Source organism: Leclercia sp. LTM14, from assembly GCF_023736175.1.
GTDB lineage: Bacteria > Pseudomonadota > Gammaproteobacteria > Enterobacterales > Enterobacteriaceae > Enterobacter > Enterobacter barmai.
In genome coordinates this window covers 56,955-114,625 of the sequence record NZ_JAIKTT010000008.1, presented here as the reverse complement: position 1 = coordinate 114,625, position 57,671 = coordinate 56,955, and the positions used below count along the sequence as shown (strand labels likewise).

Here is a 57,671-nt window from a genome sequence, read left to right as displayed (position 1 = left end):
CGAAACCCGCTTCTCGCTGCTGGGTACCAGCATGTTCTGGGGTGCGGGCGTCACGCTGCGCTTCCTGCTGGTGCTGTGGGTGCCGACGGCGCTGGGGATCACCGATAACGCCACGCCAACCTATCTCAACGCTATGGTGGCGGTGGGGATCGTGTTGGGTGCCGGGGCGGCGGCGAAACTGGTGACGCTGCAAAACGTGGCCCGCTGCATGCCCGCCGGGATTTTGATTGGTGTGATGGTACTGATCTTTGCCCTGCAACATGCGCTGTTACCCGCCTATGCGCTGCTGTTCCTGATGGGGATCTGCGGCGGCTTCTTTGTGGTGCCGCTGAATGCGCTGCTGCAGGAGCGCGGGAAGCATACCGTCGGGGCAGGGAACGCCATTGCGGTGCAAAACCTCGGCGAAAACGCCGCCATGCTGCTGATGCTCGGGCTTTACTCGCTGGCGGTAAAAGTGGGTGTGCCGGTGGTGGGCATTGGCGTCGGGTTTGGCGGCCTGTTTGCGCTGGCGATTGCGGCACTGTGGGTGTGGCAGCGTCGGCGGTGATTTTGACCTTGTAGGCCCGGCAAGCAAAGCGCCGCCGGGCGATTATGCGGCATCGGAGCGACTTGTCGGGTGGCGGCTACGCCTTACCCGACCTACGTTGCTTTTTTTACGGGGCCGGGTAGGTATACACCTGATGCACCGCTTCAATCTCCGCTAACACCTCTTCGCTCAGCTCCAGATGGAAGCTTTCGACGTTGGTTTTCAGCTGCTCCATGGTGGTCGCGCCCAGCAGGGTGCTGGCAACAAACGGCTGACGGCGTACAAACGCCAGCGCCATCTGCGCCGGATCCAGCCCGTGACGTTTCGCGATATCCACATAGGCCGCCACTGCTTTTTGCGTCTGCTCACCGCTGTAACGGGTAAAGCGGCTGAACAGGGTATTACGCGCGCCCGCTGGTTTTGCACCGTTCAGATATTTACCGGTCAGGGTGCCAAAGCCGAGGCAGGAGTACGCCAGCAGCTCAACGCCTTCATACTGGCTCACTTCCGCCAGACCCACCTCATAGCTGCGGTTCAGCAGGCTGTACGGGTTCTGAATGGTGACAATTCGCGGCAGATCGTGTTTGTCCGCCAGGTGCAGATAACGCATCACGCCAAACGCCGTTTCGTTAGAGACGCCGATGTAGCGGATTTTGCCCGCACGCTGGCACTCAGTTAACGCTTCCAGGGTTTCCAGCAGCGTAACGACGGGGGCGCTGTCGCTCCAGCTGTAGCCCAGCTTGCCAAAGCAGTTTGTTGCGCGCTGCGGCCAGTGAACCTGATAGAGGTCAAGATAATCGGTCTGCAGACGCGTCAGGCTGGCATCCAGCGCGGCGCGAATGTTTTTACGGTCGAGGATCTGATTCGGGCGAATGCCGCTGTCATTATTGCGGGACGGTCCGCTGACCTTGGAGGCCACTACCAGCTTTTCGCGGTTACCGCGTTTTGCCAGCCAGTTGCCGACGTAAGTTTCGGTTAATCCCTGGGTTTCCGGACGCGGTGGGACCGGGTACATCTCTGCCACGTCAATCAGGTTAATGCCCTGGCTGACGGCGTAATCGAGTTGTGCATGGGCATCGGCTTCGCTATTTTGTTCACCAAATGTCATCGTGCCCAACCCCAGTTGGCTTATCTCAAGAGCGCTATGGGGGATACGGTGATAATGCATAGCCGGCTTCCTTATTAGACATGTTAACTGCGTCAGGAAACTCCCGACAAAGGAATATAAACATGACAGAGAGGAAGCGAAAAATCAAAAGGCCAGCAAACTGCTGACCTTTCTTACTATCTTTCGATAATCTGGGAAACTTCGTCGCGGTTAATCTGCATATTGTTACCCTGCTGATCGCGGTAGCTGACCAGCCCGGTATCATCGTCGACTTCGGGTTTGCCGTCGGTCAGGATCATGCGACCATCTTTTGTCGCCATGACGTAATCGCTGCTACAACCTGAAACGGCAAACGCTAAACCAACAGCCGAGATTATTACTGCCCATTTTTCATCTTTATGACCTCCACCTGGCTCGTATCTCATCTTAGTGTAGTAATAACTCCGCAGAGGGTTTTCTAAAAGCGGTGAAATCTGAAAAAACAGGCAAATATGTGATAAACGGCAAGATTCCGTTTAAAAAGTTACGTATTCAGTAAAAAATGACGCGCCAGCAACGCGCCCGTGAAGTTCTTTTTCAAATAAAAGCCCCGGGGCAGGGTGAGGATCGGTTCGCCACGCGCGCCGATGGCTTCGGTGAGGGCTTTGCTGTTGGCGGCTTTTGGCCGTAGCTGAAGCACTTCGCCGTGGCGGGCGGTGATGCGTTCAACCTGGCCCAGCACGATCATGTCCATTAACTCTTCCCAGTCCAGACGCAGCTGACGATCTTCCTCTTCGTCCGGGCTCCAGATCAACGGCGCTCCGACGCGGCGATCGGCCAGCGGGATCGCGCGATCCCCCTCGACCGGGATCCACAGTACGCGCTTCAGCTTATGCCGCACGTGACTGCTCTCCCAGGTGATGCCCGTGTTGCCGGTTAACGGTGCGACGCAGACAAACGTTGTCTCCAGCGGGCGGCCCGCGCTGTCGATGGGAATGGTCTTCAGCTCAACACCCAATGCGGCAAAATCCTGTTCAGGTTTACTGCCCGCGCTGGCCCCCAGCCATAGCTCCAGCAGCACGCCCGTCCATCCTTTATCACGCCTGAGATCGGGAGGAATGGGCAGGCCAGCCAGAGCGGCGAGTTCACCCAGCGAGTATCCCGCCAGGCGCTGCGCCTGTTGCAGTAACACCGCTTCGGATGCAGGGGGAGAAGTCAGGGGAGCCAGGGGGAGCATGGTTATTGCCTTTTGGTTAAAAAGTGAACAGCAGTTTTCCACCGCACAGGGAGAGTTTATCTTTTTCTTTTTGCATGCGCCAGGTGAATGATTTATATGTATTTTTATTGCTTTTGTTCGCTATGCTGCTAAGTGGATATCCCGGTTGTCCAAAACTGGTCACTGACAATAAACAGGATCTTACACCCACTTATCCACAGAAAAATGGGATAACTGGGAATAACCCCTACTACTGTTTCCATTTACAGCCTTGACGTGGGACGAAAATCGAAAAATCAGACAAAATGTGCCTAACTTATTGGCACAATCTGTGGATAAAATCAACGTTGTTCGATCTTTCATCAGCTCCAGGATCTTTCTGGTGACCTGCATCACACTATGCTGTGTATTTCACACAATTCATAATTTAACTACATGAAATATAGAGAGTTGTAAAAATCGCTAATCTCTGCAATATTCAGAGTGATCTGGGTTGTCCATCGGTAATTCCACACTTCTTCACAACTCTATCCACAGAAAAAGTGAATAAAATTGCCCTTTTGAGCGGTCATCTGTTTATAACTCAGCTGATAATTGTGAGTTATTCAAATGTTATTAGGCTCCAGGCCACAAAGAGAGTGGTTTACCGCCTCTCTGGAGTGTGAAACAATCGTTTATATATAAGGTTTAGTTTTGGGGTAGTCCGGTGATTGATGACGATGGCTACCGCCCGAATGTAGGTATCGTAATTTGTAATCGCCAGGGTCAGGTAATATGGGCCCGGCGATATGGTCAGCACTCCTGGCAATTTCCCCAAGGGGGGATTAACCCGGGAGAGTCCGCAGAGCAAGCGATGTATCGGGAGCTGTTCGAAGAAGTTGGCTTAAGCCGCAAGGATGTCCGCATTCTGGCTTCGACCCGCAACTGGTTGCGTTACAAGTTACCGAAGCGTTTGGTGCGTTGGGACACAAAGCCGGTATGTATCGGCCAGAAACAGAAATGGTTTCTTCTGCAATTGGTGAGCAGCGATGCGGATATCAATATGCAAACCAGCAGCACGCCGGAGTTCGATGGCTGGCGCTGGGTCAGCTACTGGTATCCCGTTCGTCAGGTCGTGTCATTTAAGCGCGACGTTTACCGCAGGGTAATGAAAGAGTTCGCAAGTGCCGTAATGATGCTTCAGGAGGCCCCTCCTAAGCCGCAGAGCGCACCTGCCTGGCGACGTAAAAGAGGTTAAGCTACGCACATTATGCTCACCCGCCTGCGCGAAATAGTCGAGAAGGTGGCCAGTGCCCCACGGCTCAACGAGGCGCTGGATATTCTGGTCACGGATATCTGCCTTGCGATGGAAACCGAGGTATGTTCGGTCTATCTGGCCGACCACGACCGCAGGTGTTACTACCTTATGGCCACGCGCGGATTAAAAAAACCGCGTGGCCGTACCGTTGCGCTGGCGTTTGATGAAGGCGTTGTGGGTCTGGTCGGGCGTCTGGCTGAACCCATCAACCTTGCCGATGCACAAAAGCACCCCAGCTTTAAATATATCCCCTCGGTAAAAGAGGAGCGCTTCCGCGCCTTCCTCGGCGTGCCGATTATCCAGCGTCGTCAATTGCTGGGCGTGCTGGTGGTTCAGCAGCGTGAACTGCGTCAGTACGACGAAAGCGAAGAGTCCTTCCTCGTTACGCTGGCCACGCAAATGGCGGCGATCCTCTCCCAGTCTCAGCTTGCTGCACTCTTTGGTCAGTACCGGCAGACGCGCATTCGCGCCTTACCGGCCTCACCTGGTGTGGCGATCGCAGAAGGCTGGATGGACGCCACGCTGCCGCTGATGGAGCAGGTTTACGAAGCCTCGACGCTGGACACAGCCCTTGAACGCGAACGCCTGACCGGCGCGCTGGAAGAGGCCGCTAACGAGTTTCGCCGCTACAGCAAGCGCTTTGCTGCCGGCGCGCAAAAAGAGACGGCGGCGATCTTCGATCTCTACTCGCACTTGCTGTCCGATGCCCGACTGCGCCGGGAACTGTTTGACGAAGTCGACCGTGGCTCCGTGGCGGAGTGGGCGGTCAAAAAGATCATCGAAAAATTCGCCGAACAGTTTGCCGCCCTGACCGATGGCTATCTGAAAGAGCGTGCCGGGGATCTGCGTACTTTAGGTCAGCGCCTGCTGTTCCATCTCGATGACACCATTCAGGGGGCCAATACCTGGCCACCGCGCTTTGTGCTGGTGGCGGATGAGCTCTCTGCGACCACGCTCGCGGAATTGCCGCAGGACAGGCTGGCCGGGATCGTGGTCCGCGACGGTGCTGCTAACTCCCATGCCGCCATTATGGTGCGCGCGCTTGGGATCCCGACCGTTATGGGCGCTGATATTCAGCCCTCTGCGCTGCACCGGCGAACCCTGGTGGTTGACGGCTATCGCGGCGAGCTGCTGGTCGATCCTGAACCGGTCCTGCTGCAGGAATATCAAAAGCTTATCAGCGAAGAGAACGAGCTGAGCCGCCTGGCGGAAGATGACGTTAACCAGCCCGCCGCGCTGAAAAGCGGCGAGCGGATCAAGGTGATGCTCAATGCCGGGTTAAGTCCGGAACACGAAGAGAAGCTCGGCAGCCGCATCGATGGCATCGGTCTCTATCGCACGGAAATCCCGTTTATGCTGCAAAGCGGCTTCCCCTCTGAGGAGGAGCAGGTCGCGCAGTATCAGGGCATGTTGCAGATGTTCAACGACAAACCGGTGACGTTACGTACCCTGGACGTTGGCGCGGATAAACAGTTGCCCTATATGCCCATCAGCGAAGAGAACCCGTGCCTGGGCTGGCGCGGGATCCGCATCACTCTCGATCAGCCGGAGATCTTCCTGATCCAGGTGCGCGCCATGCTGCGTGCCAATGCGGCGACCGGCAACCTCAGTATCCTGCTGCCGATGGTCACCAGCATTGATGAGATCGATGAGGCTCGTCGTCTGATTGAACGTGCCGGGCGTGAAGTCGAAGAGATGATCGGCTACGAAATACCGAAACCGCGTATCGGCGTGATGCTGGAAGTTCCGTCGATGGTCTTTATGCTTCCGCAGCTGGCTGCTCGCGTCGACTTTATTTCGGTGGGCACCAACGACCTTACCCAGTACATGCTGGCGGTAGATCGCAACAACACCCGGGTGGCGAGCATTTACGACAGTCTGCATCCGGCGATGCTGCGTGCGCTGGCGATGATTGCCCGCGAGGCGGAAGCGAACGGTATCGACCTGCGTTTATGCGGCGAGATGGCTGGCGACTCCATGTGTGTGGCGATCCTGATTGGCCTCGGCTTCCGCCACCTCTCCATGAACGGTCGATCTGTGGCCCGCGTGAAGTATCTGCTGCGCCATATTGACTATGAAGAGGCCCAGCAGCTGGCGCAGCGCAGCCTTGAAGCACAGCTGGCGACGGAAGTGCGTCATCAGGTGGCGGCCTTTATGGAACGTCGCGGCATGGGCGGGCTGATCCGCGGCGGGCGTTAAGCCCCGGGTATCCCTCGACCTTCGGGCAGAGGGATACAACCCCCTATACACATCTTTTACATCTCCGGCGCAACCTCCACGCTCGCTTGTGCTATGATTCGCAACTTTGGAGCGCAGGGTATTCCTCTGCGCGCTTCGCTACCGCTGTCCACTTTCAGCGGAATAACAACATCTTGTGGTGACAGATGAACAGTGGCTATCTGCATTTTCCGGAGTTTGATCCGGTCATTTTCTCAGTAGGACCCGTTGCGCTTCACTGGTACGGACTGATGTATCTTGTCGGTTTCGTCTTTGCCATGTGGCTGGCTGGCCGTCGCGCCAAACGTCCTGGCAGCGGCTGGACCAAAGACGAAGTGGAAAACCTGCTGTATGCCGGTTTCCTCGGCGTTTTCCTTGGCGGTCGTATCGGCTACGTGCTGTTTTACAACTTCCCGGTCTTCCTGAACGATCCGCTCTACCTGTTCCGCGTCTGGGACGGCGGGATGTCCTTCCACGGTGGCCTGATTGGCGTCATCCTGGTGATGATCATCTTCGCGAAACGCACCAAACGCAGCTTCTTCCAGGTTGCTGACTTTATTGCGCCGCTGATCCCGTTTGGTCTGGGAGCAGGTCGTCTCGGTAACTTCATCAACGGTGAGCTGTGGGGCCGCGTCGATCCGAGCGTATCCTTTACCATGCTGTTCCCGCAGTCTCGTGCCGAAGATCTGGCGCTGCTGCCGTCGCACCCGGAATGGCAGTCGATTTTCGATACCTACGGCGTCCTGCCGCGCCATATGTCGCAGCTGTATGAAATGGCGCTGGAAGGTGTCGTGCTGTTTATCATTCTGAACCTGTTTATCCGTAAACCGCGTCCGACGGGCTCTGTATCTGGCCTGTTCCTGATTGGGTATGGCGCGTTCCGCATCATCGTTGAATTCTTCCGCCAGCCGGATGCGCAGTTTACCGGTGCGTGGGTGCAGTACATCAGCATGGGGCAGATCCTCTCTGTACCGATGATCGTCGCGGGTATTGCAATGATGGTCTGGGCGTATCGTCGTCCACAGCAACAGGTCTCCTGAGGAATCATGAAACAGTATCTTGAACTGATGCAAAAAGTGCTCGATGAGGGCACACCAAAAAACGATCGTACCGGCACCGGTACCCTCTCCATTTTTGGGCACCAGATGCGCTTCAACCTGCAGGAAGGTTTTCCGCTGGTAACCACCAAGCGCTGCCACTTACGCTCAATCATTCATGAGTTGCTCTGGTTCCTGCAGGGCGATACCAACATCGCTTATCTGCGTGAGAACAACGTCTCCATCTGGGACGAATGGGCGGACGAAAACGGCGACCTGGGCCCGGTATACGGCAAGCAATGGCGCGCCTGGCCAACGCCGGATGGCCGCCATATCGACCAGATCACCACCGTGATGAACCAGCTGAAAAACGATCCAGACTCGCGCCGTATTATTGTGTCGGCCTGGAACGTGGGCGAACTGGATAAAATGGCCCTGGCCCCGTGCCACGCGTTTTTCCAGTTCTATGTGGCGGATGGCAAGCTCTCCTGCCAGCTCTATCAACGCTCCTGCGATGTCTTCCTCGGCCTGCCGTTCAACATCGCCAGCTACGCGTTACTGGTGCATATGATGGCTCAGCAGTGTGACCTCGAAGTGGGGGATTTTGTCTGGACCGGCGGGGATACCCACCTGTACAGCAACCATATGGAGCAGACCCATCTGCAACTGACCCGCGAGCCGCGTGCGTTGCCGAAGCTGGTTATCAAACGTAAACCGGACTCCATTTTCGACTATCGGTTTGAAGATTTCGAAATCGAAGGTTACGACCCGCATCCGGGGATCAAAGCCCCTGTAGCCATCTGATGCTGCAATCCTGACACAACCGGCGCCCTCTGCGCCGGTTTTTTTATGCCTGCTTTCGCGTTCTGCGAGCCTGTTTCCGCAAGAAATGCAACGCGCTGCAACCCCTAAAAAAGCGCGGAAAGCGCCTCGTAAATCGCCTAACTGCCTCTCGAATTGCTGATTTCCTCACGGCACACTGCCGCCATGAAAAAGGAAAAGGGATTCACCCTCATGGAAATGCTGATTGCCCTCTCGCTCATCATGACGCTGAGCGCCGCAGGGCTGTACGGCTGGCGGAGCTGGCAGCAGCAACAGCAGCTATGGCAGACGGCGCGCCAGGTGCGGGATTATCTGGTGGTGATACGCAATGATGCCTGGCGCAATAACCGTGACCATGTCGTCACCCTGAAACAGGATGGAAAACGGTGGTGCCTGTTAAAGACGGATATGGCTGAGTGCCGGGCAGACAGCGCCTTTGTGCTTATTCCGCAGTGGGGAAATATCAGCATCACCGAGTTAACGCCTACGCTGGGGTTTTATGGTTTACGGGATACCGCCTGGGCCGGACGAGTAAGACTGCAAAGCCAGGCCGGTGAGTGGCTGATCGTCATCTCCTCGTGGGGGCGTATCCGCATGTGCAACGGCAAGGGAGAGTTCGCGTGTCGCTGAAGCAGCAGGGATTTTCTTTGACGGAAGTGCTGATAGCCATGGCGATAAGCAGCGTGCTGTTGTTGAGCGCCGCGCGGTTTTTGCCCGCGCTACAGCAGTCTGTCGCTGCGCTGACGAAACAGCAGGAGCTTGAAGAGGAGCTCTGGCTACGCGTAAGCAGCATCGGTAAGCATCTGCAGCGCGCCGGATATTGTGCAGGCGAGTGCGTTGGTGAGGCGCTGAAAATTGGGCAGGGTGGCGAATGTGTCATTGTGCAGTGGGACGAAAACAGCAATGGCCGCTGGGAAACCGCTCCTTCTGCCGCGGCAGAACAGACCGGTTTTCGCCTGAACGGCGGCGCGCTGGAAACATTGCGGGGTGCCACGCACTGCGAAGGGAAGGGGTGGGAGAGGATGACCGATCCCGACAGGATCAGAGTGCTGCGTTTTCAGGTGCAATGTATGACACGGGCGGGCTTTGCGCCGGAGCTGAGTCTGACGCTGGCGGCTTCCGTTAAGGGGATGCGCGATGGCGGCGTTGAGGCGCACCACATCGTGACCGGATTTAATTTGTGAGCCGTGAGCGGGGAATGTCGTCGCTGGCGCTGGTGCTCCTGCTGTTAATTCTGGGCAGCCTGATGCTGGCCGGGCTTAATCAGCAGCTTGATTCACTGGCGCGTATCGTCAGTACAGAGCGCCAGGCGACAGAGCATCAGGCGATAGCTCAGTCCGCGCTGGAGTGGGGGAGAACGCTCGACTGGCAAACGCAGGGGGACTACGCATGCCAGCAGCATCCGCAACAGCCGTGGCGGGTCTGTTTGCGCCTGATAGAAACACGCGCGCTGCTTATCGCCAGCAGCGACAGCATCACGCTGTGGCGGCAGGGCGAGGTAACGGCAGACGGCGTACGTTTTTCGCCGCACGGCTGGAGCGATTTTTGTCCCATAAAGGAGAGGGCGTTATGTCAGCAACCGTAGCCAGACAGAAGGGGTTCAGCATGGTGGAAGTCCTGCTGGCGATGATGCTGATGGTCTTGGTCGTCACCGCGCTGGCGGGTTACCATCGTGTTTTAGCCAGTCGGTTTGTCACCCTTGAGCAGTATCGCCAGCTCTGGCGTCATGTTCACGCACAGTCACAGCTGAGCGCCGGGGATGTTCCCTCCGGCTGGCAGGTAAACAGGATGCAGACAACACAGGCTGGATGTGTCAGCATCTCGGTCAAACTTATTTCTCCTCTGGGTCGGCAGGGTCAAATGACGCGCCTGCACTGCCCGGTTAGCCAGTAGTTGGGAGCAGCGATGTTAAGGGTCTACCACTCAAACCGTCTTGATGTGCTGGAAGCACTGATGGAGTTTATTGTCGAACAGCAGCGGCTCGACGATCCCTTTGAACCGGAGATGATCCTGGTTCAGAGCACCGGTATGGCACAGTGGTTACAGATGTCCCTTTCGCAAAAGTTTGGTATCGCCGCCAACATTGATTTCCCGCTGCCGGCCAGCTTTATCTGGGATATGTTTGTCCGCGTGCTGCCGGAGATCCCAAAGCAGAGCGCATTCAACAAGCAGAGCATGAGCTGGAAGCTGATGTCGCTGCTACCTGAGATGTTGACCCATGACGAGTTCGTCATGCTGCGCCACTACCTGAACGACGATACCGATAAACGAAAACTGTTCCAGCTGGCGTCGAGGACGGCGGATCTGTACGACCAGTATCTGGTCTACCGGCCGGAGTGGTTAACGCGCTGGGAAGCGGGCGAACTTGTCGACGGCCTCGACCAGGCGCAAATCTGGCAGGCACCGTTGTGGAAAGCGCTGGTTGAGCATACTGAACAGCTGGGCCAGCCGCAGTGGCACCGTGCGAATCTCTATGATCGCTTTATCGCGACCCTGGAATCCGCCTCTGAGACGCCTGCCGGGTTGCCGTCCCGGGTCTTTATCTGCGGCATATCAGCCCTGCCGCCGATCTATCTGAAAGCGCTGAATGCGCTGGGCAGGCACATCGACATCCATATTCTGTTTACCAATCCCTGTCGCCATTACTGGGGGGATATTCAGGATGCCCGCTGGCTGGCCCGTATGGTGACCCGCCAGCGTCGCCGCCTGTTTGACGAGGGCACGGTGCCGCTCTTTAAAGACAGCGAGACGGCGTCTGAGCTCTTTGACGAACAGGGTATACAGAACTTACCGAACCCGCTGCTGGCCTCCTGGGGCAAGCTGGGGCGCGACTATATCTACATGCTCTCGGAGCTGACCGCCTCCGGCGAGGGGGATGTCGACGCCTTTGCGGATGTCAGTCCGGACAGCATTCTGCATAACGTCCAGCGGGACATCCTGGAGCTGGATAACCGCGCGGTTACAGGGATCACCGCCAAAGAGTTTTCCCGCAGCGACAGCAAACGCCTTCTCGATCCTGACGATCGCAGCGTGACCGTTCACCTGTGCCATAGCCCGCAGCGTGAGGTGGAAGTTCTGCACGATAAACTGCTGGCGATGCTGGAAGACGATCCTGACCTGACGCCGCGCGATATCGTGGTGATGGTGGCGGATATCGACAGCTACAGCCCCTATATTCAGGCCGTATTTGGTAGTGCCACGGGCGATCGCTATCTGCCGTTTGCGATTTCAGACCGTCGTGCTCGCCAGTCTCACCCGGCGCTGCAGGCGTTTGTCAGCCTGCTTTCCCTGCCGGATAGCCGCTTCGTTCCGGAAGATGTACTGGCTCTGCTGGATGTGCCGGTGCTGGCTGCCCGTTTTGATATTGATGAGGACGCGCTGCGCTACCTGCGCCAGTGGGTCAACGAATCGGGCGTGCGCTGGGGGATGGACGATGACAACGTGCAGGAGTTTGAGCTGCCTGTCACTGGTCAGCACACCTGGCAGTTTGGTCTTACGCGTATGCTGCTCGGCTACGCCATGGAGAGCAGTCAGGGAGAGTGGAATGCCGTTCTGCCTTATGACGAATCCAGCGGCTTAATCGCCGAACTGGTCGGGCACCTGGCTTCGCTCCTGATGCAGCTTAACCGCTGGCGTCGGGAGCTGATGAAGGCCCGTCCGCTTGACGAGTGGATGCCGGTGTGCCGGGAGATGCTCAATGATTTCTTCCTGCCGGACCAGGAAACCGAAGCGGCAATGGCGTTAATCGAGCAGCAGTGGCAGGCCATTATCGACGAGGGTATCTCCTCGCATTATGGCGAAGCGATACCCCTGTCGCTGTTGCGGGATGAACTCACCCAGCGTCTCGATCAGGAACGTATCAGCCAGCGTTTTCTCGCCGGGCCGGTGAATATCTGCACCCTGATGCCGATGCGTTCCATTCCGTTTAAGGTTGTCTGCCTGCTGGGCATGAACGACGGTATTTACCCGCGCGCGCTGGCGCCGCTGGGCTTTGATTTAATGAGTCAGAATGCGCAGCGCGGCGACCGCAGTCGTCGCGATGATAACCGCTATCTGTTCCTTGAGGCGCTGATCTCCGCGCAACAGCAGCTCTATATCAGCTATATCGGCCGCTCGATTCAGGATAATAGCGAGCGTTTCCCCTCCGTGCTGGTGCAGGAACTGGTGGACTACATCGGCCAAAGCCACTATCTGCCGGGCGATGAAGAGCTCAACTGTGACGAAAGCGAAAAGCGCGTAAAAGCGCATATCACCTGCTGCCACAGCCGTATGCCGTTTGATGCCGTTAACTACGAGGACAACGAGCAGCAGAGCTACGCCCGGGAATGGCTGCCCGCCGCGAAGAGAGAAGGGGTTGCCCATGGCGACTTTATCCAGACCCTGAAGCCGTTAGCGATCGATACCGTCCCCTTCGAGCAGCTTCAGCGCTTCTGGGCCCACCCGGTGCGGGCCTTTTTCCAGATGCGGTTGCAGGTGAACTTCCGCTCCGAGGAGAGCGAGATCCCGGATGCCGAGCCGTTTACGCTGGATGGCTTAAGCCGTTATCAGCTTAACCAGCAGCTGCTGAATGCGCTGGTGGAGCAGGAGGATGCGCAGAAGCTGTTCCGGCACTATCGCGCTGCGGGACAACTGCCGTATGGTGCCTTCGGTGAGATCGTCTGGGACGCCCAGTGTCAGGAGATGCAGGCGCTGGCAGGCCGGGTGATTGAGTGCCGTCAGCCTGGTACGAGCATGGAGATCGATCTCCACTGCAACGGTATCAATCTGACGGGTTGGCTGCAGCATGTGCAGCCTGACGGGCTGCTGCGCTGGCGGCCGTCGATGCTCAGCGTTTCACAAGGTTTGCAACTTTGGCTGGAACACCTTGTCTACTGTGCGAGCGGTGGCGAAGGTGAGAGCCGGTTGTTTGTACGTAAAGACGGCGAATGGCGCTTCCCGGCGCTTCCCGCTGAACAGGCAATGAACTATCTGTCGCAGCTGGTTGAGGGTTATCTGCAGGGGATGAATAAGCCTCTGCTGCTGCTGCCAGAAAGTGGGGGGGCGTGGATTAAAACCTGTTACGACGCCACAAATGATGCCATGTTAACGGATGACGCAACCCTGCAAAAAGCGCGCAGTAAATTTTTGCAGGCCTACGAAGGCAACATGATGGTCAGTGGCGAGGGTGACGACGTCTGGTATCAACGCTTATGGCGAACCCTTGAACCTGAGTACTTTGAGGCGATTACCGACGAGGCCCGACGCTATCTGTTGCCGCTGTATAAATTTAATCAGTCCTGACATTTGTATAAAAATTGCACAGGGATGGGCATTCATTTATGATGCGCATCTTGTCATGGACTGATGTACCAAAACAAAGAGATGCTGGCTTGTCCGGCACGAAGCTTGTTAATGATGATGTCCGTGATGAAGAGGTAGTGAATGCCAGGCAGCACCTTGTTGAAATCGTTGGTTTTGTTCGTCGCTCTTTGGGCCCCCCTCAGTCAGGCAAATACCGGTTGGCAACCCGTTCAGGAAACGATCCGCAAAAGTGATAAAGACACCCGTGACTATCAGGCGATCCGCCTCGATAACGGGATGGTCGTGCTGCTGGTTTCCGACCCTCAGGCCGTAAAGTCACTGTCGGCGCTGGTGGTGCCGGTGGGCTCGCTGGAAGATCCGGAATCCCATCCGGGACTGGCGCACTATCTTGAGCACATGACCCTGATGGGCTCAAAGAAGTATCCGCAGCCTGACAGCCTGGCCGAATTTTTAAAAATGCACGGTGGCAGCCATAACGCCAGCACCGCGCCCTACCGGACGGCTTTTTATCTGGAAGTCGAAAACGATGCGCTGGAAGGTGCGGTCGATCGTCTTGCGGACGCCATTGCCGCGCCGCTGCTGGATAAAAAATATGCCGATCGTGAGCGTAACGCCGTTAACTCGGAGCTGACGCTGGCGCGTACCCGGGACGGTATGCGTATGGCGCAGGTCAGCGCCGAAACCATCAACCCTGCGCACCCCGGCTCTCGCTTTTCCGGCGGTAACCTTGAGACGCTGAGCGATAAACCGGGTAGCCCGGTGCTCGACGCACTGCACGCATTCCGCGACAAATACTACTCCGCTAACCTGATGAAGGCCGTGGTGTACAGCAATAAGCCGCTGCCGGAACTGGCGCAGCTGGCGGCCCAGACCTATGGCCGCGTGCCGAATAAAAATATTACCCGTCCGGAAACTACCGTTCCGGTGGTCACCGACGCCCAGAAAGGGTTAATCATTCACTATGTTCCCGCGATGCCGCGTAAGGTGCTGCGCGTTGAGTTCCGTATTGATAACAATACGGCGCAGTTTCGCAGCAAAACCGACGAACTGGTTAACTATCTGATTGGCAACCGTAGCCCGGACACGCTCTCCGACTGGCTGCAAAAGCAGGGTCTGGTGGAAGGCATCCGCGCGGACTCCGATCCTGTCGTCAACGGCAACAGCGGTGTGCTGGCGATCTCCGCCACCTTAACCGATAAAGGGCTGGCCCATCGCGACGACGTTGTCGCCGCGATTTTCAGCTACCTCTCGCTGCTGCGTGATAAAGGCGTGGATAAACGCTACTTCGACGAACTGGCGCACGTGCTGGACCTCGACTTCCGTTATCCTTCCATCACCCGCGATATGGACTACGTCGAGTGGCTGGCGGACACCATGATCCGCGTGCCGGTTGAGCATACGCTGGATGCGGTCAACATCGCCGATAAATACGATGCTGATGCCGTTAAAGCCCGCCTGGCGATGATGACGCCGCAGAACGCCCGTATCTGGTATATCAGCCCGAACGAGCCGCATAACAAAACGGCCTACTTTGTGAATGCCGAGTACCAGGTGGACAAAATCAGCGAGCAAACTTTCGCTGACTGGCAGAAGAGAGCCGCTGGCATCGCCCTCAAGCTGCCGGAGGTGAACCCCTATATCCCGGATGATTTCACCCTGATCAAGCCCACAAAAGAGTATCCAAAACCGCAGCTGATTGTGGATGAACCTGACCTGCGCGTGGTCTATACCCCCAGCCGCTATTTCGCCAGCGAGCCGAAAGCTAACGTCAGCATGGTGCTACGTAACCCTGCGGCGATGGACACTGCTAAAAATCAGGTTATGTTCGCGCTCAATGACTATCTGGCGGGTATCGCGCTGGATCAGCTCAGCAACCAGGCCGCGGTAGGCGGGATCGGTTTCTCAACCAACGCCAACAATGGCCTGATGCTGAACGCTAACGGTTATACCCAGCGTCTGCCGCAGCTGTTCAAGGCGTTGCTGGAAGGCTATTTCAGCTACACCGCCACCGGGGAGCAGCTTGAGCAGGCGAAATCCTGGTATGCGCAGATGATGGACTCCGCCGAAAAAGGCAAAGCCTTCGATCAGGCCATCATGCCGGTGCAGATGCTCTCCCAGGTTCCCTATTTCCAGCGCGAAGAGCGCCGGGCGCTGCTGCCGTCCATCACCCTCGACGAGGTGATGGCCTATCGTGCCGCGCTGAAAACCAACGCCCGCCCGGAGTTCCTGGTCGTGGGCAACATGAGCGAAGATCAGGCGAAAACCCTGGCGCAGGACGTGCGTACACAGCTGGGTGCGAAGGGGACTGAATGGTGTCGTAACCAGGACGTGCTGGTCGAAAAACAGCAGAACGTGATATTCGACAAAGCAGGCAGCAGCACGGATTCCGCGCTGGCAGCGGTCTTTGTCCCGACCGGCTATGACGAATACGCCAGCTCGGCGTACAGCGCCATGCTCGGACAAATCGTGCAGCCCTGGTTCTACACCCAGTTACGTACCGAAGAGCAGCTGGGCTATGCCGTCTTTGCCTTCTCGATGAACGTTGGCCGCCAGTGGGGGATGGGCTTCCTGCTGCAAAGCAGTGATAAACAGCCGGATTATCTCTGGCAGCGTTTCCAGGCCTTCTTCCCGCAGGCGGAAGCGAAGCTGCGCGCTATGAAGCCAGAAGAGTTTGCCCAGATCCAGCAGGCTGTGATTACCCAGATGATGCAGCCGCCGCAGACGCTGGCTGAAGAAGCGTCAAAGATCAGCAAAGATTTTGATCGGGGTAATATGCGCTTCGATTCGCGTGATAAAGTAGTGGCCGAGATAAAACAGCTCACGCCACAGAAAGTGGCCGATTTCTTCCACCAGGCGGTGGTTGCCCCGCAGGGGATGGCTATCCTGTCACAGGTTTCCGGTAGCCAGAGTAAAAAAGCCGACGTCGCCCCGCCTGCAGGCTGGACGGTATGGAAGAGCGTGAGCGCATTGCAGCAATCTTTGCCCAGGAGTGAGAACGAATGACCGATACCGCTGAGTCCCTTAACCCCTTACGTTTACCGTTACAGGGGGAGCGACTGATAGAGGCCTCAGCGGGAACCGGAAAAACTTTCACCATCGCGGCACTCTATCTGCGACTGCTGCTCGGCCTGGGCGGCAGCGCAGCCTTCAGCCGCCCGCTCAGCGTGGAAGAGCTGCTGGTGGTGACCTTCACCGAAGCCGCGACGGAAGAGCTGCGCGGCCGTATCCGCTCCAATATTCATGAACTGCGCATCGCCTGCCTGAGACAAAGCACGGATAACCCGCTGTACGCCAGTCTGCTGGAAGAGATTAATGATAAACAGCAGGCGGCCCAGTGGCTGCTGCTGGCGGAACGGCAGATGGATGAGGCCGCGGTGTTCACTATCCACGGCTTCTGCCAGCGTATGCTCAGCCTGAACGCCTTTGAATCCGGCATGCTCTTTGAGCAACAGCTGATCGAAGATGAATCCCAGCTGCGCTACCAGGCATGCGCCGACTTCTGGCGTCGCCACTGTTACCCCCTGCCACGCGACATTGCCGAAGCGGTACACAGATTGTGGAAAGGCCCGGAGGAGCTGCTGCGGGCCATCGATCGCTATCTGCAGGGGGAAGCCCCGGTCATTAAATCTGCTCCGCCTGCAGACGAAACGCTGGCGTCCCGCCATGAGAAAATTGTCGGCTTAATTGCCACCATGAAACAGCAGTGGTCTGACAGCGTGGCGGAAATCGAGGCGGTGATTGAGCGATCCGGCATCGACCGTCGCAAGTTCAACCGCGGCAATCAGGCAAAGTATATCGAGCGCATCACCGCCTGGGCCCAGGAAGAGAAGCACAGCTATCAACTGCCCGACGCGCTGGAAAAATTCTCCCAGTCGTTCCTTGCTGAGCGCACGAAAGCGGGCGGCGAGGTGCCTGAACATCCGCTGTTTGTCGCCATCGACACTCTGCTGGCAGAGCCGCTGACCCTTAACGATCTGATGATCACCCGCGCGCTGGCAGAGATCCGCGAAACGGTAGCGCGCGAAAAACGCCGTCGCGGCGAACTCGGTTTTGACGATATGCTCAGCCGTCTCGATGAAGCCCTGAACAGCGACAATGGCGAGGCGCTGGCCGCCGCTATCCGGGGTCGTTTTCCGGTGGCGATGATCGACGAATTTCAGGATACCGATCCCCAGCAGTACCGCATTTTCCGCCGCATCTGGCGTCAGCAGCCTGATACCGCGCTGCTGCTGATTGGCGACCCGAAACAGGCGATCTACGCGTTCCGTGGGGCGGATATCTTCACCTATATGAAAGCGCGTGGCGAAGTGGCCGCGCACTACACGCTGGACACCAACTGGCGCTCGGCGCCCGGCATGGTCGACAGTGTGAATACGCTCTTCTCACAGATGAACGACGCCTTCATGTTCCGGGAAATCCCTTTTTTACCGGTCAAATCCGCCCCGAGGAACGCCACGCTGCGTTTCGAGTATAAGGGCGACTTCCAGCCAGCGATGAGCATCTGGCTGATGGAGGGCGAGGGGTGCGGCGTCGGGGATTACCAGACCTTTATGGCCCAGCACTGCGCGGCACAAATCCGCGACTGGCTTAGCGCAGGGGTGCGCGGCGAAGCGATCCTGCACCGGGGCGATGACGCCCAGCCGGTGAAGGCGTCGGACATTACGGTGCTGGTGCGCAGCCGCCAGGAGGCGGCGCTGATCCGCGATGCGCTGACCCTGCTGAGCATTCCTTCGGTCTATCTCTCAAACCGCGACAGCGTGTTTGAAACGCTGGAAGCCCAGGAGATGCTCTGGCTGCTGCAGGCGGTGCTGGCACCGGAGCGTGAAAGCACTCTGCGCAGCGCGCTGGCAAGCGCCATGCTCGGTCTTAACGCCCAGGATATCGATACGCTGAATAACAGTGAGGTCCTCTGGGATGAGGCGGTAGAGGAGTTTACCCGCTACCGTGAACGCTGGCAGAAGCGGGGCGTCATGGCGATGCTGCGCGACATCATGACCCAGCGCAACATCGCTGAGAATATGCTGGCAACCGCCGGAGGCGAACGCCGCCTGACCGATATTCTGCACATCAGTGAACTGCTTCAGGAGGCGGGCGCACAGCTTGAAAGCGAGTACGCCCTGGTGCGCTGGCTGGCGCAGCACATCGCTGAGCCAAACAGCAATGCTTCAAGCCAGCAAATGCGTCTCGAAAGTGACAAGCACCTGGTCAAAATCGTCACTATTCACAAATCGAAAGGGCTGGAATACCCCCTGGTCTGGCTGCCTTTTATTGCCAATTACCGGGTACAGGATCAGGCCTTTTACCACGATCGTAAAACCTTTGAAGCGGTGCTCGACCTCAGCAAGGCCGAGGACAGCGTGGAGCTGGCCGAGGCCGAGCGGCTGGCGGAAGATCTGCGTCTGCTGTATGTGGCGTTAACCCGTTCGGTGTGGCACTGCAGCTTAGGCGTGGCGCCGCTGTTCCGCCGTCGGGGTGAAAAATCTGGCGACAGCGATTTTCACCTGAGCGCGCTCGGGCGTCTGATCCAGCGCGGCGAGCCGAAAGACGCCGCCGGTCTGCGCCAGTGCCTGGAGGCGCTCTGCAACGACCACATCGCGCTGCAGCTTGCGGGTGTGGCAGACACCGCCCGCTGGCACATGCCGGAGCCGGTAACGCCGGATCTGCAGGCGCGGCAGGTGGCCCGCTCGCTGTTCGACGACTGGCGGGTTACCAGCTACTCCGGGTTACAGCAGAACGGGCACAGTATCGCCCAGGATCTGATGCCGCGCCTCGACGTTGATGCCTCGGGCACCGGCGATGTGCCGCAGCAGCCTGAGCTGACCCCGCACCAGTTCCCGCGCGGAGCCTCGCCGGGGACCTTTTTACACAGCCTGTTTGAAGCGCTAGATTTTACGCAGCCCGTCTCCCCGGAGTGGGTGCTGGAGATGCTGCAAAAAGGGGGCTATGACGCCCACTGGGAGCCGGTGTTGACCCGCTGGATCGCCCAGGTGCTGGAGACCCCGCTCAATGAGGAGGGCATCTCGCTGAGCAAGCTAACGGCCGCTGATAAACAGGTTGAGATGGAGTTTTATCTGCCCGTGGCCGGACCGCTCACCGCCGATGCGCTGGATGCACTGATCCGCGAGTACGATCCCCTGTCGCAGGGCTGCCCACCGCTCGATTTTCGCCAGGTGCGCGGCATGCTGAAAGGCTTTATCGACCTGGTGTTCCGCCACAATGGCCGCTACTACCTGCTGGACTATAAATCCAACTGGCTGGGGGAAAACAGCGAAGCGTACACCCCGCAGGCCATGGCCAGGGCGATGCAGTCCCATCGCTACGATCTGCAGTACCAGCTCTACACCCTGGCGCTGCACCGTTATTTACGTCACCGTATTGCCGACTATGACTATCAACAGCATTTCGGTGGGGTGATCTACCTGTTTTTACGTGGGGTGGATGGCAGCTCGCCGGGTGCCGGTTGCTTTGCCACCCGCCCGGATGAAGCGTTAATTGATCAAATGGATAGCCTGTTTTCAGCCAGTAACGAGGAGCTAACACAATGACGATGCAGGAACACTTGCTGGAGGCCGTAGAGCAGCGCGTGCTGCGTCGTCTGGATGTGCAGTTCGCGATGATGGTGGCCGGAAACGACGAGCCGGCGGTAATGCTGGCGGCGGCAGTTTTAAGCCGTGATACGGGAGAAGGGCACGTTTGCCTGCCGCTGTCGCGACTGCGGGCCGAGGCGAAAAGCGCCGCGTTACAGCCCTGCTTTGCCCTGTTTGACGAAGAGCCGGACTGGGAAGCCACGCTCCTGCGCTCCCGCGCGGTGAGTACCGGGGATGAACCGACGCCGCTGGTGCTGACCGGCGAGCGGCTCTATCTCAACCGGATGTGGCGCTACGAGCGGGCGGTGGCCAGATTCTTTAGCGAAGCCAACCAGCCTTTGCCTCATGACAGCGCCGATGTTCAGCGTACCCTGAACGCGCTGTTCACCTCTGATGAAGCCGTCAACTGGCAAAAGGTGGCCGCGGCGGTCGCGTTAACGCGGCGCATCTCTGTGATTTCCGGCGGGCCGGGTACGGGTAAAACCACCACCGTTGCCCGCCTGCTGGCGGCGCTGATCCAGATGGCGGGGGAGCAGAAATGCCGTATTCGCCTGGCGGCACCGACTGGTAAAGCCGCCGCGCGCCTGACCGAATCTCTGGGCGGTGCCCTGCAAAAACTCCCCCTGACCGACGCTCAGCGTACGCGATTCCCGACGGAAGCGAGCACGCTGCACCGTCTGCTCGGCGCGCAGCCGGGCAGCCAGCGCCTGCGCTACCATGCCGGAAATCCGCTGCATCTGGATGTGCTGGTGGTGGATGAAGCCTCGATGATCGACCTGACGATGATGTCCCGCCTGATCGACGCCCTGCCGCCTCATGCCCGGGTGATCTTCCTGGGCGATCGCGATCAGCTGGCCTCCGTCGAAGCGGGCGCGGTGCTGGGAGACATCTGTACCTGGGCCAGCGCCGGATTTACCGTCCAGCGCGCGCAGGAGCTTGCCAGCATGACGGGATGCGAGATGGAGGGTAACGTCAGCCCGGTGGCGGGTGCGCTGCGCGACAGCCTGTGCCTGCTGCAAAAAAGCTACCGTTTCGGCAGCGATTCAGGCATCGGACAGCTGGCGGCGGCGGTCAACCGCGGCGATCGTCACGCTATCCGCTCGGTATTTGACGGCAAATTCAGTGATATCGAGAAAAAACAGCTTCAGAGCGGGGAAGAGTATCTGGTGATGCTCGAAGATGCCCTGCAGGGCTATCAACACTTTCTGGACAGCGTGCAGCAGCAGGCCTCCGAAGCAGACATTCTGGCTGCATTTGGCGGCTTCCAGCTGCTGTGTGCCTTGCGGGATGGGCCCTTTGGCGTTGCCGGCCTTAACGAAAGGCTGGAGCAGGTGCTGGCACAAAAACGGCGGATTGGCCGCCAGCCGCATTCGCGCTGGTATGAGGGAAGGCCGGTGATGATCTCACGCAACGACAGCGCGCTGGGGCTGTTTAACGGCGATATTGGCATTGCGCTGGATCGCGGTCAGGGGCTGCGCGTCTGGTTCCAGATGCCCGATGGCAGCGTGAAATCGGTCCAGCCCAGCCGCCTGCCGGAACATGAAACCGCCTGGGCTATGACGGTGCATAAATCCCAGGGCTCTGAGTTCGATCATGCGGCGCTGATTTTACCTAACCAGATCTCCCCGGTCGTCACCCGCGAGCTGGTCTATACCGCCATTACCCGCGCCCGTCGGCGGCTGTCGCTGTATGCAGATGAAGGCGTGCTGACCCAGGCCGTCACCACCCGTACAGAGCGGCGCAGCGGCCTGAGTGCGATTTTTGAGACCCTGTGATTATTCCTTCTCCCAATGGGTTGAAGAATCCCCAGTAATTTTCGTATGTTTGATGCGATGAAATAATTTCAGGATAATAAATGACTTAAAGCGACTGCCTCGTTCGGCTGAAAATCGACGAAGCGTTGACCGCAGGCCGGGGCGAGGCGCAGGGACGCGCCGAGAGGGTATAGCCTGCATGGATGCAGGCTGGTACCCGACCCGAAAGCCTGCGGGAATAAGCTGAGTGCACCGCGAAGCGGCGATTTTCTTTGCCGGGAGCCGGGATTGCTAAGGGGGCGGCGGCGAGCCCACTTAGCACGTTCACGGGTGACGGAGCTGACAGAGAAGCACAAAAGATACAGTGAGCGGAACCACCACCACAGCCGCATGTTCCCCCTCACCCCAGCCCTCTCCCTGAATGGAGAGGGGGCAGACCGTGCCAATATTTATTGTGGTGATCCCTAAACCTGATGGGAGAGGGAAGAGCTTATCCCAGATCCGCCATCAGCACCTTAGAACGACGCTGATAGTTATACATCTCTTTCTTGGTTTCCGGCAGGGAATCAATGTCCACCGGGCTAAACCCCCGCTCCTGGAACCAGTGAATGCTGCGGGTGGTCAGCACGAACAGCTTGCTCAGCCCCATCTGGCGTGCCTGGAGAGCAATTCGTTCCAGCAACACTTCGCCGCGCGACGAGCTGCGGTAGTCAGGATGCACCGCCACGCAGGCCATCTCGCCGATCTTCTCTTCCGGGAAGGGATAGAGCGCCGCACAGGCGATGGTCAGGTTATCGCGCTGAATAATGGTGAACTTGTCGATCTCCATCTCCAGCTGCTCGCGGGAGCGACGCACCAGGATCCCCTGCTGCTCCAGCGGGCGGATAAGTTCCAGAATGCCGCCGATGTCGTTGATGGTGGCGCGACGAATTTGCTCCGCGCTCTCCATCACAATCTGCGTCCCGATGCCGTCGCGAGAGAACAGCTCCTGCAGCAGGGCACCATCTTCCTGATAGCTGATCAGGTGGCTGCGGCGCACGCCGCTGCGGCAGGCTTTGATTGCGCCGCGCAGAAAACGCACGGTGCCGGAGTAGTAATCGCCCTGCGCCTCAAGCGTGTCGACGCGCGCCTGGGCTTCGTTCGGGAACAGCTCGGAGACGATATTCCCCAGCTCGTTGGTCACCCCCTGAGAGGAGCAGAAGCCGATCATTTTCTCAGCCTTCAGCTTGATCGCCAGCTGGGTGGCAATCTCTTCGGAGGTGAGGTTAAAGCTTTCGCCGGTGACGGAGACGGCGACCGGGCCGGTCAGCACAATCGCACCGCCGTCGAGCTGGCGATGGATGGCCTCTTCATCAATACGACGAATACGTCCGCTATGGCAATAATCCACACCGTCATCCACGCCAAGCGGCTGGGCGATAATAAAATTACCGCTGACCACGTTAATGTGCGCCCCCTGCAGCGGGGTGTTATTGAGGCTCATCGACAGACGCGCGGTAATATCCAGCTGCAGCAGACCGGCTGCCTGCTTAACCAGCTCCAGCGTTTTGGCGTCGGTGACGCGGGTATGCTTATGGTAGATCGGCTCGTGATGGTGCGCGGCCAGATTCTGTTCGATCTGCGGGCGGGCGCCATAAACAACCACCAGGCGGATCCCCAGGCTGTGCAGCAGACCGATGTCATTGACTATACTGGAGAAGTTCTCATGCTCAATGGCTTCGCCACCCAGCATGACGACAAACGTCTTTCCCCGGTGGGCGTTGATATAGGGAACAGAATGACGGAATCCCTGGACCAGTTCGATTCTACGTTCCTTCACCACGGCACAACCCCTCAATGAATGTTTATTCGTAATTTTTGTATTTTTATTCGAATATGCCCTTGCGCGCAAGCCAAAATTTCCTGCGAAGCAAAGAAAAGATTCAGCGAAGTTATCGTTAACGCATGATTGTTTACCCTTTTATGGATGACAGGTTATGCATCATTCGCTAAAGTTTTCGGTCAATTTGGACGTTATGAAAAGTTATTCGATATCTTTGCTCGGGAGAAGCATGTCGGGATCCAGTAAAGCATTAAGTCGTCGCCGCCTGTTACAAGGGGCCGGAGCAATGTGGTTGCTTAGCGTCAGTCAGGTAGGACTTGCCGCCGTCAGTCAGGTCGTCGCGGTGCGTGTCTGGCCATCGTCGACCTATACACGCGTGACGGTCGAGTCGAACCGGGTGTTGAATTATAAGCAATTCGCTCTGAGCAACCCGGAACGGGTGGTGGTGGATATCGAAGGCGTAAATCTTAACTCGGTGCTGAAGGGGATGAGCGCCCAGATCCGCGGCGACGATCCTTTTATCAAGTCCGCGCGGGTCGGGCAGTTTGACCCGAAAACCGTGCGCATGGTGTTTGAACTTAAGCAGAACGTGAAACCGCAGCTGTTTGCCCTGGCACCGGTGGCGGGCTTTAAAGAGCGTCTGGTGATGGATCTCTATCCTGCTAACGCGACCGATATTCAGGATCCGTTGCTGGCCCTGCTGGAAGATTACAATAAAGGCGATCTCGAAAAACAGGTGCCGCCAGCGCAAAGCGGCCCGCAGCCGGGCAAAGCCGGGCGCGATCGCCCGATTGTGATCATGCTCGATCCGGGGCACGGCGGAGAGGACTCCGGCGCGGTAGGCAAATACCGGACGCGGGAAAAAGACGTGGTGCTGCAGATCGCCCGTCGCCTTAAGGCCCTGATCGACCGGGAAGGCAATATGCGCGCCTACATGACGCGTAACGAAGATGTCTTTATTCCACTGAAGGTGCGGGTCGCGAAGGCGCAAAAGCAGCGCGCGGATCTGTTCGTCTCCATTCATGCGGACGCCTTTACCAGCCGTCAGCCGAGCGGTTCATCGGTGTTTGCCCTCTCCACAAAAGGGGCGACCAGTACCGCCGCACGCTATCTTGCTGATACCCAGAACGCCTCCGACCTTATCGGTGGGGTGGGAAAGAGCGGGGATCGCTACGTCGACCACACCATGTTCGATATGGTGCAGTCGCTGACCATCACCGACAGCCTGAAGTTTGGCAAAGCGGTGCTGGGTAAGCTCGGCCATGTGAACAAGCTGCATAAGAACAGCGTTGAGCAGGCCGGTTTTGCGGTGTTAAAAGCACCGGATATCCCGTCGATTCTGGTGGAAACCGCATTTATCAGTAACGTGGAAGAGGAGCGCAAGCTCAAGACGGCAAAGTTCCAGCAGGAAGTGGCGGAGTCGATACTGTCAGGGATTAAGGCTTACTTCTCGGATGGGGCGACCCTGGCAAGACGCGGATAACCTCACCATAGCCCGGCGGCGCTGCGCTTGCGCGGGCCTACGGGTGGGCTGGCGACAAAAACAAAAAAACACCCGAAAGGGTGTTTATTGTTTTCAGAAGTGTTGGTTGCGGGGGCCGGATTTGAACCGACGACCTTCGGGTTATGAGCCCGACGAGCTACCAGGCTGCTCCACCCCGCGTCCGTCTTTCTGCTTTGCAGAAGATACTTCATCAAATTTTAATTGGTTGCGGGGGCCGGATTTGAACCGACGACCTTCGGGTTATGAGCCCGACGAGCTACCAGGCTGCTCCACCCCGCGTCCGTGGAAGCGCACTATACTCTGCTGACTTTTTGTTGCAACCCTTTTTCGTAAAAATCACCAAATTAGGCGTTGTGTTGCCCGCAATAACGACAGTTAGACTGTTTTTGCGCAAAATTTGCGTGAGGGAAGGTAATCGCATTTCAATACCCCTGCCGGTTTGTTATCTTCGTTGCGCAGAATCGGGCAACTTATAGATGGGATATATGAAAGGACATTGGGCGAAGTATCTGATGACGGGCGCGATGGTAGCTATTCTGGCTGCCTGTTCCTCCAAACCGACCGATCGCGGTCAGCAATATAAAGACGGGAAACTGACCCAGCCTTTCTCTTTAGTGAACCAGCCGGACGCCGTGGGCGCGCCTATTAATGGCGGAGACTTCGCGGAGCAGGTAAACCAGATCCGCACCGCGTCGCCGCGGCTGTATGGCTCGCAGAACGCCGTCTATAACGCCGTGCAGGACTGGTTACGTGCCGGGGGCGATACCCGCACCATGCGCCAGTACGGTATCGACGCCTGGCAGATGGAAGGCACCGACAACTACGGTAACGTCCAGTTTACCGGCTACTACACCCCGGTGGTGCAGGCGCGCCATACCGCACAGGGTGAGTTCAAGTATCCTATCTACCGCATGCCGCCAAAACGCGGCCGCCTGCCGTCCCGCGCCGAAATCTACTCGGGTGCGCTGAGCGACAACTATGTCCTCGCCTACAGCAACTCGCTGATGGATAATTTCATCATGGACGTGCAGGGCAGCGGCTATATCGACTTTGGTGACGGCAGCCCGCTTAACTTCTTCAGCTACTCCGGCAAAAACGGACATGCATATCGCAGTATCGGTAAGGTGCTGATCGATCGCGGGGAAGTGAAACGCGAAGATATGTCGATGCAGGCGATCCGCGAGTGGGGCGAGAAGCACAGCGAATATGAAGTGCGTGAACTGCTTGAGCAGAACCCGTCGTTTGTCTTCTTTAAACCGCAAAACTTTGCCCCGGTGAAAGGGGCCAGTGCGGTACCGCTGATTGGCCGTGCGTCGGTGGCTTCAGACAAGACGGTGATCCCGCCGGGCACCACGCTGCTGGCAGAAGTCCCGCTGCTGAATAATGAAGGCAAGTTCAGCGGCCAGTACGAGCTGCGTCTGATGGTGGCGCTGGACGTTGGCGGCGCGATTAAAGGCCAGCACTTCGATATTTATCAGGGCATTGGTGCCGATGCCGGCCACCGTGCAGGCTGGTATAACCATTACGGACGCGTATGGGTGCTGAAATCCGCAGCAGGCGCGGGCAACGTGTTTAGCGGCTGAGTGTGGTAATATTGACGCTATGTTTTCCGGGGTGAGGGGCAACTCTCACCCTTTTTACATCTGAGGTCTTATGTCTGTGGTAATGAGCGAAGCCTGGCGCCAGCGTTTTGGTGGCACCGCGCGTTTATATGGTGAAAAAGCCCTGCAGCTGTTTGCCGATGCACACATCTGCGTGGTCGGTATTGGCGGCGTGGGTTCATGGGCGGCGGAAGCGCTGGCACGAACCGGGATCGGCGCCATTACGCTAATCGACATGGATGATGTCTGCGTCACCAACACCAACCGGCAGATCCACGCCCTGCGCGACAGCGTCGGGCTGGCAAAGTCAGAGGTGATGGCGGAGCGCATTCGCCAGATCAACCCGGAATGTCGCGTCACCGTGATTGATGATTTCGTGACTGCCGATAACGTGGCGCAATACATGGGCGCCGGCTACAGCTACGTGATTGACGCCATCGACAGCGTACGCCCGAAAGCGGCCCTTATCGCCTGGTGTCGTCGCAATAAAGTGCCGCTGGTGACCACCGGCGGAGCGGGCGGGCAGATTGACCCGACGCAGATCCAGGTGACTGACCTGGCGAAAACCATTCAGGATCCGCTGGCGGCTAAGCTGCGCGAGCGCCTGAAAAGCGATTTTGGCGTGGTGAAAAACAGTAAGGGCAAGCTGGGCATCGACTGCGTCTTTTCAACGGAAGCGCTGGTCTACCCGCAGGCGGACGGTTCGGTGTGTGCCATGAAGAGTACCGCAGAAGGGCCAAAACGGATGGACTGTGCCTCCGGGTTTGGTGCGGCCACCATGGTGACCGCGAGCTTTGGTTTTATCGCCGTGTCTCATGCCCTGAAAAAGATGATGGCGAAGGCGGAACGTCAGGCCTGACGCGCCGCCTCCAGCACCGCTTCACTGAGCGCAGTCAGCCCCTGGCTGCGCGAGGCGCTGAGCTGGCCGCGAAGTCCCAGCGCATCAAACAGGCTCAGCGGATTTTCTCCCAGGATCTGCGCGGCGCTTTTCCCCTCGATGGCCGTCAGCAGCACGGCCAGCAAGCCGCGAACAATACGTCCTTCGCTGTCGCCATAAAAATGCAGCTTATCTCCAACGCGCGTGACCCCAAGCCAGACGCGGTTCTCACAGCCGGGGATCTCTTTCGCCTGGGCCTTAAGCTCATCGGACAGCGCAGGCAGCTGTTTGCCCAGCAGGATCAGTTGGCGATATTTATCTTCCCACTGGTTTAGCGGGGCGAAGGTCTGTTTTAACGTCTCTTCAGTGATGACGGTGCCGAACGGGTGTCCGGCCAGAGTTGGGCTTGTCATTAATCCACCAGTAAAGCAAGGGCGCGATCGACGGCGGCAACCAGCGCGTCGACATCGCTTTGGGTGTTATAGGGGGCAAACGAGGCGCGCAGCGTGCCGTTAACGCCCAGCGCCGCCAGCAGCGGCTGGGCGCAGTGCTGACCGGCGCGCAGGGCGATGCCGTACTCCGCCAGCAGCGTCACCATGTCGCTGTGATGAACGCCGGCAAAATCGAACGCCAGCAGGCTCGAATCCTGCACGCGGAACGAGCGGAAACCGGGGCGTTGTTTCAGCGCCTCTTCTGCCAGCGTCGCCAGCCCACGACTCCAGCTCTCCGCCTGCTGCAGGTCGATATCCGCCAGCCACTCCAGGGCCGCGCTCAGGCCAATGACCCCCGCGACGTTTGGCGTCCCGGCTTCAAGACGATAGGGCACTTCCTGCGTTTTGAAGCCGTCGAAGGTCACCTCGGTGATCATCTTGCCGCCGCCGAGCCACGGGGTCATCTCTTCCAGCAGCGCCGCTTTGCCATACAGCGCGCCGATTCCGGTCGGGCCGTACAGTTTGTGTCCGGAGAAAGCATAGAAGTCGATATCCAGCTGCTGAACATCCGCCGGGAAATGCACTACCCCCTGCGCGCCATCCACCACCACCACCATCCCGCTGGCATGGGCGAGGCTGATAGCGCGGGCGAGATCCGGGCAGCCGCCGGTTACGTTAGACATCTGCCCCAGCGCGAGGATGCGGCTGCGCGGGGTGATAAATTCAGGCAGGCGGGCGACATCTGCCAACAAATCAGCGCCCAGGGGCAGCTTCACCACCTTTGCGCCGGTCTGTTCGGCAACCATCAGCCAGGGCACGAGGTTAGCGTGGTGCTCCGCCTCGCTGACGATAATCTCATCCCCCGGCTGCAGGCGCGGGCGGGCGTAGCATTGCGCCACCATGTTGATGGCTTCGGTCGTCCCGCGCGTCCAGACAATGTTTTTACCGCTTTCGGCATTGAGCAGACGGGCAACCTGATCCCGCGCCGCTTCGTAGCGCGCGGTTAAGCGTTGCGCCTCGGCAAACTGGCTGCGATGCACGTTGCCCGCGCTCAGGCTGTAAAACTGGTGGGTGGCCTCGATCACCGCCTGAGGCTTGAGGGCGGTTGCGGCGCTATCGAGATAGACGCCAGCATCGGCCAGCGCCGGAAACTGCGCGCGAAAATGGGCAGGGCTGAATGCGTTCATGGAATTCCTCTTCGTGATGATCAGATCGTCGCGCAATTTCCCCGGCAGGGCAAGGAGGTTGATCTCTATCGGAATTGTCTGTTTATCCTGGCGCAACAGACGAAGCAGGTTATGCTGAAAGTGTGTCTGGAGAATGTTTTAGCCTGTTATAAAACACGCTTTGAATAGCATTTATTGCTAAAGGAGAAGAAAATGAAAAAGACTATCGCAATTGCCTCTGCCTGTATGCTTACTTTTGCCCTGAGCGCCTGTTCTGGTAATAACTACGTGATGCACACCAATGACGGCCGCTCCATCGTGTCAGAAGGTAAGCCGCAGACAGATAATGATACCGGTATGATCTCGTATAAGGATGCGAACGGGAACAAACAGCAGATCAACCGCAGTGATGTGAAAGAGATGGTTGAGCTGAACAAGTAAGGATACAGCAGACAAAAAAAAGCACCGCAATTGGGCGGTGCTACATTAATCACTATGGACAGACAGGGTAAATGTACAGGAAGTGAAAAGGTGGTAGTTTTCCTACCGTGGTCTGAATCGCAGACCAATTGCAAACACAACAACACAACATCACAACCGTAAGCCAAAAGCCCATCAGAACACGCATTCCAAAAAAAGCTTTTCGTTCCGGCTCAGGAAGTGCCGCCACTATAGGTATTTGCTGGTAGTTCCTCAACGGACAATTTATAATGGCTCAGATAAAAAAACTAATAGGTTAAACGTTGTTTCCTGTTTGTTAAAAGCCGTTAACATCTAAGCCAGATAACCATGTCCAAGCGATTACCACCACTTAATGCATTACGTGTATTTGATGCTGCCGCGCGCCATTTAAGCTTCACCCGCGCGGCCGATGAGCTTTTTGTGACTCAGGCCGCAGTAAGTCATCAAATCAAGTCCCTCGAGGATTTTCTGGGCCTCAAGCTGTTCCGCCGCCGCAACCGTTCCCTGCTTTTGACGGAAGAGGGGCAGAGCTATTTTCAGGATATTAAAGAGATATTTTCTCAGCTCACCGAGGCCACCCGTAAGCTACAGGCGCGGAGTGCGAAAGGGGCCCTGACGGTCAGTCTTTTACCCAGTTTTGCCATTCAGTGGCTGGTGCCGAGGCTCTCCAGCTTTAACTCAGCTTATCCGGGAATCGACGTTCGAATCCAGGCGTCGACCGTCAGGAAGACAAGCTGGCAGACGATGTCGACGTCGCGATTTTTTATGGCCGCGGTAACTGGCCAGGCCTGCGTGTCGAAAAATTGTACGCAGAATATTTGCTGCCGGTCTGCTCGCCACTACTCTTAACAGGCGAAAAAGCGTTAAAAGCGCCGGAGAATCTGGCGCAGCACACGCTTTTACACGATGCTTCTCGCCGCGACTGGCAAACTTATACCCGCCAGCTCGGTCTTAACCATATAAATGTGCAGCAGGGCCCCATCTTCAGCCACAGCGCGATGGTGTTACAGGCTGCCATCCACGGACAGGGCGTGGCGTTGGCCAACAACGTGATGGCGCAGTCCGAGATTGAGGCAGGCCGCCTGGTTTGCCCCTTTAATGATGTTTTGGTCAGCAAGAACGCATTTTATCTGGTTTGTCATGACAGTCAGGCAGAACTGGGTAAAATAGCCGCGTTTCGCCAGTGGATCCTGGCAAAGGCGGCCAACGAGCAAGAAAAATTCCGCTTCAGGTACGAGTAAATACTTTTGCGCGCAGGACGCGCATAACTTCAGGACAAAAACATGACCAGCCGTTTTATGCTGATTTTTGCCGCGGTGAGTGGCTTTATTTTTGTTGCGCTGGGCGCCTTTGGCGCACATGTATTACGTAAATCATTGGGTGTGGTCGAGATGGGCTGGATCCACACCGGTCTGGAATATCAGGCGTTTCATACCCTGGCGATCTTCGGACTGGCGGTGGCGATGCAGCGTCGCATCAGCATCTGGTTTTACTGGAGCAGCGTATTTATGGCGCTGGGTACCGTGCTGTTCAGCGGTAGCCTCTACTGCCTTGCGCTATCGCATTTACGCCTGTGGGCGTTTGTTACCCCGGTAGGTGGCGTCAGCTTCCTGGTCGGGTGGGTTTTAATGTTAATCGGTTCGTTCCGTCTGAAACGCAAGGGCGTTGTTCATGAATAAAGTTGTCTTATATTGTCGCCCGGGCTTTGAAAAAGAGTGTGCCGCGGAAATTACTGATAAAGCCGCGAAGCGCGAAGTCTTTGGTTTTGCTCGTGTTAAAGAGAATGCGGGCTATGTTGTTTTCGAATGCTATCAGCCAGAAGACGCGGATAAACTGGTTCGCGACCTGCCGTTCAGCTCGCTGATTTTTGCCCGCCAGATGTTTGTCGCCGGCGAGCTGCTGCAGGATCTGCCGCCAGAAGATCGCATTACCCCTATCGCCGGTATGCTGCAGGGCGTGGTGGAGAAGGGCGGTGAACTGCGCGTTGAGGTTGCAGACACCAACGAAAGCAAAGAGCTGATGAAGTTCTGCCGTAAATTCACCGTGCCGCTGCGCGCTGCGCTGCGTGACAGCGGCGTGCTGACCAACTACGAGACGCCAAAGCGTCCGGTGGTGCATGTCTTCTTTATCGCCCCGGGCTGTTGCTACACCGGGTATTCTTATACGACTAACAACTCGCCGTTTTATATGGGGATCCCGCGCCTTAAGTTCCCTTCCGACGCGCCGAGCCGTTCCACCCTCAAGCTGGAAGAGGCGTTCCATATCTTCATTCCGGCCGACGAGTGGGATGAGCGTCTGGCAAACGGCATGTATGCGGTGGATCTGGGGGCCTGTCCGGGCGGCTGGACCTATCAGCTGGTGAAACGCAACATGTGGGTCTACTCCATTGATAACGGCCCGATTGCGCAAAGCCTGATGGATACCGGGCAGGTGACCTGGCTGCGTGAAGACGGTTTCCGCTATCGTCCGAACCGCAATAACATCACCTGGCTGGTGTGCGACATGGTTGAGAAACCGGCGAAAGTGGCGGCGCTGATGGCGACCTGGCTGGTCAACGGCTGGTGCCGCGAGGCGATCTTCAACCTCAAGCTGCCGATGAAAAAACGCTACGAAGAGGTTTCCCAGAACCTGGCGTACATTCAGACCCAACTTCAGGAGCATGGCATTAATGCCGAGATCCAGGCGCGTCAGCTGTACCATGACCGCGAAGAGGTGACGGTGCACGTGCGCCGCTGGTGGGCTGCCGTAGGTGGACGTCGCGACGAGCGATAACGTATATAACGCCCGGTGGCGCTGCGCTTACCGGGCCTACAACAACACTCGTCCCCCAGGACCGGTAAGCGTAGCGCCACCGGGCAAACATTCACACTCGATCTAACCTTAGCTGCTGCAAATTCCCGTCTAGCTGTAAATCCGTCTGTAAGCGCGCCACGTCCCGGCAGATAAAGGCCATCTCTTTATGGGCCTCCAGTTTTTTACGCCATTTTTCCGGCACCTCATCCAGACGCGCGTAAATCCCTTCCAGATCCTGAAAGTCTGTCAGCAACTGAGCCGCGCTTTTCGGGCCAATGCCCGCCACGCCCGGCACTTTTGAACTGCTGATCCCCGCGAGCCCCCAGTAATCCGGCAGCTGCTGGGGCGATACGCCAAACTCAGCGGCAATAAAGGGGGCATCAAGCCAGCGTTTCTGGAAATAGTCGCGGATGCGGATGGTGGGGGAAAGCAGCTGGCAGTAGCCTTTGTCCGTCGAGACAATCGTGGCCTGATGCCCGGCGCTGGCGACTTTAACCGCCAGAGTGGCAGCGAGATCGTCGGCTTCGTTGTCCTGAGCGCCCCAGCAGGGCACGCCGCGTTGCTCAAAGGCGGCGCGTATCATCGGCATTTCGGCGTGCAGATCGTCCGGCATCGGCGCACGTCCGGCTTTGTAATCCGGCAGACGCTGATGACGCCAGCCGCTGTTACGCGCCTCATCATCAAACACGGCGACCACATGGCTGGGCTGGCTGTGGCGAATAAGCTGCTCCAGCGCATTCAGGCAGGTATCCTTGCAGGGCGTACCCTGTACCGCGTGAATACGGCGGATAAGGTTCAGCGCGTCGACAATAAGTAAATGAACAGCCACAGATAATCCCTCTTATATCCAGTGGATTAAGGGTAACACCGTCGGCGGAATGAAACTACGAGAGTCGGGAAGAACGGGAAGGAGCCTCGCAAAACAAGGCTCCTTTTTCAGGCTTAGTCGCAGGTGACAATCTTCATCGCCAGGCCACCGCGAGAGGTTTCGCGGTATTTGGCGTTCATGTCTTTCCCGGTTTCATACATGGTTTCGATCACTTTATCGAGGCAGACGCGCGGCTCGCTGGTGCGGCGTAGCGCCATACGTGCGGCGTTAACCGCCTTCACGGAGGCAATCGCGTTACGTTCGATACAGGGCACCTGCACCTGGCCGGCAACCGGATCGCAGGTCAGACCCAGGTTATGCTCCATGCCGATTTCTGCCGCGATGCAGACCTGAGCCGGGCTACCGCCCAGCAGCTCTGCCAGACCCGCCGCCGCCATGGAGCAGGCCACGCCCACTTCACCCTGGCAGCCCACTTCCGCGCCCGAGATCGAAGCGTTCATCTTATACAGCGAGCCAATGGCGCTGGTGACCAGCAGATAGCGGGCCAGCGAGTTGGCGTTCACTTCACGGATGAATTTGTCGTAATAGGCCAGCACCGCCGGAACGATACCACAGGCACCGTTGGTCGGGGCCGTGACCACGCGGCCACCCGCGGCGTTCTCTTCGTTCACCGCCAGCGCGAACATGTTGATCCAGTCAACGACCGCCATCGGATCGCTGGTGGTTTTGTCGCTGCTGACCAGCATCCGGCGCAGGGCCGCAGCACGGCGCGGGACGCGCAGTTTGCCCGGCAGAACGCCTTCGGTAGTGATACCGCGTTCGATACCGCCGCGCATCACTTCCCAGACGCTGGCAAAGTGCTGCTCCAGCTCTGCTTTGCTGTGCAATGCCAGCTCGTTTTGCATCATCAGGCCGGAGAGTGACAGACCACTCTCATGGCAATGACGCTGAAGGTCGGCTGCCGATTTATACGGATAAGGGACCGCGACAGGCGCGCTGTCCTGCTGCCCAAAATGGTCTTCGTCGACGATAAAACCGCCGCCGATGGAGTAATAGGTTTGGCTGTAAATGGCCTTGTCGCCTGCGAGGGCGGTGATCCGCATGCCGTTTTCGTGCAGCGACAGGTTGTCGGCATGGAAATTCATGCAGCGATCAACCGGGAACTCGACTTCATGTTCACCGTTGGCCAGCAGCAGGCGGCCGTGGGTGTTTACGTCCTGGATAAAGGTCGGGATGGCGTCAATATCAACGCTATCCGGCAGGTTGCCCGCCAGGCCCATAATGATGGCGATATCGGTATGGTGACCTTTGCCGGTCAGCGACAGTGAGCCATAGACATCGACAACCACGCGGGTAGTGTCGTGCAGCATTCCGCGCGCAATAAGATCGTCCGTGAACTGTTTACCCGCTTTCATTGGCCCGACGGTGTGCGAGCTGGAAGGACCAATACCAATTTTAAAAATATCGAAAACGCTAATCATGATGCGTCCGTTGCTTTACGTCAGAGGAGAAGAGTGCGCCGTCCGAAGACGGCGCGGGAGGAATTAAGCGAACAGCGAGAAGAAGATAGCGGAGATAGCAATCAGACCCATAATCACAACGAAGACGTTGCTGATATGGCCGCTGTATTTACGCATCGCTGGCACTTTCTGAATCGCGTACATCGGCATCAGGAACAGGATCATCGCGATAACCGGACCGCCCAGGGTTTCGATCATGCCGAGGATGCTCGGGTTCAGGGTCGCAACCGCCCAGGTGGTCAGCAGCATGAACAGAGCAGTGATCTTGTTCAGCTTGTTGATTTCAATGCTCTTGCCTTTGCCGCGCAGAGATTTAATCACCATGCCGTTAAAGCCTTCACGTGCGCCCAGGTAGTGGCCGAGGAAGGATTTGGTGATAGCGATAATCGCGATGATTGGCGCCATCCAGGCAATAACCGGTGCATTAAAGTGGTTTGCCAGGTAAGACAGAATCGAGATGTTCTGCTCTTTTGCCGCCGCCAGATCCGCCGGGGAGAGGCTCAGTACGCAGCTGAAGACGAAGAACATAACGGTCAGCACCATCATCACGTGAGCGCGAGCCAGGATGCTGGAGCACTTCTTCTCGGCACCCTGACCGTACTCTTCACGCTTCGCTACCGCGAAGGAGGAGATGATCGGGGAGTGGTTGAAGGAGAAGACCATCACCGGGATTGCCAGCCACAGGGTCATCCACAGGCCGTTACCGGTAGCAGACGCGCTGCTCAGGGAGAGGGTTTCCAGCGCCGCGCCGTTCCACTGTGGGATCAGGTAGCAGGCCAGCACCATCAGGGCAATAACGAACGGGAACACCAGCACGCTCATCGCTTTAACAATCATCTGCTCACCGAAGCGCACGATAGTCATCATGCCGACAATCAGGATCAGCGACAGAATGGCGCGCGGTGGCGGCGTCATGCCCAGCTGGTGGGTCATGAAGCTGTCAACGGTGTTGGTGATCGCCACGCTATACACCAGCAGGATTGGGTAAATTGCGAAGAAGTAGAGCAGGGTAATCAGCTTACCTGCGCCAATGCCGAAATGCTCTTCAACCACTTCGGTGATGTCTTCACCCGGGTTTTTACCGGACAGCACAAAACGGGTCAGGCCGCGGTGTGCGAAGTAGGTCATCGGGAACGCAATGATTGCCATGATGATCAGCGGAATCAAGCCGCCAACACCCGCGTTAATAGGCAGGAAGAGAACACCAGCGCCGATTGCCGTGCCGTACAGGCCAAGCATCCACATGGTATCGGTTTTACGCCATCCGCTTCGGGTTTCAATCGAAGCAACGGTGCTGGTTTGAGTGGTTTCCATCTGTGTCTCCAGGAGTAGCTAATGTCAGGTTTCTGGTCAAATTCGATGCAAAAAGAGCTAAACGTAATATGAAATTCGCTCAGTGACGGTTTTTATATGATTTTTCTCCGTAACTATCAGCGGGCGGAAAGATACATTTTCGTAATGGATCTATCAGTGATCCCGATCTCAAATGCAATAATCTACTTTTGAGGTGGGTATCTTTAGACCATTTATCTGCTAATAAATCATCACGACGAATTTCTGGGCGCGAAGGCTACCATCAACGATATGTGGCGTACCAGACAGCCCTGTAAGATAGGAGGCATACGCTGTAAAAGCGCCTGTTTAGAGCATTTTTTAATGCTTTATGGTGTTTAGGGGTAATTTATCACGCTCTGTAAAACCACGTAATCGTTTGCGTTATGTTATGAAATAACGGAAATATAAGTAACGATGATGTTACAACGCAGGCCATGTTACTGAACGCAATAAAAAAGCCGGGCGGCTATAACCATTCCCGGCGGCCAGGCGAGTGAGAAGGTGTCCGGCAGGCTGCCGGACACAGAGGTTATGCGCAAATCTCATAGCAGGGGATATAGGCAGTGCCGGGGAGTTTCATACGGTGCTGGGCGACAAAGCCCTGCAGCAGATCGTCCATGCGGCGCATCATTTCGCGGTCGCCATGGATCTTATACGGACCAAACTCTTCAATGGCCTGGATACCCACCTCTTTCACGTTACCCGCCACGATGCCCGAGAAGGCGCGGCGCAGGTCGGCGGCCAGCGTCTCAACAGGCTGATCCGGATACAGTTTCAGGTTTGCCATATTTTCATGGGACGGCTCAAACGGGATTTGCAGATCCGGCGCAATGCGAATTGACCAGTTAAAGCTGTAGGCATCCCCGGTATCGCGACGGTTCTCTTTCACCAGCGGCATCGCCTTTTTCATCAGGCGAGCCACTTCTGCGGCATCGTCAATGATAATGCGGTAGTGACGACGCGCCGTCTCGCCGAGCGTATGCACGATGAACTCATCCAGCACGCGGAAGTAGTCAGCGCTCTCTTTCGGCCCGGTGAGGATCAGCGGCAGGACCTGATCCTGGTTAGCCGGGTGCATCAGAATGCCCAGCAGATAGAGCAACTCTTCTGCCGTACCCACGCCGCCCGGGAAGATGATAATCCCGTGAGCGATGCGGACAAACGCCTCCAGACGCTTCTCGATGTCCGGCATGATGATCAGTTCGTTAACCAGCGGGTTAGGCGGCTCTGCGGCGATGATCGACGGCTCGGTCATGCCGATGAAGCGCCCCTCTTTGTAGCGCTGCTGCGCATGGCCCACGGCCGCACCTTTCATGGGCGCTTCCATCGCACCCGGGCCGCAGCCTGTGCAGATGTTCAGCTCGCGCAGACCCAGCTGGGTACCCACGCGACGGGCGTAGAGATATTCGGTTTCGTTGATGGAGTGTCCACCCCAGCACACCACCATGCTCGGGGCTTCGCCCACGTGCAGGGCGCGGGCGTTACGCAGAATAGAGAACACCAGGTTGGTGATATGGACCGAGCTCTCCAGGTTCAGATGCTGGAAACGACCGGCGTTACTGATCTGACCATTCACGAACAGGATATCGCGCAGGACGGCAAACAGGTTGGCCTGCAGCGCACGAATAATGCGTCCGTCCACAAAGGCATCTTCAGGTGGATTAATCAGCTCCAGCTTCACGCCGCGTTCGCGACGCAGAACGTTAATGTCAAAGCTTTCAAAGCGGGACAGCAACTCTTTGCTGTTGTCGGTGAGGCTACCGGAGTTCAGAACGGCAAGCGAACAGTTGCGAAACAGTTGATATAAATCGCTGCTGGCCGTGCTCTTGAGCATGTCCACTTCCAGCTGCGACAACATATCCATTGAGCCAAGCGGGCTAATATGTGTAATCAAGTGAGCTCCTTACGGGACGTTTATCGTCTTTCCCTGTTGATTACAATAGCCCTGGCTTATGACGTTTCACAACCTAAAGCGCGGAACAGACCGCGCATATTGTGAATTTATTTATTTTACTGACGTACTAACCGGCCAATCGCCGGAACGAAATCGGTGTTGCTGCGCCACGGATTGATATCCAGCCCGCCGCGTCGGGTATAGCGGGCATAGACGCTCAGCGCCTCAGGCTGGCAGAAATGGAGAATGTCATTGAAGATGCGCTCCACGCACTGCTCGTGAAACTCGTTATGGTTACGGAAAGAGACCAGATAGCGCAGCAGCTTTTCACGGTCGATTTTCGCGCCGCGATACTTAATCTGCACGGAGCCCCAGTCAGGCTGGTGGGTAATCAGGCAGTTGGATTTCAGCAGGTGGCTGACCAGCGTCTCTTCCACCACTTTGCCGCTGGCGGCATTTTCCAGCCAGGCGGCGTCAAACGCGTAGTTGTCGATCTCGATATCCTGATCGTCGATGCAGGTGCCGTGGAAGTGGGCGATGGGCTGACCTTCCAGCTCATCAATCCGGTAGAGCGCCACGGTGACCTTGCCCTGGGCGCAGGCGCTTAAGTCGCGTTCCAGCGTGCGCTGCACCGCTTCCCAGCTGTCGAAACGCGTCTGGTTAAAGCTGTTGAGGTAGAGCTTAAAACTTTTGGACTCCACCAGATTCACGCTGGCGTGATCCAGCTCAACGTGACCGACCGCCACCTGCGGCAGCCCGCGGGCGTTCAGCCAGGAGAGTTCATACAGCGTCCAGATATCGCCGCCGTGGAAGGGCAGGGCATCGGCCTTCAGACCCAGCGGATCGCGGTTGAGGCTGCGCGGCACGCCCTGTAACAGGCTGGCATCGTAGATGTCGCGGTAGGCTGTGCTTTTGCCCAGCGTCAGGCCCGATAAGGCGTCATGATTTTCGTAAGACATGTTTCGTTGTCACTTTAAAGGTAAACTATGGGGCTGAGTGTATCCTGGCTTATATGAAGAGAGAAACCGGTGGATAAAGAGACTGCTGCTGCGTTAACTGCATTTACCACGCGTTATTGTGACGCATGGCATGAACAGAAAGAGTCATGGCCGCAAAGCGAAGAGCTGTACGGCGTGCCTTCACCCTGCATTATTACCTCTTCCGCAGATAGGGTAACCTGGCAGCCGCAGCCGTTTACCGCTGAACAGAATGTAAATGCCATTGAACGCGCCATGGACATTGTGGTACAACCAGCGGTCCACGCGTTCTATACCACTCAGTTCGCCGGGGATATGTCTGCTCGCTTTGCTAATGAAGCGCTGACGCTGCTGCAAACCTGGAGTGAAGAGGACCTGCTGCGCGTGCAGGAGAATCTGATTGGGCACCTGGTGACCCAGAAGCGTCTGAAGCTATCGCCAACGCTGTTTATCGCCACGCTCGACAGTGAAATGGACGTTATCTCCGTCTGTAATCTCACAGGCAATGTCATTAAAGAGACGCTGGGCACGCAAAAACGTCAGCTCCTCTCCGATTCCCTTGCGGATTTCCTCAATCATCTTCATCCCGTTGTGTAATCCTGAATACTAGTGCGCTTGTGAGAGATCTCTTACAGAGTTTGTGAGAGATCGGCGTCATGACCTGTATGCACACTCTGTTAAGCTTCTATTAAAGGTTAATTTAATCAATAAGTTGAACGATTAAATCCTGTCTTACAGATAAGCCGACTCTTTAATCTGGCTTACGCACTGCCTTGTAAGACGAAGCGGAATAAGGGATTCTATGTCCGTCGACAGGAAGCCGACACAAGGGACGAACATCAGGATGATGACGTTTCTTATCAAGGACACGTCAGGAAGGCGTTACAGGGAAGGCTTCAGGAAGAAGCAAGAGGATAACGCAGGATGCGTTGAAGGACACCTCCAGGACGGAGAATGAGAGCCGGTAAGGATGTCCGGTGGGTCAGGAAGGCCAGGACGTTTCAGGATGAAGCAGTCACATCAGGACGATGTGCGCAGGATGCAGCGGTCAAGGGAAGACCAGACCTTCGGGTCAGAGGAAAAGTTGTCACGGATGAGCAGGGAGCACCAAAAGTAGCTGGATTGCTGCGAAACGAACCGGGAGCACTGTGTAAACAGTGCTCCCTTTTTTTATTTCTGCGTGCTCTTTGCTATGCTGCGCGCCGTTCACATTTTCAGTTGAGGTTTTCATGACCCATCACGACAACGTGCGCGCGCAACTGCACGCTATCGAAGCTTTACTGCGCGAGCATCAGCTGTGGCAGGAGACGGCGCCGCAGCCTGACGCGTTTGAAAGTACGCAACCTTTCTGCATGGATACCCTGGAGCCGTTTGAGTGGCTGCAATGGGTGCTCATCCCCCGCATGCACGCCCTGCTGGATAGCGGTCATCCGCTGCCCCAGAGCTTTGCCGTGGCGCCCTATTATGAAATGGCGCTGGACGCCGCCCATCCTTCTCGTGACGCGGTGCTCACAGCACTGCTGGCGCTGGATACGCTCTTTGGCGACGACGCATGATCGAGATCCTCTATCAGGATGAGTGGCTGGTGGCCGTCAATAAACCCTCGGGCTGGCTGGTACACCGCAGCTGGCTGGATCGGGATGAGAAAGTCGTCGTCATGCAGACGGTGCGCGACCAGATCGGTCAGCATGTCTTTACGGCACATCGTCTCGACAGACCGACTTCCGGCGTTCTGCTGATGGGGCTCTCCAGTGAAGCCGGACGACGTCTGTCGCAGCAGTTCGAGCAGCATCAGATCCAGAAGCGCTACCACGCGATTGTCCGCGGCTGGCTCACAGAAGCCGCAACCCTCGATTATCCCCTGACGGAAGAGCTGGATAAAATCGCCGATAAGTATGCCCGCGACGACAAGGGCCCGCAGCCGGCGGTGACTGACTATCGCGGGATGGCGACCACTGAAATGCCGGTTGCCACCAGTAAGTTTCCCACCACGCGCTATAGTCTGATCGAACTGGAGCCGAAAACCGGGCGTAAGCACCAGCTGCGACGCCATCTGGCGCATCTGCGCCACCCGATCATCGGCGACAGCAAGCACGGCGATCTACGCCAGAACCGCAGCGCAGCGGAGCATTTTGGCTGCAACCGGCTGATGTTACACGCCAGCCAGCTGCAGCTTATCCATCCCTTTACCGGTGAGCCGCTGACGATCCGGGCCGGGCTGGACGAGGTGTGGATGCAGGCGCTGTCACAGTTTGGATGGCGCGGACAACTCCCCGAAAATGAAAGGGTTGAGTTTGACGTTGCCAGCGTTCAGGATGATCGTTAATTGCGTCTAATCAGGGAGTAAAACATGGCGGTAATCGGAATTTTTGTCGGCACGATGTACGGCAATTCGCTGCTGGTGGCTGAAGAGGCCGAAGCGATCCTCGCGGGAATGGGCCATAAAGCCACGGTCTATGAAGATCCCGATCTGGCCGACTGGGAGAAATATCAGGGTCAGTATGCGCTGGTGGTCACCTCGACAACCGGGCAGGGCGATCTGCCGGACAGCATCGTTCCGCTGTTTCAGGGGATCAAGGATAAGCTGGGTTACCAGCCGGAAATGCGCTACGGCATTATTGCGCTCGGTGACAGCACGTACGCGAACTTCTGCGGCGGCGGTAAGCAGTTCGATGCGCTCTTGCAGGAGCAAAGCGCGCAACGCGTCGGTGAGATGCTGATGATTGATGCCTCTGAACATCCCGAGCCGGAGAGCGAATCCAATCCCTGGGTTGAACACTGGGGCACGCTTCTCGGCTAAATCCTTTCCCTCCCGGCCGCGGGAGGGCATTCCACCGCGTCAAGCGACCTGATTCACACTCTTCTCTTTCTCTTCTGCTGTTTTCTCACTCAGCCACGTTTCCGTGAACTACCTTCCATTGAGTTAGGCTTTTGCCACAAACAACCGCACAGGATGGTCCCAATGTTGTGTCGTTGCACGGTGAGGGCTACCTGGATCCTTTCTTATACTTTTTTCGCCAGTTAATAAAAATGCAGTCAGTAAGGCGAAACGACCTCACGTTTGAACTGCAAAAAACACATACACGTCATTCTGATTACCCTACGGTTGAGCTGTTCAGAATGAACGTAGCGAAAACGCTATGATTCAGGAGTGCAAGAATGAGTTCATTAAGCCAAGCGGCGAGCAGCGCTGAAAAGCGTACCAATGCCCGCTACTGGATAGTGGTGATGCTGTTTATCGTCACATCCTTCAACTATGGCGACCGCGCCACGCTGTCGATTGCCGGTTCAGAGATGGCAAAAGATATCGGTCTGGATCCGGTCGGTATGGGGTATGTTTTCTCTGCATTTTCATGGGCCTATGTTATTGGCCAAATCCCTGGCGGTTGGCTGCTTGACCGCTTCGGCTCTAAACGTGTCTACTTCTGGTCCATCTTTATCTGGTCCCTGTTCACCCTGTTACAGGGCTTTGTCGATATCTTCAACGGCTTTGGCATTATCGTCGCGCTCTTTACTCTGCGCTTCCTGGTGGGTCTGGCAGAAGCGCCATCCTTCCCGGGCAACAGCCGCATAGTGGCGGCCTGGTTCCCGGCCCAGGAGAGGGGAACGGCGGTCTCCATTTTTAACTCCGCGCAATACTTCGCCACCGTCATCTTCGCCCCAATCATGGGCTGGCTGACTCACGAGGTGGGCTGGTCACACGTGTTCTTCTTCATGGGCGGTCTGGGTATTCTGATCAGCTTTGTCTGGCTGAAAGTGATCCACGAGCCGAACCAGCATCCGGGCGTAAACCAGAAAGAGCTGGACTACATCGCCGAAGGCGGCGCGCTGATCAACATGGATCAGGCGAAAAACAAAGAGAAAGTGCCGTTCAGCCAGAAATGGGGCCAGATCAAACAGCTGGTGGGCTCCCGCATGATGGTGGGGATTTACCTCGGCCAGTACTGCATCAACGCCTTAACCTACTTCTTTATTACCTGGTTCCCGGTCTATCTGGTGCAGGCGCGCGGCATGTCGATTCTGAAAGCCGGGTTTGTGGCCTCTGTTCCGGCGATCTGCGGCTTTGTCGGCGGCGTGCTGGGCGGGGTAATTTCCGACTGGCTGATGCGTCGCACGGGTTCCCTGAATATCGCCCGTAAAACGCCAATCGTGCTGGGGATGCTGCTCTCCATGTCGATGGTGGTGTGTAACTACGTTGACGCCGAGTGGATGATTATCGGCTTTATGGCGATGGCGTTCTTCGGTAAAGGTATCGGTGCGCTGGGCTGGGCGGTGATGGCAGATACCGCGCCGAAAGAGATCAGCGGCCTGAGCGGTGGTCTGTTCAATATGTTCGGCAACATCTCCGGGATCGTTACCCCGATTGCCATCGGCTACATCGTCGGCACTACCGGCTCGTTCAACGGGGCGCTGATTTACGTCGGGATCCATGCCCTGGTAGCGGTGCTGAGCTACCTGGTGCTGGTGGGTGATATTAAACGTATCGAGCTGAAACCTGTTGCGGAGCGTTCATGATGAGTATGCAATCCAGCCCTATCGTCACTGAAATGAAGGTTATTCCGGTCGCCGGCCAGGACAGCATGCTGCTGAACATCGGCGGCGCACATAACGCCTGGTTTACCCGCAACATCGTGGTGCTGACCGATAACGCCGGGAATACCGGCGTCGGGGAAGCCCCCGGCGGCGAGGTGATCTACCAGACGCTGGTGGATGCCATCCCGCAGGTGGTCGGTCAGGAGGTGGCGCGGCTGAACAAAGTGGTACAGCGCGTGCACAAGGGCAACCAGTCTGCCGACTTCGATACCTTCGGCAAAGGCGCCTGGACATTTGAACTGCGGGTCAATGCGGTGGCGGCGCTGGAAGCGGCGCTGCTGGATCTCCTCGGCAAGGCGCTGAACGTGCCGGTGTGCGAACTGCTGGGTCCCGGTAAACAGCGCGATGCGGTCACCGTGCTGGGCTATCTCTTCTACCTGGGGGATCGCAACAAAACCGATCTGCCTTATCTGGAGCGTTCACCGGGCAACCACGAGTGGTATCACCTGCGCCATCAGGAGGCGCTCACCAGCGAGGCGGTGGTCCGCCTGGCGGAAGCGGCGCAGGATCGCTACGGCTTTAAAGATTTCAAACTGAAAGGCGGCGTACTGCCGGGCGAGCAGGAGATCGACAGCGCCCGCGCCCTGAAAAAACGCTTCCCGGATGCCCGCATCACCGTGGACCCCAACGGCGCGTGGCTGCTGGATGAAGCCATCGCCCTGTGCAAAGGCCTGGGCGATGTGCTGACCTACGCCGAAGATCCCTGTGGCGCTGAGCAGGGCTTCTCCGGCCGTGAGGTGATGGCAGAGTTCCGCCGCGCCACGGGCCTGCCGGTGGCAACCAACATGATTGCCACCAACTGGCGCGAGATGGGCCATGCGGTGATGCTGAACTCGGTGGATATTCCGCTGGCGGATCCGCACTTCTGGACCCTTTCCGGCGCGGTACGCGTGGCGCAGCTGTGCGATGACTGGGGCTTAACCTGGGGTTGCCACTCCAACAACCACTTTGATATTTCGCTGGCGATGTTTACCCACGTCGGTGCCGCCGCTCCGGGCACGCCGACGGCTATCGACACCCACTGGATCTGGCAGGAAGGCGAAGCGCGCCTGACCAAAAATCCACTCGAAATTAAAAACGGCAAGATTGCCGTTCCTGACGCACCGGGGCTTGGCGTGGAGCTTGACTGGGATCAGATCCACAAAGCGCATGAGGCGTATAAGAAACTGCCTGGCGGCGCACGTAACGATGCAGGCCCGATGCAGTACCTTATCCCCGGCTGGACCTTTGACCGTAAACGCCCTGCGTTCGGTCGCCACTGATTAAAGGATTGAATTATGAGCACTTTTACTACGCCTGTTGTCACCTCCATGCAGATCGTTCCGGTTGCCGGTTATGACAGCATGCTGATGAACCTGAGCGGCGCCCATGCCCCGTTCTTCACCCGTAATATTGTGATTATCAAAGACAACTCCGGTCATACCGGCGTGGGTGAAATCCCGGGTGGCGAGAAGATCCGTAAAACGCTGGAAGATGCGATCCCGCTGGTCGTCGGCAAAACGCTGGGCGCGTACAAAAACGTCCTCAATGCGGTACGCAACGAATTTGCCGACCGTGACGCGGGCGGACGCGGGCTGCAGACGTTTGACCTGCGCACCACCATTCATGTGGTCACCGGTATTGAAGCGGCGATGCTCGACCTGCTGGGCCAGCACCTGGGCGTGAACGTCGCCTCGCTGCTGGGTGACGGGCAGCAGCGCTCTGAAGTCGAGATGCTGGGTTACCTCTTCTTCGTGGGCAACCGCAAGCTGACGCCGCTGCCGTACCAGAGCCAGCCGGATGAGCAGTGCGACTGGTATCGCCTGCGCCACGAAGAGGCGATGACCCCGGACGCGGTTGTCCGCCTGGCAGAAGCGGCTTACGAGAAGTACGGCTTTAACGATTTCAAACTGAAGGGCGGCGTGCTGGCCGGTGACGAGGAGGCCGAATCGATCATCGCCCTGGGGAAACGCTTCCCGCAGGCTCGCGTTACCCTCGATCCTAACGGGGCATGGTCGCTCGATGAAGCGATCCGTATCGGTAAACGCCTGAAGGGGGTGCTGGCCTACGCGGAAGATCCATGCGGCGCCGAGCAGGGCTTCTCCGGCCGTGAAGTGATGGCTGAGTTCCGTCGCGCCACCGGCCTGCCGACCGCAACCAATATGATCGCCACCGACTGGCGTCAGATGGGGCACACCCTGTCGCTGCAGTCGGTGGACATTCCGCTGGCAGATCCGCACTTCTGGACCATGCAGGGCTCGGTGCGTGTGGCGCAGATGTGCCACGAGTTCGGCCTGACCTGGGGTTCGCACTCCAACAACCACTTTGATATCTCGCTGGCGATGTTCACCCATGTGGCTGCCGCTGCGCCGGGCAACATCACCGCCATCGACACCCACTGGATCTGGCAGGAGGGCAACCAGCGCCTGACCAAACAGCCGTTCGAAATCAAAGGCGGTATGGTGCAGGTGCCGACCACGCCGGGTCTGGGCGTTGAGCTGGATATGGATCGGGTGATGAAGGCGCACGAGCTCTATCTGCAGCACGGTCTGGGCGCGCGCGACGACGCGATGGCGATGCAGTACCTGATCCCGGAGTGGACCTTCAACAACAAACGCCCTTGCATGGTGCGTTAAGTCCGGTGCCGGTTCCTGCGGGAGTCGGCATTTTCTCTTGCGTGACGGGTGTATGCTTATGGTAGTCAACATGCGTAAGGACGGCTTATGAAAATAGTTATCGCACCGGACTCTTACAAAGAGAGCCTCAGTGCCCTGGCAGTGGCAACGGCGATAGAGCAAGGATTTTGCGAGATTTTCCCGACGGCGGAGTATGTGAAACTGCCGGTTGCCGATGGTGGCGAGGGCACCGTGGAAGCGATGGTTGCCGCCACTCAGGGTGACATTATTCAGGTGCGGGTAACGGGGCCGCTCGGCGAGCATGTTGACGGTTTTTATGGCCGCTCCGGCGATGGCAAAAGCGCGTTTATCGAGATGGCGGCGGCCAGCGGCCTGGAGCTGGTTCCTACGGCCCAGCGTAATCCGCTGAAAACCACCTCCTGGGGAACCGGGGAGCTGATCCGTCATGCGCTGGATGCGGGCGTAAAACATATCATCATCGGCATTGGCGGCAGCGCCACCAACGATGGCGGCGCAGGGATGGTGCAGGCGCTTGGCGCGAAGCTGCTGGATGAACAGGGCCACGCCATCGGCGCGGGCGGCGGCGAGCTGGAGAAGCTGGCACGTATCGACATCAGCGGCCTGGATAAACGGCTGGCGGAGTGCCGCATTGAGGTAGCCTGCGACGTCACCAATCCGCTGACCGGCGACAACGGCGCCACCGCGGTGTTTGGTCCGCAGAAGGGGGCAACCCCGGAGATGATTGTTCGCCTCGACCGCGCGCTGACGCAGTATGCCCGGATCATCGCCCGCGATCTGGACGTTGACGTGCTCAACCTGGCCGGCGGCGGTGCCGCGGGCGGTATGGGTGCGGCGTTATATGCCTTTTGCGGCGCGCAGCTGCGCCAGGGCATTGAAATTGTGACCGATGCGCTCAACCTTGACAGCCAGGTGGCCGACGCCGATCTGGTGATCACCGGCGAAGGGCGGATCGACAGCCAGACCATCCATGGCAAAGTGCCGGTGGGCGTGGCGAAGATTGCCAAACGCCACAATAAACCGGTGATTGGCCTCGCGGGCAGCCTGACGGCGGACGTCGGCGTGGTGCATGAACACGGCATCGACGCGGTGTTCAGCGTGATTTACACCGTCTGCACGCTGGAGGAGGCGCTGGAAAACGCCGAGGAGAATGTGCGGATGGCGGCGAGGAATATTGCAGCGGTGCTGAAGGTGGGGATGGGGACAGGTCAGAAAGGCCAGGAGGTCTCAGAAATTTTTCATCTTTAAAGCGAAGATTTTTTAGGAAAAATTAATTAGTTACAGCGATGACAAGGTCCGGCTGAAAATCGCCGAAGCGTTTCCGTAAGGCCGGGGCGAGGCGCATGGACGCGCCGAGAGGGCATAGCCTGCATGGATGCAGGCTGGTGCCCGACCCGAAAGCCTGAAGGAATAAGCTGAGGACAAAATTGCCGGGAGCAATTTTGGACAGCGCTTGCGCTGGCCCCGAAGGGGTGAGCCCCAGGGATGGGGCGAACAATCCGCGAAGCGGCGATTTTCTTGCCGGTAGCCCGGGTCGCCAGGGCGGTGGCGATTGAGCCGCCCTGGCACGTTCACCGGTTCCGTTGTAACAGAGAAGCACGACTCTGGAAGTGAACGGAACAGCCACCGGTGCGGCATATTCTCCCTCACCCCAACCCTCTCCCTCAGTGAGAGGGGGTCGCTGTACTACCCCAGCACCTTCATCGCTTCCCGCGTGACGTTATCCATCTCATCCAGCAGCTCCAGGAACTCCGGTTCCAGCTCGCTCTCCGGCGTGCCGGAACGTAACTGCTGTTCCAGCAGCTGACACAGATTCTTCAGGCGCGGCACCCCGCTATACCCACAGCTGCCGTGCAGCTTATGGATCGCTCCAAGCAGGTCTTCCGGATCTTCACCTACCAGCTGCTCTTCCACCTTATTGCGGATCTCCGGCAGGAAGGCCACCAGCATCTGCAGCATCTCCCGCGCCAGATCGTTTTTACCCGCCGCCTGACGCAGCGCCAGCTGCCAGTCGAGGGTTGCACTGCTGTTAACCACGATCGCCGGGGGCTCCGGCGGGGCTATCCGGTTGCCCGTGGCGGGGCCGGGTTTGTAGCGCAACAGCAGGCTGCGCAGCTTCTCTTCTTCGATCGGCTTCGCCAGATAGTCGTTCATCCCGGCGCTCAGCAGCTTCTCTTTTTGACCCGCCATCGCATGCGCCGTTACGGCGATAACCGGCGTTTGCAGGTGATGAGGAAGCTGGCGAATCAGTTCACAGGCGCGGATGCCGTCCATGCCGGGCATCTGAATATCCATCATGATCAGGTCAAACGGCATCTCCTTCGCCCGCTCCACGGACTGCAGGCCGCTTTCGCACAGTTCGACATGCTGCACCTGATCCTCCAGCAGCGCGCCAATCAGCTTCAGGTTGGCGGGGTTATCATCCACCGCCATCACGGTCATCGGCAGTTTGCTCTCATCGCTGATCGCAGGCGCGGCGTGATGGTTCAGGCGGCAGTACTCGGTCAGGGTCGGCAGCAGGCGGGTGGCGGTCAGCGGTTTCAGCAGACAGGCGGCCGCTCCGTCATGCTTAAGCTCCTCGGCGTTAATCTGCGCATGGCACGGCAGGGCCAGCAGCAGATAATCGGTCATCGAGGCCGCTTTCGCCAGCCGCTCCTGCTGCATGCTCAGCTCGCCGGTAAAGGTCACCGGGATCCCCATCAGCAGGATGTCGTAATGGTCAACCGGCAGTGCGGAGAACCCCGGGCTGTAAACCACCTCCAGCGGAGTGGTGCTCAGCACATCGAGGGTGCTTTGCGCGGCGGCGGTATTCGGCTCCACGTACGCCAGCCGTTTACCCTGCAGGCAATCCATGGCCAGGCGGTCGGTCAGGACATTCGGGTTCAGGTCAAGATTGATATGGAACCAGAAGGTCGAGCCCCGGTTAGGCTGGCTGTGGAAGGAGATATCTCCCCCCATCTCGTTAACCAGTTTCTGGGTGATCACCAGCCCCAGCCCGGTGCCGCCGTGGCGACGGGAGATGCTGGCATCGGCCTGACGGAAGGCCTGGAACAGCCGGGACTGATCCCGCTCAGGAATACCGATCCCGGTGTCGCGGATCTGCACCTCAATCTGCACCTTGGTATTACTGATGGCGCGCTTTTCAACCAGCACGTCGATGTTACCGCTCTCGGTGAATTTAATGGCGTTACCCACCAGATTGGTGATCACCTGCTGCAGGCGCAGCGGATCGCCAATCACGTTGTCCGGCACGTCGTTTTTAATGTTGAGCGTCAGCTCCAGCCCTTTATCGTGAGAGGAGTGCGCCAGCAGGGTGACCACTTCATCCAGGGTGTTGCGCAGCGGGAACGGAATGCTCTCGAGGATCAGTTTGCCCGCCTCGAGCTTGGAGAAGTCCAGCACGTCGTTGATGATCGCCAGCAGGTTATTAGCCGAACGCTCGATGGTATGCAGGTGGTCGCGCTGGGTCGGGTTGAGCTCGGTTTTCAGGGTCAGGCGGGTAAAGCCGATCACCCCGTTAAGCGGGGTGCGCAGCTCGTGGGACATGTTCGCCAGGAACTCTGACTTGATGCGGGCCGCCTCCTGGGCGCGTTTTTTCGCCAGATCCAGCTCGACGTTCTGGATCTCCATCTGCTCCAGGGTTTCCCGCAGGTCGGAGGTGGCCTGATCGACGTTATGCTGCATCTCCTCGTGGTACGCCGCCAGCGACATGGCCATCGAGTTGATGCCGTTTTTCAGCATATCCAGCTCGCCGAGCATAAAGCCTTCGACGCGGCTGTCGAGCTGGCCCCGGCGGATGCGGTCGACGGTATTCACCATGTTGCGGATAGGGCTGGTCACATCCCGCATCAGACGCCAGCCGAAGATCAGCGCGATGCCGATACAAAACAGCATCATCACCGTGGAGATAAAGATCTCCCGGTACTGCTACAGCCGCACGGACTTGAGATCCAGCTCCAGGGCCACATATCCCAGCAGGTTGTTATTGGGCTTGGCGTCCGACGCGGGTGATTCATCCGGTGAATAGCTTTCCGAGATAATCGGCGTGCGCAGGATCATTTTTTCGCCCTGGCGGATCACGCTCAGCCGCTTGGGAAACGCGGAACCGTCCGGCAGCTTCAGGGTATCCGGGTCAAGCTGGATGTTGGAGGTGACGAACAGGCGATTATTTTGGTCATACACCGAGATAGCCCGCACAATCTCTGAATGACGGCGATGCAGAATGCTGATGAGCTGGCCTATTGGCTCGCGATTTTGCAGGTTCATGCCGTATTCGCTGGAGACTGCCAGCGGCTCAATAATGCTGGCCCCTGCGTCCTCGAGCTGGCGCTGCAGGTCGTTATAACGGTGCACCACGAAGAAGGTACTCAGCAGTAAACCAATGAGTACGGTAGGGGCGAGGATCAAAATCATCATGCGCGCACGCAGGCTGTAGTTGGTCATGGAGTTCCGTTATGGGACAATTAGAGTCAATATGTTCATTTGAGAAAATTCCCGGCGATGGCGCAATTCTACTCTGCAAAGCGACGCGTGACGACGCGTCAGATCATAACTGTTGAAGTGACAGACCTCGATCCGTTCGGACAGGGGGTGGCGCGCCATGAGGGAAAGACCGTGTTTATCCCCGGACTGCTGCCCCAGGAGCGTGCGGAAATCACCCTGACGGAAGAGAAACGTCAGTACGCACGCGGGCAGGTAAAGCGTCGTCTTAATGATAGCCCGGAACGCGAAACGCCACGCTGTCCGCACTTCGGCGTGTGCGGCGGCTGCCAACAGCAGCACGCCAGCGTTGCGCTCCAGGAGCGCAGCAAAAGCAATGCCCTGGCGCGCTTGCTAAAGCACGACGTCGATGAAGTCATCGCCGATAAGCCCTGGGGCTACCGCCGCCGGGCGCGTCTGAGCCTGAACTGGCAGCCGAAAACCGCGCGTCTGGAGATGGGCTTTCGCAAGGCCAACTCCAGCGACATCGTGGACGTAAAACAGTGCCCCATTCTGGTGCCCCGTCTTGAGGCATTGCTGCCAGAAGTGCGCAAATGCCTTTCTGAGCTGCAGGGGGCTCGCCATCTCGGGCACGTTGAGCTGGTGCTGGCCAACAGCGGTCCGCTGATGGTTCTGCGCCATACGGCGCCGCTGTCGGCCCAGGATCGTGAAAAACTGGAACGCTTTTCGCATTCCCTTGACCTTGCGCTTTATCTCGCTCCGCAAAGCGAGATACTTGAGCAACTGAGCGGTGAAACGCCCTGGTATGATTCAGACGGGCTACGCTTAACGTTCAGTCCGCGCGATTTTATTCAGGTCAATGACGGTGTAAATCAGCAGATGGTGGCGACCGCGCTGGCGTGGCTGGATATTCAGCCAGAAGACCGGGTGCTCGACCTGTTCTGCGGGATGGGCAACTTTACCCTGCCGCTGGCAAAACGGGCGCACAGCGTCGTGGGCGTAGAGGGCGTGGCGGCGCTGGTGGAAAAGGGGCGCGACAACGCTGTTCACAATGCGCTGCAAAACGTGACATTTTTTCATGAGAATCTGGAAGAGGATGTCACCAGGCAGCCCTGGGCGGCGCACGGTTTCGATAAAATCCTGCTGGACCCGGCACGCGCGGGCGCGCCAGGCGTGATGCAGCATATTATTAAACTCGCCCCTAAACGCGTGGTCTATGTTTCCTGTAATCCGGCGACGCTTGCCCGGGATAGCGAGGCGTTACTCGCGGCGGGTTACCAGATTCAGCGTCTGGCAATGCTTGATATGTTCCCGCACACTGGACATCTGGAATCAATGGCGTTGTTTGAACACAACTGATGAGTTTCGGCTTGTCGAATTCGACAGGCAAGGGTCCCTAAAGGAGAGGACAATGGTTGCGGTAAGAAGTGCACATCTCAATAAAGCTGGTGAGTTTGACCCACAAAAATGGATCGCAAGTCTGGGGATTGCCAGCCAGCAGTCGTGTGAACGCTTAACCGAAACATGGGCCTATTGTCTGCGCACCACTCAGGGGCACCCCGACGCCGAGCTGATGCTGTGGCGCGGCATTGAAATGGTCGAAATCCTCTCGATGCTGAGCATGGATATCGAAACGCTGCAGGCTGCGCTGCTGTTCCCGCTGGCGGACGCGGAGGTGGTCACAGAAGATGTCCTTCGCGAAAGCGTGGGTAAATCCGTTGTCGCCCTGATCCACGGCGTGCGCGACATGGCGGCCATCCGCCAGCTTAAAGCCACCCACACCGATTCGGTCTCCTCTGAACAGGTCGATAACGTCCGCCGTATGCTGCTGGCGATGGTGGATGATTTCCGCTGCGTGGTGATCAAGCTTGCGGAACGCGTCGCCCATCTGCGGGAAGTGAAAGACGCGCCGGAAGATGAACGCGTGCTGGCGGCGAAAGAGTGCACCAATATCTATGCCCCGCTGGCGAACCGTCTGGGGATCGGGCAGCTGAAATGGGAGCTGGAAGATTACTGCTTCCGCTACCTGCACCCGGCGGAATACAAACGCATTGCTAAGCTGCTGCACGAGCGCCGTATCGACCGTGAACACTACATCGACGAGTTTGTCGGCGGCTTGCGTAAGTCGATGAAAGAAGAGGGCGTGAAGGCCGAAGTGTATGGCCGTCCGAAGCATATCTACAGCATCTGGCGCAAAATGCAGAAGAAGCATCTCGCCTTTGACGAGCTTTTTGACGTGCGCGCCGTGCGTATCGTGGCCGAGCGGTTACAGGACTGCTACGCCGCGCTGGGTATTGTTCACACCCATTACCGCCACATGCCGGATGAGTTTGACGACTACGTCGCTAACCCGAAACCGAACGGCTACCAGTCGATCCACACCGTGGTGCTGGGGCCGGGCGGCAAACCGGTCGAGATCCAGATCCGTACCAAACAGATGCACGAAGAGTCCGAGCTGGGCGTCGCCGCGCACTGGAAGTACAAAGAGGGCACCTCAGGGGGGGCGCGCTCCGGGCACGAAGATCGCATCGCCTGGCTGCGTAAGCTGATTGCGTGGCAGGAGGAGATGGCCGACTCCGGCGAAATGCTCGACGAAGTGCGCAGCCAGGTCTTTGATGACCGGGTCTACGTCTTTACGCCAAAAGGCGACGTGGTTGACCTGCCTGCGGGTTCAACGCCGCTCGACTTTGCCTACCACATCCACAGTGACGTGGGGCATCGCTGCATCGGGGCCAAAATCGGCGGGCGTATCGTGCCGTTCACCTATCAGCTGCAGATGGGCGATCAGGTGGACATCATTACCCAGAAGCAGCCGAACCCGAGCCGCGACTGGCTGAACCCGAACCTCGGCTATATCACTACCAGCCGCGGGCGCTCAAAAATTCACGCCTGGTTCCGCAAGCAGGATCGTGACAAGAACATCCTTGCCGGGCGTCAGATCCTTGACGACGAGCTGGAACATTTAGGCATCCACCTGAAAGAGGCGGAAAAATTCCTGCTGCCGCGCTACAACTTCAACGAGCTGGATGAGCTGCTGGCCGCCATCGGCGGCGGGGATATCCGTCTTAACCAGATGGTGAATTTCCTGCAGGCGCAGTTCAACAAACCGAGCGCGGAAGAGCAGGATGCCGCGGCGCTGAAGCAGCTGCAGCAGAAGAGCTACAACCCGCAGCACCGTAGCAAAGAGAAAGACAACGGCAGGGTGGTGGTGGAAGGCGTCGGTAACCTGATGCACCACATCGCCCGCTGCTGCCAGCCGATCCCCGGGGATGAGATCGTCGGCTTTATTACCCAGGGGCGCGGGATCTCCATCCACCGTGCGGACTGCGATCAGCTGGACGACTTACAGTCCCACGCCCCGGAACGCATCGTGGATGCGGTGTGGGGCGAGAGTTATTCTGCCGGTTATTCGCTGGTGGTGCGGGTTTCGGCCAACGACCGCAGCGGCCTGCTGCGCGACATCACCACCATTCTGGCGAATGAAAAGGTGAACGTGCTGGGAGTTGCCAGCCGCAGCGACACCCGTCAGCAGCTCGCCACCATCGATATGACTATCGAAATCTATAACCTGCAGGTACTGGGCCGGGTGCTCGGTAAGCTGAACCAGGTGCCGGATGTGATTGACGCCCGTCGTCTGCACGGCGGTTGATCTATCTCCCCGGCGGCGCGTCGCTTGCCGGGGCCACGCTTTTACATAGGCCGGGAAAGGCGTCAGCCGCTACCCGGCAACCTCGATTCAAACAGGATAAGACATGACCCAAATCGACCGCCTGCTCGGCATTATGAAACGCCTGCGCGACCCGGAAAACGGCTGCCCGTGGGATAAAGAGCAGACTTTCGCCACCATCGCCCCCTACACCCTCGAAGAGACCTATGAGGTGCTGGACGCCATCTCCCGGGAAGATTTTGACGATCTGCGCGGCGAACTGGGGGACCTGCTGTTCCAGGTGGTGTTCTACGCGCAAATGGCCCAGGAAGAGGGGCGCTTTGATTTCAACGATATCTGCGCCGCCATCAGCGACAAGCTGGAGCGCCGTCACCCGCACATCTTTGGCGATGCCACCGCTGAGAACAGCCACGAAGTGCTGGCCCGCTGGGAGCAGATCAAAAGCGCGGAGCGGGCGGAAAAGTCGCAGCATTCCGCGCTGGATGACATCCCGCTGAGCCTGCCGGCGCTGATGCGCGCGCACAAGATCCAGAAACGCTGCTCGACGGTGGGGTTTGACTGGACGACTCTCGGCCCGGTGCTCGACAAAGTGCATGAAGAGATCGACGAGGTGATGCACGAAGCGCAACAGGCGGTTGTGGATCAGGAGAAGCTGGAAGAGGAGATGGGCGATCTGCTGTTTGCCACCGTCAATCTTTCGCGTCATTTAGGGGTAAAAGCCGAAGTGGCGTTGCAAAAAGCGAACCTCAAATTCGAGCGTCGCTTCCGGGAAGTGGAGCGCATTATCGCTGCCCGCGGCCTGGAAATGACCGGCGTGGACCTCGAGGCGATGGAAGAAGTGTGGCAGGAAGTAAAACGCCAGGAATCTGATCTCTAACGGGTTTTTGCGATCAAGCGCAATTTGTGTGATTTTTTAAATGACAAGCGCTTGATTTGCGTCAAAAACATTTACCCAAAAGGGGCTATTTTCTCACTCCCAATGTGAGTCAAAGCCTGAGACAGGAGACGGAGAATGAAAGTTTGTGGCGCTCGCCGTGTTCGGGTATACTACTTTCCCGTCCTGGTTATTCCATCGTTTCACCCTAACTTCTCAGGTTCAGCATGACAACGAACTATATTTTTGTGACCGGCGGGGTTGTATCCTCTCTGGGTAAAGGCATTGCCGCAGCCTCCCTCGCAGCCATTCTTGAAGCCCGTGGCCTCAATGTGACCATGATGAAGCTGGATCCGTACATCAACGTCGATCCAGGTACCATGAGCCCAATCCAACACGGGGAAGTGTTCGTTACTGAAGACGGCGCTGAAACCGACCTGGACCTGGGTCACTATGAGCGCTTCATTCGCACCAAAATGACCCGTCGTAACAACTTCACGACTGGCCGCATCTACTCTGACGTTCTGCGTAAAGAGCGTCGCGGTGACTACCTGGGCGCAACCGTTCAGGTTATCCCACACATCACCAACGCCATTAAAGAGCGCATCATTGCCGGTGGCGAAGGCCACGACGTGGTGCTGGTTGAAATCGGTGGTACCGTAGGTGATATCGAATCCCTGCCGTTCCTTGAAGCGATTCGCCAGCTGGCGGTGGATATTGGTCGCGAGCACGCGCTGTTCATGCACCTGACCCTGGTGCCTTACATGGCTGCCGCAGGTGAAGTGAAAACTAAACCGACCCAGCACTCTGTTAAAGAACTGCTCTCTATCGGTATTCAGCCTGATATCCTGGTTTGCCGCTCCGATCGTGCGGTTCCGGCCAACGAACGTGCAAAAATTGCATTGTTCTGTAACGTGCCAGAAAAAGCCGTTATTTCAATGAAAGATGTCGATTCCATTTATAAAATCCCGGGCCTGTTGAAATCACAGGGGCTGGACGATTATATTTGTAAACGATTCAGCTTGAACTGTCCGGAAGCTAACCTGTCTGAATGGGAACAGGTTATTTACGAAGAAGCAAACCCGGCAGGCGAAGTGACTATCGGTATGGTCGGCAAGTACATTGAACTGCCGGACGCCTATAAGTCAGTTATCGAAGCGCTGAAACATGGTGGCCTGAAGAACCGCGTTACCGTCAACATCAAGCTGATCGATTCGCAGGATGTTGAAACCCGCGGTGTAGAAATTCTGAAAGATCTGGATGCTATTCTCATCCCTGGCGGCTTCGGCTACCGTGGTGTTGAGGGCAAGATCGCTACCGCACGCTATGCGCGTGAAAACAATATTCCTTACCTCGGCATTTGCCTGGGTATGCAGGTTGCGCTGATTGAATTTGCACGCAACGTGGTGGGGATGGAAAACGCGAACTCTACGGAATTTGTGCCAGACTGTAAGTACCCTGTTGTGGCGCTGATTACCGAATGGCGCGACGAAGAAGGTAACGTCGAAGTCCGTACCGAGAAAAGCGATCTGGGTGGCACGATGCGTCTGGGTTCTCAGGCTTGCCAGCTCTCTGACGACAGCCTGGTACGTCAGATGTACGGTGCGCCGGTCATCACTGAGCGCCATCGTCACCGTTACGAAGTGAACAACCTGCTGTTGAAACAAATTGAAGCCGCGGGTCTGCGTATTGCGGGCCGCTCCGGGGACGATCAGTTGGTCGAGATCATCGAAGTGCCGAACCACCCATGGTTCGTTGCCTGTCAGTTCCACCCGGAATTTACTTCTACGCCGCGTGATGGACATCCGCTGTTTGCTGGCTTTGTAAAAGCCGCCAATGAGTTCCAGAAGCGTCAGGCGAAGTAAGAAAAGTTAGAACGGCAACGCGTACCAAAGGTACGCGTTGTTTGTCTGGAGTTTTAGTTTAACTTGTACTGAGGAAAATCTAATGTCCAAAATCGTTAAAGTCATCGGTCGTGAAATCATCGACTCCCGTGGTAACCCGACTGTTGAAGCCGAAGTACACCTGGAAGGTGGTTTCGTAGGTATGGCTGCTGCGCCGTCAGGTGCTTCTACTGGTTCCCGCGAAGCGCTGGAACTGCGCGATGGCGACAAATCCCGCTTCCTGGGCAAAGGCGTAACCAAAGCGGTTGGCGCAGTAAACGGTCCTATTGCTCAGGCAATCCTTGGCAAAGATGCCAAAGATCAGGCTGGCATTGACAAGATCATGATCGATCTGGACGGTACTGAAAACAAATCTAACTTCGGTGCTAACGCAATCCTGGCTGTTTCCCTGGCGAACGCCAAAGCAGCAGCTGCTTCTAAAGGTCAGCCACTGTTCGAACACATTGCTGAACTGAACGGCACTCCAGGCAAATACTCTATGCCAGTTCCGATGATGAACATCATC

At 57.4% G+C, this 57,671-nt stretch carries 42 protein-coding genes, 2 tRNA genes and 4 pseudogenes (2 of these 48 cut by a window edge); 33 read left to right on the top strand and 15 right to left on the bottom strand.

What is annotated here, in order from left to right; translation table 11 throughout:
- Nucleotides 1-547: the 3' end of a lysophospholipid transporter LplT gene (gene lplT / locus K5I40_RS16345; RefSeq protein WP_039029894.1), read on the top strand. The gene continues 647 nt to the left of window position 1, outside the view; the window shows 547 of its 1,194 coding nt (coding positions 648-1,194); its start codon lies beyond the left edge, outside the window; its stop codon occupies nt 545-547.
- A gap of 106 nt (nt 548-653) precedes the next feature.
- Here the strand turns inward: lplT and K5I40_RS16340 are convergent, their stop codons facing one another.
- The 4 genes and pseudogenes from K5I40_RS16340 to K5I40_RS16325 all read right to left on the bottom strand — a co-directional run.
- Nucleotides 654-1,694 (bottom strand): NADP(H)-dependent aldo-keto reductase, encoded by a 1,041-nt coding sequence (locus K5I40_RS16340; protein ID WP_039029895.1) that lies wholly within the window; start codon nt 1,692-1,694, stop codon nt 654-656.
- 116 nt (nt 1,695-1,810) lie between these two features.
- Nucleotides 1,811-2,059 (bottom strand): YgdI/YgdR family lipoprotein, encoded by a 249-nt coding sequence (locus K5I40_RS16335; protein ID WP_251929627.1) that lies wholly within the window; start codon nt 2,057-2,059, stop codon nt 1,811-1,813.
- Nucleotides 2,060-2,157: 98 nt separating this feature from the next.
- Nucleotides 2,158-2,850 (bottom strand): DNA mismatch repair endonuclease MutH, encoded by a 693-nt coding sequence (gene mutH, locus K5I40_RS16330; RefSeq protein ID WP_138370526.1) that lies wholly within the window; start codon nt 2,848-2,850, stop codon nt 2,158-2,160.
- A 143-nt stretch (nt 2,851-2,993) separates the two neighbouring features.
- Nucleotides 2,994-3,092: pseudogene (locus K5I40_RS16325) on the bottom strand (hypothetical protein); the annotation flags it as partial.
- Nucleotides 3,093-3,535: 443 nt separating this feature from the next.
- On the opposite strand from K5I40_RS16325, the gene rppH reads away from it, so the two are divergent.
- The 12 genes from rppH to recD all read left to right on the top strand — a co-directional run bounded on the left by rppH (nt 3,536) and on the right by recD (nt 21,865).
- A complete protein-coding gene (gene rppH / locus K5I40_RS16320) occupies nt 3,536-4,066 on the top strand; it encodes an RNA pyrophosphohydrolase (protein ID WP_223075426.1) in 531 nt (176 codons plus the stop codon).
- A gap of 12 nt (nt 4,067-4,078) precedes the next feature.
- The gene (ptsP, locus tag K5I40_RS16315) at nt 4,079-6,325 is read left to right on the top strand and encodes a phosphoenolpyruvate--protein phosphotransferase (RefSeq protein WP_039029898.1); all 2,247 of its coding nucleotides are present in this window, start codon (nt 4,079-4,081) and stop codon (nt 6,323-6,325) included.
- 185 nt (nt 6,326-6,510) lie between these two features.
- The gene (gene lgt / locus K5I40_RS16310; protein WP_039029899.1) at nt 6,511-7,383 is read left to right on the top strand and encodes a prolipoprotein diacylglyceryl transferase; all 873 of its coding nucleotides are present in this window, start codon (nt 6,511-6,513) and stop codon (nt 7,381-7,383) included.
- A gap of 6 nt (nt 7,384-7,389) precedes the next feature.
- Nucleotides 7,390-8,184 (top strand): thymidylate synthase, encoded by a 795-nt coding sequence (gene thyA, locus K5I40_RS16305; protein WP_039029900.1) that lies wholly within the window; start codon nt 7,390-7,392, stop codon nt 8,182-8,184.
- 183 nt (nt 8,185-8,367) lie between these two features.
- Nucleotides 8,368-8,832 carry a prepilin peptidase-dependent protein gene (locus tag K5I40_RS16300; protein ID WP_223075425.1) on the top strand — a complete coding sequence of 155 codons (465 nt, stop codon included), beginning with the start codon at nt 8,368-8,370 and terminating at the stop codon, nt 8,830-8,832.
- On the top strand, nt 8,823-9,386 hold the full coding sequence (locus tag K5I40_RS16295; protein WP_223075424.1) for a prepilin peptidase-dependent protein: 564 nt from the start codon (nt 8,823-8,825) through the stop codon (nt 9,384-9,386). Before K5I40_RS16300 ends, K5I40_RS16295 begins: the two co-directional genes overlap by 10 nt.
- Entirely contained in the window at nt 9,383-9,787 is a 405-nt protein-coding gene (locus tag K5I40_RS16290; RefSeq protein ID WP_039029903.1) for a DUF2509 family protein, read from the top strand. The genes K5I40_RS16295 and K5I40_RS16290 overlap by 4 nt, the downstream gene beginning before the upstream one ends.
- Entirely contained in the window at nt 9,772-10,095 is a 324-nt protein-coding gene (locus K5I40_RS16285) for a prepilin-type N-terminal cleavage/methylation domain-containing protein (RefSeq protein ID WP_223075423.1), read from the top strand. The genes K5I40_RS16290 and K5I40_RS16285 overlap by 16 nt, the downstream gene beginning before the upstream one ends.
- A gap of 12 nt (nt 10,096-10,107) precedes the next feature.
- Entirely contained in the window at nt 10,108-13,482 is a 3,375-nt protein-coding gene (gene recC, locus K5I40_RS16280) for an exodeoxyribonuclease V subunit gamma (RefSeq protein ID WP_223075422.1), read from the top strand.
- Between the two features lie 141 nt (nt 13,483-13,623).
- Nucleotides 13,624-16,506, top strand: a complete 2,883-nt coding sequence (gene ptrA / locus K5I40_RS16275) for a pitrilysin (RefSeq protein WP_223075421.1) — start codon at nt 13,624-13,626, stop codon at nt 16,504-16,506.
- The gene (recB, locus tag K5I40_RS16270; protein WP_223075420.1) at nt 16,503-20,048 is read left to right on the top strand and encodes an exodeoxyribonuclease V subunit beta; all 3,546 of its coding nucleotides are present in this window, start codon (nt 16,503-16,505) and stop codon (nt 20,046-20,048) included. Before ptrA ends, recB begins: the two co-directional genes overlap by 4 nt.
- Nucleotides 20,045-21,865 (top strand): exodeoxyribonuclease V subunit alpha, encoded by a 1,821-nt coding sequence (gene recD / locus K5I40_RS16265; protein ID WP_223075419.1) that lies wholly within the window; start codon nt 20,045-20,047, stop codon nt 21,863-21,865. The genes recB and recD overlap by 4 nt, the downstream gene beginning before the upstream one ends.
- Nucleotides 21,866-22,334: 469 nt before the next feature.
- Here the strand turns inward: recD and argA are convergent, their stop codons facing one another.
- Entirely contained in the window at nt 22,335-23,666 is a 1,332-nt protein-coding gene (gene argA / locus K5I40_RS16260) for an amino-acid N-acetyltransferase (RefSeq protein ID WP_223075418.1), read from the bottom strand.
- Nucleotides 23,667-23,895: 229 nt separating this feature from the next.
- On the opposite strand from argA, the gene amiC reads away from it, so the two are divergent.
- The gene (gene amiC, locus K5I40_RS16255; RefSeq protein ID WP_223075417.1) at nt 23,896-25,149 is read left to right on the top strand and encodes an N-acetylmuramoyl-L-alanine amidase AmiC; all 1,254 of its coding nucleotides are present in this window, start codon (nt 23,896-23,898) and stop codon (nt 25,147-25,149) included.
- 103 nt (nt 25,150-25,252) lie between these two features.
- Here the strand turns inward: amiC and K5I40_RS16250 are convergent.
- Together K5I40_RS16250 and K5I40_RS16245 are read right to left on the bottom strand one after the other, a co-directional pair.
- Nucleotides 25,253-25,329 (bottom strand) — tRNA-Met (locus K5I40_RS16250).
- Nucleotides 25,330-25,372: 43 nt separating this feature from the next.
- Nucleotides 25,373-25,449, bottom strand: a tRNA-Met gene (locus tag K5I40_RS16245).
- A 206-nt stretch (nt 25,450-25,655) separates the two neighbouring features.
- Between K5I40_RS16245 and mltA the strand changes: the two genes are divergently transcribed.
- Nucleotides 25,656-26,753 carry a murein transglycosylase A gene (mltA, locus tag K5I40_RS16240; RefSeq protein WP_039029911.1) on the top strand — a complete coding sequence of 366 codons (1,098 nt, stop codon included), beginning with the start codon at nt 25,656-25,658 and terminating at the stop codon, nt 26,751-26,753.
- Nucleotides 26,754-26,823: 70 nt separating this feature from the next.
- Nucleotides 26,824-27,630, top strand: coding sequence for a tRNA cyclic N6-threonylcarbamoyladenosine(37) synthase TcdA (tcdA, locus tag K5I40_RS16235; protein ID WP_039029912.1), 807 nt, complete (start codon nt 26,824-26,826; stop codon nt 27,628-27,630).
- Here the strand turns inward: tcdA and csdE are convergent.
- Together csdE and csdA are read right to left on the bottom strand one after the other, a co-directional pair.
- A complete protein-coding gene (csdE, locus tag K5I40_RS16230) occupies nt 27,621-28,061 on the bottom strand; it encodes a cysteine desulfurase sulfur acceptor subunit CsdE (protein WP_223074745.1) in 441 nt (146 codons plus the stop codon). The genes tcdA and csdE overlap by 10 nt on opposite strands.
- Complete coding sequence (gene csdA, locus K5I40_RS16225; protein WP_039029914.1) at nt 28,061-29,266, bottom strand: cysteine desulfurase CsdA; 1,206 nt, start codon at nt 29,264-29,266, stop codon at nt 28,061-28,063. The genes csdE and csdA overlap by 1 nt, the downstream gene beginning before the upstream one ends.
- Nucleotides 29,267-29,458: 192 nt before the next feature.
- Here csdA and K5I40_RS16220 point away from each other — a divergent pair, with 192 nt between their 5' ends.
- The 4 genes and pseudogenes from K5I40_RS16220 (at nt 29,459) to rlmM (ending at nt 32,479) form a co-directional block, all read left to right on the top strand.
- The gene (locus K5I40_RS16220; protein WP_039029916.1) at nt 29,459-29,686 is read left to right on the top strand and encodes a YgdI/YgdR family lipoprotein; all 228 of its coding nucleotides are present in this window, start codon (nt 29,459-29,461) and stop codon (nt 29,684-29,686) included.
- A 348-nt stretch (nt 29,687-30,034) separates the two neighbouring features.
- Nucleotides 30,035-30,948 (top strand): annotated as a pseudogene (gcvA, locus tag K5I40_RS16215) (glycine cleavage system transcriptional regulator GcvA).
- 42 nt (nt 30,949-30,990) lie between these two features.
- Nucleotides 30,991-31,386 (top strand): DUF423 domain-containing protein, encoded by a 396-nt coding sequence (locus tag K5I40_RS16210; RefSeq protein WP_039029918.1) that lies wholly within the window; start codon nt 30,991-30,993, stop codon nt 31,384-31,386.
- Nucleotides 31,379-32,479 carry a 23S rRNA (cytidine(2498)-2'-O)-methyltransferase RlmM gene (gene rlmM, locus K5I40_RS16205; RefSeq protein WP_223074746.1) on the top strand — a complete coding sequence of 367 codons (1,101 nt, stop codon included), beginning with the start codon at nt 31,379-31,381 and terminating at the stop codon, nt 32,477-32,479. Before K5I40_RS16210 ends, rlmM begins: the two co-directional genes overlap by 8 nt.
- A gap of 91 nt (nt 32,480-32,570) precedes the next feature.
- On the opposite strand, the gene xni is transcribed toward rlmM, so the two are convergent.
- From xni to queF, 5 genes are all read right to left on the bottom strand, one after another.
- Nucleotides 32,571-33,329 carry a flap endonuclease Xni gene (gene xni, locus K5I40_RS16200; protein WP_223074747.1) on the bottom strand — a complete coding sequence of 253 codons (759 nt, stop codon included), beginning with the start codon at nt 33,327-33,329 and terminating at the stop codon, nt 32,571-32,573.
- A gap of 113 nt (nt 33,330-33,442) precedes the next feature.
- Nucleotides 33,443-34,810, bottom strand: coding sequence for an L-serine ammonia-lyase (locus K5I40_RS16195; RefSeq protein ID WP_039029921.1), 1,368 nt, complete (start codon nt 34,808-34,810; stop codon nt 33,443-33,445).
- A gap of 63 nt (nt 34,811-34,873) precedes the next feature.
- A complete protein-coding gene (locus tag K5I40_RS16190) occupies nt 34,874-36,163 on the bottom strand; it encodes an HAAAP family serine/threonine permease (RefSeq protein WP_039029922.1) in 1,290 nt (429 codons plus the stop codon).
- 550 nt (nt 36,164-36,713) lie between these two features.
- The gene (ppnN, locus tag K5I40_RS16185) at nt 36,714-38,078 is read right to left on the bottom strand and encodes a nucleotide 5'-monophosphate nucleosidase PpnN (protein WP_039029923.1); all 1,365 of its coding nucleotides are present in this window, start codon (nt 38,076-38,078) and stop codon (nt 36,714-36,716) included.
- Nucleotides 38,079-38,194: 116 nt separating this feature from the next.
- A complete protein-coding gene (gene queF / locus K5I40_RS16180) occupies nt 38,195-39,037 on the bottom strand; it encodes an NADPH-dependent 7-cyano-7-deazaguanine reductase QueF (RefSeq protein WP_138370541.1) in 843 nt (280 codons plus the stop codon).
- Nucleotides 39,038-39,106: 69 nt separating this feature from the next.
- Between queF and syd the strand changes: the two genes are divergently transcribed.
- From syd to K5I40_RS16140, 8 genes are all read left to right on the top strand, one after another.
- On the top strand, nt 39,107-39,652 hold the full coding sequence (gene syd, locus K5I40_RS16175; RefSeq protein ID WP_138370542.1) for a SecY-interacting protein: 546 nt from the start codon (nt 39,107-39,109) through the stop codon (nt 39,650-39,652).
- A gap of 632 nt (nt 39,653-40,284) precedes the next feature.
- Complete coding sequence (locus tag K5I40_RS16170) at nt 40,285-40,611, top strand: YqcC family protein (protein WP_039029926.1); 327 nt, start codon at nt 40,285-40,287, stop codon at nt 40,609-40,611.
- Nucleotides 40,608-41,381, top strand: coding sequence for a tRNA pseudouridine(65) synthase TruC (gene truC, locus K5I40_RS16165; protein WP_138370543.1), 774 nt, complete (start codon nt 40,608-40,610; stop codon nt 41,379-41,381). Before K5I40_RS16170 ends, truC begins: the two co-directional genes overlap by 4 nt.
- Before the next feature lie 24 nt (nt 41,382-41,405).
- The gene (locus tag K5I40_RS16160; RefSeq protein ID WP_039029928.1) at nt 41,406-41,855 is read left to right on the top strand and encodes a flavodoxin; all 450 of its coding nucleotides are present in this window, start codon (nt 41,406-41,408) and stop codon (nt 41,853-41,855) included.
- Between the two features lie 359 nt (nt 41,856-42,214).
- Entirely contained in the window at nt 42,215-43,570 is a 1,356-nt protein-coding gene (locus tag K5I40_RS16155; protein WP_138370544.1) for an MFS transporter, read from the top strand.
- A complete protein-coding gene (locus tag K5I40_RS16150) occupies nt 43,570-44,910 on the top strand; it encodes an enolase C-terminal domain-like protein (protein ID WP_039030113.1) in 1,341 nt (446 codons plus the stop codon). Before K5I40_RS16155 ends, K5I40_RS16150 begins: the two co-directional genes overlap by 1 nt.
- Before the next feature lie 12 nt (nt 44,911-44,922).
- Entirely contained in the window at nt 44,923-46,263 is a 1,341-nt protein-coding gene (gene gudD / locus K5I40_RS16145; protein WP_039029930.1) for a glucarate dehydratase, read from the top strand.
- Between the two features lie 87 nt (nt 46,264-46,350).
- Complete coding sequence (locus tag K5I40_RS16140) at nt 46,351-47,529, top strand: glycerate kinase (RefSeq protein ID WP_223074748.1); 1,179 nt, start codon at nt 46,351-46,353, stop codon at nt 47,527-47,529.
- Nucleotides 47,530-47,967: 438 nt separating this feature from the next.
- Here the strand turns inward: K5I40_RS16140 and barA are convergent.
- Nucleotides 47,968-50,724: pseudogene (gene barA / locus K5I40_RS16135) on the bottom strand (two-component sensor histidine kinase BarA).
- A gap of 57 nt (nt 50,725-50,781) precedes the next feature.
- Here barA and rlmD point away from each other — a divergent pair.
- The 5 genes and pseudogenes from rlmD to eno all read left to right on the top strand — a co-directional run.
- Nucleotides 50,782-52,080, top strand: coding sequence for a 23S rRNA (uracil(1939)-C(5))-methyltransferase RlmD (gene rlmD, locus K5I40_RS16130; RefSeq protein ID WP_039029933.1), 1,299 nt, complete (start codon nt 50,782-50,784; stop codon nt 52,078-52,080).
- Between the two features lie 52 nt (nt 52,081-52,132).
- Nucleotides 52,133-54,370 (top strand): GTP diphosphokinase, encoded by a 2,238-nt coding sequence (gene relA / locus K5I40_RS16125; RefSeq protein ID WP_039029934.1) that lies wholly within the window; start codon nt 52,133-52,135, stop codon nt 54,368-54,370.
- A 103-nt stretch (nt 54,371-54,473) separates the two neighbouring features.
- The gene (gene mazG, locus K5I40_RS16120) at nt 54,474-55,265 is read left to right on the top strand and encodes a nucleoside triphosphate pyrophosphohydrolase (RefSeq protein WP_223074749.1); all 792 of its coding nucleotides are present in this window, start codon (nt 54,474-54,476) and stop codon (nt 55,263-55,265) included.
- A 224-nt stretch (nt 55,266-55,489) separates the two neighbouring features.
- On the top strand, nt 55,490-57,127 hold the full coding sequence (gene pyrG, locus K5I40_RS16115) for a glutamine hydrolyzing CTP synthase (RefSeq protein ID WP_039029936.1): 1,638 nt from the start codon (nt 55,490-55,492) through the stop codon (nt 57,125-57,127).
- Between the two features lie 82 nt (nt 57,128-57,209).
- Nucleotides 57,210-57,671, top strand: a pseudogene (gene eno, locus K5I40_RS16110) (phosphopyruvate hydratase) (it continues 833 nt past the right edge of the window).

Excerpts from the sequence above, each read along its gene's own strand:
- pyrG (WP_039029936.1), top strand. The coding sequence starts at position 55,490 with ATGACAACGAACTATATTTTTGTGACCGGCGGGGTTGTATCCTCTCTG.
- mutH (WP_138370526.1), bottom strand. The coding sequence starts at position 2,850 with ATGCTCCCCCTGGCTCCCCTGACTTCTCCCCCTGCATCCGAAGCGGTG.
- relA (WP_039029934.1), top strand. The coding sequence starts at position 52,133 with ATGGTTGCGGTAAGAAGTGCACATCTCAATAAAGCTGGTGAGTTTGAC.
- queF (WP_138370541.1), bottom strand. The coding sequence starts at position 39,037 with ATGTCTTACGAAAATCATGACGCCTTATCGGGCCTGACGCTGGGCAAA.
- K5I40_RS16220 (WP_039029916.1), top strand. The coding sequence starts at position 29,459 with ATGAAAAAGACTATCGCAATTGCCTCTGCCTGTATGCTTACTTTTGCC.
- rlmM (WP_223074746.1), top strand. The coding sequence starts at position 31,379 with ATGAATAAAGTTGTCTTATATTGTCGCCCGGGCTTTGAAAAAGAGTGT.
- truC (WP_138370543.1), top strand. The coding sequence starts at position 40,608 with ATGATCGAGATCCTCTATCAGGATGAGTGGCTGGTGGCCGTCAATAAA.
- K5I40_RS16170 (WP_039029926.1), top strand. The coding sequence starts at position 40,285 with ATGACCCATCACGACAACGTGCGCGCGCAACTGCACGCTATCGAAGCT.
- K5I40_RS16285 (WP_223075423.1), top strand. The coding sequence starts at position 9,772 with ATGTCAGCAACCGTAGCCAGACAGAAGGGGTTCAGCATGGTGGAAGTC.
- ptrA (WP_223075421.1), top strand. The coding sequence starts at position 13,624 with ATGCCAGGCAGCACCTTGTTGAAATCGTTGGTTTTGTTCGTCGCTCTT.
- K5I40_RS16160 (WP_039029928.1), top strand. The coding sequence starts at position 41,406 with ATGGCGGTAATCGGAATTTTTGTCGGCACGATGTACGGCAATTCGCTG.
- K5I40_RS16150 (WP_039030113.1), top strand. The coding sequence starts at position 43,570 with ATGAGTATGCAATCCAGCCCTATCGTCACTGAAATGAAGGTTATTCCG.
- K5I40_RS16190 (WP_039029922.1), bottom strand. The coding sequence starts at position 36,163 with ATGGAAACCACTCAAACCAGCACCGTTGCTTCGATTGAAACCCGAAGC.
- K5I40_RS16335 (WP_251929627.1), bottom strand. The coding sequence starts at position 2,059 with ATGAGATACGAGCCAGGTGGAGGTCATAAAGATGAAAAATGGGCAGTA.
- mltA (WP_039029911.1), top strand. The coding sequence starts at position 25,656 with ATGAAAGGACATTGGGCGAAGTATCTGATGACGGGCGCGATGGTAGCT.
- csdA (WP_039029914.1), bottom strand. The coding sequence starts at position 29,266 with ATGAACGCATTCAGCCCTGCCCATTTTCGCGCGCAGTTTCCGGCGCTG.
- K5I40_RS16210 (WP_039029918.1), top strand. The coding sequence starts at position 30,991 with ATGACCAGCCGTTTTATGCTGATTTTTGCCGCGGTGAGTGGCTTTATT.
- K5I40_RS16140 (WP_223074748.1), top strand. The coding sequence starts at position 46,351 with ATGAAAATAGTTATCGCACCGGACTCTTACAAAGAGAGCCTCAGTGCC.
- K5I40_RS16300 (WP_223075425.1), top strand. The coding sequence starts at position 8,368 with ATGAAAAAGGAAAAGGGATTCACCCTCATGGAAATGCTGATTGCCCTC.
- recD (WP_223075419.1), top strand. The coding sequence starts at position 20,045 with ATGACGATGCAGGAACACTTGCTGGAGGCCGTAGAGCAGCGCGTGCTG.
- K5I40_RS16155 (WP_138370544.1), top strand. The coding sequence starts at position 42,215 with ATGAGTTCATTAAGCCAAGCGGCGAGCAGCGCTGAAAAGCGTACCAAT.
- amiC (WP_223075417.1), top strand. The coding sequence starts at position 23,896 with ATGTCGGGATCCAGTAAAGCATTAAGTCGTCGCCGCCTGTTACAAGGG.
- thyA (WP_039029900.1), top strand. The coding sequence starts at position 7,390 with ATGAAACAGTATCTTGAACTGATGCAAAAAGTGCTCGATGAGGGCACA.
- ptsP (WP_039029898.1), top strand. The coding sequence starts at position 4,079 with ATGCTCACCCGCCTGCGCGAAATAGTCGAGAAGGTGGCCAGTGCCCCA.
- tcdA (WP_039029912.1), top strand. The coding sequence starts at position 26,824 with ATGTCTGTGGTAATGAGCGAAGCCTGGCGCCAGCGTTTTGGTGGCACC.
- K5I40_RS16195 (WP_039029921.1), bottom strand. The coding sequence starts at position 34,810 with ATGATTAGCGTTTTCGATATTTTTAAAATTGGTATTGGTCCTTCCAGC.
- mazG (WP_223074749.1), top strand. The coding sequence starts at position 54,474 with ATGACCCAAATCGACCGCCTGCTCGGCATTATGAAACGCCTGCGCGAC.
- csdE (WP_223074745.1), bottom strand. The coding sequence starts at position 28,061 with ATGACAAGCCCAACTCTGGCCGGACACCCGTTCGGCACCGTCATCACT.
- recC (WP_223075422.1), top strand. The coding sequence starts at position 10,108 with ATGTTAAGGGTCTACCACTCAAACCGTCTTGATGTGCTGGAAGCACTG.
- K5I40_RS16340 (WP_039029895.1), bottom strand. The coding sequence starts at position 1,694 with ATGCATTATCACCGTATCCCCCATAGCGCTCTTGAGATAAGCCAACTG.
- lgt (WP_039029899.1), top strand. The coding sequence starts at position 6,511 with ATGAACAGTGGCTATCTGCATTTTCCGGAGTTTGATCCGGTCATTTTC.
- recB (WP_223075420.1), top strand. The coding sequence starts at position 16,503 with ATGACCGATACCGCTGAGTCCCTTAACCCCTTACGTTTACCGTTACAG.
- rlmD (WP_039029933.1), top strand. The coding sequence starts at position 50,782 with ATGGCGCAATTCTACTCTGCAAAGCGACGCGTGACGACGCGTCAGATC.